Below are 47,068 nucleotides of genomic sequence, written 5' to 3'. Positions count from 1 at the left end.
TCCCGGGATCGCGCGCGCTCAGCAGCTCGCGGCACTCGCGATCGGCGACACCGACCGCAGGCTCGCCAGCGAGTCCGCCCTGATCGGATGCCTCAACGACCCACGCCAGCTCCGGCGCATCGGCGACCCAAGCCTGTGCCACGGAACGGCGGGACTGTTCATGACCGTGACCGCCTTCGCGGCCGACACGCTGGCCCCCCACGATCTGCCACTCGCCCGCGTCACCGAACTGCTCCTGGACGGTTCAGCCGGGACCGGCACACCTCCGGGGTTCCTGACTGGACAAGCCGGGTACGGACTTGCCCTCCACACCCTCGCCCACCGCACTCCACCCGCCAGTTTCTGGGACGCCTGCCTGCTCCTCCGCTGACCGAAAGGGGCACCTGTGCAACCTGGCCAATGGCGGCAAGCCAACGTCACCTTCCCCGACCCCGACGACGCCGAACGCCTAGCCGTGACGCGCATCGGCCCGGCCCTGAGGAACGCGGAAGAACACGGGCTCGTCTCCACCTGGTTCTTCATCCGGAAGGAGCAGTGGAGATTGCGGTGGCTCCCCACCAGCCCCACGGCCGCCGACAGGTTACTCCACGCCCTGGCCGGAGCCGACGAGTCGATGACATGGACCTCAGTCGTCTGCGAGTTCGAGTCACTCGCTTTCGGCGGACCCATGGGCTTGGACGCCGCATGCACTCTCTTTCACGCCGACAGCCGCCATCTCCTGCGCTGGCTGAAGACCGAGCGGCCGCTCAGACAGCGCGAGACCTCGATCCTGCTGTGCTCCGCACTGTTGCGTAGTGCCGGTTTGGACTGGTTCGAGCAGGGCGACGTATGGGCCAGGGTCAGTGACCTCCGGTCGCGCGGGAACACCATTCCCACGGACTCGGAATATGCCCCGGAACTCCTCGACGCGATGCGAACCCTTATGACCACTGATGCCACCTGCCTGTGCGACCCGGCCAGGGACGGTCCGTTGTCCGGCTACCAGGCCTGGCTCACCGCATTCGCCGAAGCCGGGCAGACCCTCGCCCGTCTGAACCGCCACGGACAACTGGAGCGCGGCCTGCGAGCAGTCCTGGCCCACCACCTCATTTTTCATTTCAATCGTGCGGGTTTGAGCGGCGCAGAGCAGGCGGTCATGGCCGCCCTCGCGGTCGAGGTCGTCTTCCACAACCCCAGAACCCTCTGCGTACGGCGTTGGTGGTGAGAAGGCCGGGACGGGTCGAGGCCGAGGTGGTGCGCTGCCGTCCGTCCTAGGGTGGACGGGCGCGGGAGGTGTGGTGTGGCTGAGGGTGAGGCGGGCGGTAGCGAGATGGTTGAGGCTGTTCGGGCGGGCGATCAGGGGGTGTTCGCTGAGCTTGCGGAGCGTTATCGGCATGAGCTTCGGGTGCACTGTTATCGGATGCTTGGTTCGTTCACCGAGGCGGAGGACATTGTCCAGGACACGCTGCTTCGAGCTTGGCGTAAGCGGGAGAGTTTTCAGGGGCGGTCGACGTTTCGGGCCTGGCTGTATCGGATCGCGACGAATGCCTGCCTGGATGTTCTCTCCAGTCCCGCGCGCGGCCGGGAGGTTGTCGTGGCGGCGGGTGCCGATGGGATGCGGGTGCCGATGGCTGAGGTTGGGTGGTTGCAGCCGTATCCGGATGCTTTGCTGGATCTGGCCGCGCCTGGGGAGGGGGAGCCTGACGCGGTGGTGATCACGAGGGAGACGATTGAGCTGGCGTTTCTGGCGGCTATCCAGCACCTGCCGCCGAGGCAGCGGGCGGTGTTGATCCTGCGTGACGTGCTGGGCTGGCCTGCGGCCGAGACCGCGGCGGCGCTTGAGTTGAGCGTTGTCTCGGTCAAGAGCGCGCTGCAGCGGGCCCGGGTGACGATGCGCGAGCAGTTGCCGGAAAGGCGTTCGGACTGGGGGCGGGGTGCCCCGCCGAGCGAGGAGGAGCGTGCCGTGCTCCAACGCTACCTGGAGGCCTCCGACCGAGCCGACCTCGCGGCGCTGGCCGAGTTGTTGCGTGCGGACGCACGGCAGACGATGCCTCCGCTGGCGGCCGTGTACGACGGGCGGGAGGCGATCCTGGCGATGTGGCGGCCGGTCCTGGTCGGGCCGGAGGCTTGGGGCGAGTGGCGCGGGGTGCGCACCGCCGCGAACCGGCAACCCGCGGTGGCCAACTATGTCCGGCGGGACGGCGAGCGTGATTTCTCCGCCGTCAACCTCGACGTCCTGCGGATCGAAGGCGACCAGGTCGTGGAGATCACCACGTTCGGCGTCGACCTGTTCGCCGCGTTCGGGCTGGCCACGAGGGTGTGAGCGCGCACCGATTCCTTTGAGTTCGCCCGCCCGTCATACGGGTGAGACACGACGAGAGGAATGATCATGACCGAGAATATCCCGGACCCGGCGGTCAAGGCCCTGGATCGGCTGGTCGGTGCGTGGCGGGTCACGGGCGGGACCCAGGGGACGGTCACCTACCGGTGGTTGGCGGGTGGCTTCTTCCTTGTTCAGGACATCGAGATGGAGTCGGAGGGTAAGCCGATCAAGGGTGTGGAGATGATCGGCCGCGAGCGTACGTTCGGGTCGGAGGAGCCGGGCAAGGACATCAAGTCCCGCTACTACGGGAGCAATGGCGAGACCTTCGACTACGTGTACGAACTGGACGGCGACACCCTCACCATCTGGGGTGGCGAGAAGGGATCGCCCGCCTACTACCAGGGCACCTTCAGCCAGGACGGGAACACGGTGACCGGCGCGTGGGTCTACCCGGGCGGCGGAGGCTACGACTCCGCCATGACCAGGATCACGACCAGCCACTAACCGCCTCCGGTGATCGAACGCCTGGTGGCGCATTCGGTGAATGTGCCACCAGGCGCTGAGATATCAGGAATGCACCAGATCCGCTGTCACCGGGGCGTCCCAGTCGATCACGTAGCGCTGTTCGGGGCCGATCGTCTTCTCTGGCTTCATGGCGGTCTTCATCAGGAGCGGCATCATCAGGGGCATCAGCGCTCTGGCCACCGCGCCCGGAGCCTTGGCCTGGTTGATCCGTGCCGCGCGGCGGGCGACCTTCTCCACGCGTTCGCGCCGCAGGCGCTCGAAGGTGACGTACGCCGAGGGGATGTCAGGCAGGTCGCGCAGGCAGCGGGCCAGTTGCACCGCGCTCTCGATGGCCAGCGAGGCGCCCTGGCCCGAGCTGTTGGAGGGGGCGTGCGCCGAGTCGCCGACCAGCACCATGCGGCCCCGATGCCAGTGCTTCACGGGCGGCATGATGTGCAGCGATCCCACCACCTGCAACTCGTCGGCGTCGCTGGTCAGCAGCAGGTCACGGCCGGGGTCGTCGTCGGCGTAGGCGGCGCGCAGCGTTCGCATCCACTCGGATGAGGGCACCGCGCGGGCCTCGGTGAGGCTCATCGGCCGTTCCTGTGGCAGGTTGACGCCCCAGCGGGTGCCGCCGCCTGGCTCCGGCCAGTAGAGGTAGTAGCCGCCCTTGCCGAAGGCGAAGGTCATCGTGCCGGGCTCGGCGTCCACCTCGTGCCGCGCGACCGCCTCGAAGCCGAGCAGTCCGGTGTAGAGGGGGCCGGCCGCGTTCGGGTCGATGAGGCGGCGCACGGTGGATCGTACGCCGTCGGCCCCGACGAGGATGTCCGCGGTGGCGGTGCTGCCGTCGGCGAATCTGGCGGTGCTGCCCGTAGCGGTTTCCTGTGCGTCGACCAGGCGCTTGCCGTACTCGATGGTGATGCCGTCGGCGACGGCGCGGTCGTGCAGGGAGCGGTAGAGATCGCTGCGGTGCACCTGCTGCATGGGTGGCAGGTCGGCCAGGCCGGGCAAGTCCAGGTGCTTGCCGCCGACGGACATGACCATGCGCGGGAGCGGCGTGGAGATCGCGGTCACGGTTTCGGCCGCGCCGATGGTGCGCAGGGCCGCGACGCCGTTCGGCGCGAGCGAGAAGGTGCCGCCGATGCCGTCGGCGGTGCTGGGGTACGCCTCGTAGACGGTTGCCGTGATGCCCGCCTTGTGGAGCGCGAGTGCGGCCACGGGGCCGGCGATGCCGCCGCCGATGACGATCGCTGTCTTTACCTGGGTCATGGTCTTCTCCCTTGGGTGATCGGTATCGCAGGTCCGAACCGCCCTGGGAGGGAGCAGGCTATCCTCGTGGTTGCCGCCTCGGGCCGAGCGCCTTCCCAGGTGTGGTTCGAGGAAAGGGTCCCGGCGTGGTGTTGGCGCACCGCGCCGGGGCCCTGAATCAATCCGTGGAGCTGGTCCTTTCGGCTAGTTCGGTCAGCTCCGCCGGAATCTCGCCGGTTTCGTGGAAGGCCCGCCACGCGTCCAGACCCGGGTAGGCGCCCGAGGTGAGCTCGGCGAGCAGCGAGCGGATCCAGGCCGCTTCCGCCTCCTGGATGGCCAGGTCGTATTCCGACTCGACCAGGAACAGCCGCGGGATGTTCTGCCGCAGATACTGCGCCAGCTCCTCGCGTGCGGCGGTGAGGTGGTCTTCGAGCAGGTCCAGCCGCTGCCGCAGGAGGCTCGTGGCCTCGTCCGGGTGGAGGGCGGCCAGCACCGACAGGCCGGCGCGGAAGCGCGGATGTTCCCGCACGGGCGTGGAGACCAGCTCGCGCGCCCAGTCGACCAGCTCCGCGCGGCCGTCGTCGGTGATGCGATAGACGGTGCGCTCGGGCCTACGGCCTTCGCGGACGCTCTCCACGGCCTCGATCAGGCCGTGTTTGTCCATGTTGCGGACGACTGTGTAGAGGGATCCCCACTTGATCTCCATGTCCTGGTCTTTGCCCCAGCCGCGCAGTGCGGTGGCGATCTCGTAGGGGTGCATGGGGCGCTGGACGAGGGCGGACAGCACGGCGAGCGCCAGCAGGTTGCTGACCTTGCGCTGCTTCGGCATTTTCCCTCACCCTGCTATCCTCGTTCACGATTACTTGCGTACGAGTATATGCACACGAATAAGCGAGGAGCAAGAGACCCACAGCTACAGGTCGTTGCCTGCGTAGGACAGGTTGAAGCTCTTGTTGACCAGGGGGAAGTCGGGCACGATCGCGCCGTCGAGGGCGACGGGCAGCGCGGGCCAGTTGAAGAACGACGGGTCGACGATCTTCACGCGGGCGAGCGTTCCGTCGGGGGCGAGCTCCACCCGGTGGACGATGGTGCCGCGCCAGCCTTCGGCGATCCCGACCCCGGACGCGGGCCGGTCGGTCGAAGGAGGTGTGCTCCGGCCGGAGGCCGATCTGCTGACCAGCCAGGAGATCAGCGCGATGGAGGCGGCGATCTCGTCCGCGCGGATCTGGAAGCGGGCCAAAACGTCCCCGCCGGTGCGCAGGGCCGGGGTGAACGAGCCGAGGTCGGCGCTGGGGTGATCCCGGCGGGCGTCCGCGTCGAAACCGCTGGCACGGGCGACGTAGCCGAGAGTGCCCAGGTCGCGGGCGGCCTCAAAACGCAGGAGCGCGGTGCCGGTGAACCGGTCGGCGACCACGGTGTGGGACAGGGCGAGCTCGACGATCTCGGCCACGTCCGCCCCGATGGCCGCCAGGCGAGCCGGGTCGGGCAGCGCGCGGAGCGCCGCGCCGCCCAGGATCACGCCGCCGCGGAGCAGCCGGTGCCCGGTGACCTCGTCGTTGATACGCAGGAGCTGCTCGCGCACCCGTCCCGCGTGCGCGTGCAGGATGCCGTGGGCGACGTCGTTGCACAGGGCGCCAAGGTCGGTGACGTGGTTGTAGAGGCGTTCCAGCTCCAGCAGGATCGCCCGCGCGCTGCGCGCCTCCTCCGGCACCGCCGTGCCGGTGGCCTCCTCCACGGCCAGGCAGTAGGCCAGCGCGTGGCCGACGGAGGTGTCGCCGCTCACCCGTTCGGCCAGCGGCAGCGCGTCGGCCGGGGCTCGGCCCTGGAAGAGCTTCTCGATGCCCTTGTGGACGAACCAGAGCCGGGCTTTGAGCTTCAGGACGGTCTCGCCGACGACGGAGAAGCGGAAGTGCCCGGGTTCGATGAGTCCGGCGTGTACGGGACCGACGGGAATCTCGTACACGCCCGGCCCTTCCACGGTGAGGAAGGGAAACGGTCCCTCGGGGTCGCCGAAGGCGGGGGGCGGGCCCGCGTCGGCACGCATCGGGTACCAGCCACGTGGCCAGTGGTGGTGGCGGACCAGGCGTCGCGGCTGCGGATGGTCGAGCGGCGTGATGCCGTACAGGTCGCGGATCTCCCGCTCGAAGCGGCCGGCGGGGAACGACACCCGCGCGAGGCTGGGCAGCGTGGGATCGTCCGGCGGCAGGTGGAGGTGGAGTTCGGTGTGGTCGAGGCCGGGGGCGGTGAACAGATAGACCACGCCGAACCCCCGGGCCTGCTGGTGGGCCGACATCAGGGCGAGCCGGTGGCCGCGGGCGATCAGCTCGGTGGCCGCGCCGGTCAGGTCGCCGGGGGTGATGGTGCGTGGGGTCATGGCAGGGCTCCGGCGATGGCCGCGGCGGTCCGCAGCAGGGTGTTCAGGGGTCCGGCGGTGACACCCAGGACGGCGCACGCGGCCAGCCCGGCGATCAGCGCGGCGGCCACGCTGCGGGGCATGGGGATGGCGCCGGCCGGGGAGGCGGGGCCCAGGAGCATGTCCCTGGCGTGCCGGCCGAGGGCGGCGGCGATGACCAGCACCAGCACGAAAGCCGGCGCGATCACCCAGCCGAGGCCGGCGGAGAAGCCGGCCCTGGCGATGCCCAGCTCGCTGGCGAACAGGCTGAACGGTGGCAGCCCGAGCAGGGCCAGCAGGCCGAGCGCGAACGCTCCGGCCAGGAGCGGCGCGCGCGCCGCCAGGCCGCGCACGGCGTGGATGCGGCTGCTGCCGACGGCCTGGTGGAGGTGCCCGGCGCTGAGGAACAGCACCGATTTGCCGAGCCCGTGGCCGAGGATGTGCAGCAGGACGGCGGCCAGCGCGAGCGTGCCGCCGATGGCCGTGCCCAGGGCGATCAGCCCCATGTGCTCGATGCTGGAGTAGGCCAGCAGGCGCTTGTAGTCACGCTGGGCCAGCAGCAGCAAGGCCGTGACCACCAGGGAGGCCAGGGCCACGATGACGAGGAGCAGGCGGGTGAAACCGGTGCCGAGGGCGGCGTCGGCGATCACCTTGACCCGCAGGATGGCGTAGAACGCCACCGACAGCAGCACCCCGGACATCAGCGCCGAGACCGGCGCGGGGGCCTGGCTGTGGGCGTCGGGCAGCCAGGCGTGCAGCGGCGCGAGCCCAGCCTTGGTGCCGAAACCGAGCACGAGCAGGACCACGGCGATCCGCATCACCCCGGGGTCGAGCCGGCCGGCGTGCTGGGACAGGGTCGTCCAGTCCAGGGAGGCCACGCCCACGTGGGCGGCCGCGTAGTGCACCAGCACGATGCCCAGCAGCGCCAGCGCGATGCCCACCGAGCAGATGACCACGTATTTCCAGGCCGCCTCGGTCGCCTCCCGAGTGTGCCGGTGGCCGACGAGGAAGGCGGTGACGATGGTGGTCGCCTCCACCGCCACCCAGAGCATGCCCAGGCTGGAGGAGAGCACGGCCAGGGCCATCGCGGCGACGAACGCCTGGGTGAGCACGCCGTAGCGGCGCATGGCGCGCGGCCAGGTGTGCCCGGCGGCCAGTTCGGCCGCCAGGTAGGCGGGGCTGGCGGACATCGCGAGCAGGGCCACCACGCCGATCACGATCAGCATGTACGCGCTGAGCGCGTCCGCCCGCAGCAGCCCCCACAGCGCGGCACCCGGCCCGGTCACGGCGAGCCCGATCGCGGCGGCGAGCAACCCGGCCGCGGCCGCCGCGCCCAGCCACGCGGTCACCCGGTTCCAGCCGAACACCGCGCAGCCACCGGCGGCGAGCAGGGGAAACCCCACGGGGGCGAGGATCAGCAGGGTGCTCATCAGTCGTGCAGCTCCCGGAGCTCGTCCAGGTCGGTGCCGCCGAAAGCGGCCCGCATCCGGGTGGTCAGAACCTGGAACACCAGCACGGCCAGCAGCACGTCCATCGAGATCCCCAGCTCGACCACGAGCGGCACCCCGCTGGTGGTGAGGAACGCGGTCATGGTGATGGCGTTGTCCATCAGCAGGAAGCCCACCACCTGCGACAGCGCGCGGCGCCGGGTGACCAGGACGAAGAACCCGACCAGCAGCACGGTCAGCGCGATCGGCACGGCCTGGGTGGCGGGCGTGGGCGACAGCCGTATCAGGGGCTGGGCGACGGCGTAGGCCAGCATGGCCAGCACCGCCGCCACCAGCAGCGAGGTCGCCACGTTCACCACGGGCCGCACCTCCCTGCCCGCGCCGCCGGCGATCAGGGCGCGGCGCATCAGGTACGGCAGCAGCCCCGCGCGAAGCGCCCCGACACCGAGTCCGACGGCGACCAGCTCCACATCCTGCTCATACACGCCGAGCACGACGATCAGCGCCGCCAGAGCGATGCCCTGCAGGGCGAACAGCCGGACGATCGCGGCCAGGTCGCGCCGCCAGAGCACCATCATCCCGGTCAGCAGGAACGCGCCGCAGGCCAGGTCCAGCAGCGGGACGTACAGCGAGGGCGGCAAGGTGAACATCGTTTCAGTCATGGACCTCACGCCAGGAAGAAGGACGCCGCGACGGCCAGCAGGGCCATCAGGAAGGACCCGGCGAGCAGTTCGGGGATGCGGAACAGCCGCAGCTTGGCCATGAACACCTCACCGGCCGCCAGGAGGGCGCCCAGCAGGGCCACCTTGGCGATGACGACCACCGCCGCCAGCAGCAGGGCCAGCAGCCCAGCGTTCCCGGTCGCGATGCCCCACGGGGCGAACAGGCTGGTCAGCAGGCCGAGCAGGACCGAGAGGCGCATCGCGGACGCCCACTCGATGAGCGCCAGGTCGGGACCGGCGTACTCCAGCACCATGGCCTCGTGGATCATGGTCAGTTCCAGGTGGGTGGACGGGTTGTCCACCGGGATCCGGCCGGTCTCGGCGATCGTGACGATCGCCAGCGCGGCCGCCGCGAGCAGGCTGGCCGGGGAGATCACGGCCAGCGGGTCGGCCACCGCCGAGGTGACGATCGTGCCCAGGTTGGTGGTGCCGACCCGGACCGACAGCGCGAACACCGACAGCAGGATGGTGGGCTCCACCAGCGCGAGCACGATCATCTCCCGGCTGGCGCCCATCCCGCCGAACGCGGTGGAGGTGTCCAGGGCGCCCAGCGCGAGCGCGACCGAGCCCAGCGCCAGCAGCGCCACCACCGCGAACAGGTCGGCGACCTCGTCCAGCGGCGAGGTGGTGGACACCAGCGGCACCACGGCAGCCACCACGAGCACCGTGCCGGCCAGCAGCAGCGGCGCGGCCCGGAACACCCAGCCGGTGCCATCGGGGGCGATCGGCTCCTTGCGCACGAGTTTGCGCAGGTCCCGCCACGGCTGGCCGATCCCCGCGCCCGCCCGGCCTTCCAGCCGTGCCCTGACCTGACGCATCATCCCGACCAGCAGGGGGGACCCCACCGCGACGAGAACCACCTGCAGGACCGCACCCATCACTGGAACACCGCCAGCATGATCAGCGCGCCGGTGAGCGCCCAGAATCCGTAGGCCAGGTAGCGGTGCACGCTTCCGGTGGCCAGGTGCCGCGCGCCCCGGCCGACGAAGGTGAGCACGGACAGCACCGGCTCGTACAGGCGGCGTTCGATCCGGTCGGGCACCTTGGCCCGGAACCGTACGGATTCCACCAGGTAGGCGGATTCCTTGACCGGGGTCACGTCCACGTCGCTCTCCGGGGCCAGCACGTTGTCGAAGACTCGCTGCAGCGGCTCGGCGAACGAGGTCGCGGTGTATTCCATCCGGGCTGACATCGGGCCTCCGCCGCAGTCCCACAGGCGGGCGGCTCGCCGTACCCGGCGGGTGGCGACCACCCGGGTCAGGGCCAGCGTGCCCGCGACCGCCACGCCCAGCGCGACGGCGATGAGCAGCGGCGAGATCACACTGGAGATCCCGGCCAGGTGCAGGGACACCTCGCCGGTCACCGCGCCGGGGCCGGGGAGCGCCACGGCCACCGCGTGGCTCAGAACGGGGAGGATCGCGGTGGGCGCGAGCGCCAGGACCAGGCAGCAGCAGGCGGCCAGGGCCATCCCGCCGAGCATGGCCGGAGGGCTTTCGGCCGCGCGTGCGGCCTCCGGGCCGCGCGGTTTGGCGAGGAATCCGATGCCGAAGGCCTTGACGAAGGTGGCGACCGCCAGCCCGGCCGACAGCGCGATCACGCCCACGGCCAGCGGCATGGTCACCGCCCCCACCACGCCGGAGGTCGGCAGCGCGTGGATCAGGCTCTGCAGGAGCAGCCACTCGCTGACGAACGCGTTCCCCGGCGGCAGCGCGGACGCGCACAACGCCCCGACCGCGAACAGCCCGGTCGTGTACGGCATGCGCGTGCGAAGCCCGCCCAGCTGATCGAGATCGCGCGTCCCGGTGGCCCGCTGCACCGAGCCCGCGGCGAGGAACAGCAACGTCTTGAATCCGGCGTGGTTGACCACGTGCAGCAGCGCGGCGGTCAGGGCCAGGGCCGCCAGGACGGCGTTGCCCCAGGCGGCGAACAGGCCCGCCGCGCCGACTCCGATGAGGACCAGGCCCATGTTCTCCGTGGTGGAGTGGCCGAGCAGGCGTTTGAGGTCGGCTGACACGGCGGCCTGCAGGATGCCGTACAGCGCGGAGATCGCGCCCGCGATGAGCACGACCATCCACCACCAGACCGGTCCGCCGTGCAGCAGGTCCAGGCCGACGCGGACGATGCCGTACACGCCCATGTTGACCATCGCGGCGCTCATCAGGGCCGAGATCTGGCTCGGGGCCTCAGGGTGGGCTCGGGGCAGCCACACGTGCAGCGGGACGATGCCGGCTTTGGAGGCGAAACCCACCACGGTCGCCAGGAACACCGTGCCCCGCAGGGCCGGGGACAGTTCCGCCTGCCGGAGTTGGTCGAAGGACTCGCCGCCCGCTCCGGCCGCGAAGGCGAGGAGGCCGGCCAAGATGGCGACGAAGCCGAGGTGGGTCATCACGCCGTACCAGAGACCGGCTTCGCCGACCGCGGACCGGTGCCGGTGATCGGCCACCACCAGCAGCAGGGAGGTGATCGCCATCAGCTCCCACGCCACCAGGAACGTGCTCACGCTCGCGGCGGCGGGGACCAGCAGCATCGCGGCCACGAACAGAGGGGCGGCGGCCTGCACCACCCGACCGTCGAGGCCGTCGCGCGAATAGCCGATGCCGTAGATCGCCGCGCAGAGCGCCACGACGCCGGTGACCGCGAGGAACAGCCCGGCCAGCGGATCGATCGCCAGCCTGACCCCGGCCAGCGGGAGCAACTCCGGGAGCCAGGCCGACCAGGATTCGCCGAGCAGGGCCGCCAGGCCCGCCGCCGTGCCCAGCGCGCCCGCGCCCGCCGTGCCGAGCCCGGCCAGCGGGAGCCGCAGCCGCGTCGGCGTGGCTAGCCCGGCCAGCGCCGACAAAGCGCAGATGGCCAGGGCGGTGCAGAACAGCGTGCCGACCAGGTTCATCGGCCGGTCAGCTCGCGCAGCGCCGCGACGATCGCCTCCGGTCGCGGCGGGCAGCCCGGAATCTCCGCGTCCACCGGCACGACGTCGCTGACCGGGCCTGTCACGCCGTATGCTCCGGCGAACGCGCCGCAGTTCCTGGCGCAGTCACCCAGCGCGATCACCAGGCGGGGCTCCGGCACCGCCTCGTAGGTGCGGCGCAGGGCCATCTCCATGTTGCGCGTGACCGGTCCGGTCACCACCAGGGCGTCGGCGTGGCGGGGAGAGGCCACCAGCCGCGCGCCGTAACGCTCGGCGTCGTACACCGGGCCGAAGACCGAGGCGATCTCCACCTCGCAGCCGTTGCACGAGCCCGCGTCCACGTGCCGGAGTTGCACGGAGCCGCCCAGCTCCGCCGCCGCGGGCAGGACATTGCCTGGCGCGCGCTCCGGGGCGGGTTCCGCCACCCGGCCGGTCTTTCTGATCTTTTGCCACAAACTCACTGCCGCGACTCTCCCTGTCGTACCCAGATCCCTGATCCCGAGCGGGCGTCAGCCTGGGCGGGGTTGCTCGGAGTCGCGCAGTTCGGCCAGCAGCTCACCCTGTCCGACGATCATGTCGGTGAGGATCCGGCGCGCGGCGCGCATCAGCTCGGCCACGTCGGGGCTGCTCAGCGCGTAGACGACGGTGGATCCGTCGCGGGTGGACGTCACGATTCCGGCTCGACGCAGCACCGCCAGCTGCTGGGACAGGTTGGACGGCTCGACCTCGATCTCGGCGAGCAGATCGCGCACGGGACGTGGCCCGGCCTGCAGGAGTTCCAGCACCTGGATGCGGACCGGATGCCCCAGGGTCCGGAAAAATTCCGCCTTGGCCTGATACAGGGGAACCGGCATCGCTCAGCCCTCCCCTTCTAGAACAGGATTCTGCGGATCTAGAGAACACATGATGTCGATAATTGCAGAATTCTTCAAGTCGCAAACGTCCGAATCGAGGGAGATCGTTGTTGGTGCCCAGCGTCAGAGTTCGGAGGCGGTGATCTCGTCGGCGGCGGCGATCAGGCGGCTCGCGGTCCGCTCCACGTCGAGATCGATCATGGAGACGATGCCCAGGCTGGCGTCCAGCGCGTGCCCTTCGGCCGTGTAGAGCGGCACCGCGATGCCGACCGCACCGGGGGTCAGGTGGCCGCGGGTGACCGCGTATCCGCGCGTCCTGGCCTCGATCACGATCTCGGAGTCCCTGACCTGGGGGTCCCGGGACATCATGATCGCGATACCGCTGGCGCCCTGGGCCAGCGCGTGCCGGGCGCCGCTGCGCTGGGACAGGTGGAAGACCGCGTCGGACGGTTCGACCACGGCGAGCACCACCGCGTCGTCGCCCTCGGCCACCACGCACTGCGCGGTGACGCCGAGTTCCTCGGCCAGGGTGCGCAGGTGCGGCAGCACGGCGCGGCGCAGGTGCGGGTTGGCCTGCCGGGCCAGCTGGATCACGCCGAGACCCAGCCGGTAGCGCCCCGAGCTGCCCTCGGCGGCCAGCCGGTGGGTGCGCAGGGTGGTCAGCAGCCGGTAGACGGCCTGCCGGTGCATGCCGAGCGAGGCGGCCAGCTCGGCCACCGTCATGTCCCGGTCCTCGGTGGCGAGCAGTTCGAGCAGTTTCAGGCCGCGGTCCAGGGTCTGCGAGCCGCTGACCGGACTCGCGCCCTCGGCGGCGTGATCACTAGCGCCCAAACGAAGTCACCCCTACCGCTGTCGGTGTCCACCCGCGCGCCCCGCTCGCGGCGGGGTCGCCCGGCGCCATTCGCCGCATCTGCGTCATCCTCCGACGATCATGTTGGCCGCGGCGTTGCGCCCCGCGATCCGGCCGAACGCGAGGCATTCCGCGATGCTGCCCCCACCTGCCGGATAGAGCAATCCGTGCAGCGATCCTAGCTCACCGGCGGCGTACAGGTTTTCCACGAAACCGCCGCGAACCGAGGCCACGCGGCTCTCCGCGTCCCGGCGCGGGCCGCCCACGGTGTGCGAGCCGCCCGGCCACAGCGGCACCGCGAAATACCGGGGGCCGCGGATCGGCGTCAGGGTGGATGGGGCCCGGCCGAAGTCGGCGTCCTCCCCTGCCGCGCAGTGTGCGTTGTAGCGGTCGATCGTCGTTTCGAGGGCCGCCGGGTCGAGGCCGCAGCGCTCGGCCAGCTCGGCCGGGGAGTCCGCCGACAGGACCCAGCCGCGGCGCAGTTCCTCGGTGTTGTCCTCGCTCCAGGTGAACTCGCCGACAGGTCCGGCGGGGCCCGAGTAGGTCGGCACCAGCGTGGCCTCCTGGAACCTGGCCTGGTCGAAGATCCACCAGGTGGGTACGCGCGGGTGGCTGAGCCGGGCCGCGTCCATGCCGAGCAGTTCCAGGTGGGCGGCGTGCTGCAGGCCGGGCTCGCGGAGGAACCGGCTCGCGGAGCCGTCCACGAAGATCGAACCCGGTGGGCGCCTGCCCTCGGCGGGGCCGAACCTGCCTGATCCCCACAGGTCGATCGCGGTGCCCCCGCCGTAGCCGCTATCCGGAAATCTGGCCACAAAGTGGCCTGGCCAGACGTTCATATGCCAGAGCTCGGCTCCCACGTCCACCGCCATCGCGATGCCGTCGCCGGTGTTGTGCTCGGTGCCGTAGAAGTGTACGGGGGTGACCGGAAGGTACTGGGTTTTCAGCCGCTTGCTGGCCTCGTAGCCGCCCACTGCGAGCACCACGCCGCGGCGCGCGCCGATGCGCTCGTGTTCCGTCTGGACTCCGGTGACCGCGCCGCGCTCGTTGGTGAGAAGCCACCGGGCGGCAGTGCAGTACAGGACCTCGATGCCGCGTTCGGCGACGAGGTGGCGCAGGAAACCGTGCATCGGGCAGCCGGTGTAGCCCGCCGGGTGGGGGCCCGGCTTGGCCTTGTAGACGGTGATCGCGTCGTGGCCTGGCACCGCGTGGTGCTCGCCGAGGATGCCCGTGTCGGCGTAGTCGCAGCCGTGCTTGTCCAGCCAGGCCGGGTTGGCCGCGGTCTCCGTGGCCCAGGCGCGGATCAGCTCGGGGTCGACCCGCTCGCCGTTGACGGCGTAGAGCGCGGTCAGGTACTCGGCCGCGCGCTCGACGTCCGTGGGCACCAGGAAGAAGCCCGCCGCGTACCTGCTGTTCGGCCGGTGGTCGCCGGCCTGCTGCTTCTCGAGGACGAGCACCTCGGCGCCGGCGTCGTGGGCGGTGATCGCGGCGACCGCGCCGGCGTCGCCGAACCCGAGCACGACAACATCGACAATCCGGTCGTACGGCCCGGCGTGGTACATCGCACTCTCCTTGCTCAGGCCAGCCCGAAGAGCCGGGCCGCGTTCTCCTTGAGGATCTTCGGGCGGACCTCGTCCCTGATCTCCAGCTTGCCGAAGTCGGCCAGCCAGCGATCCGGAGTGATCATCGGGAAGTCCGAGCCGAACAGCACCTTCTCCTTCAGCAGCGTGTTGGCATACCGCACCAGCAGCGGCGGGAAGTACTTGGGCGACCATCCGGACAGGTCGATGTGCACCTTCGGCTTGTGCATGGCGACCGAGAGGGCCTCGTCCTGCCAGGGGAAGGACGGGTGGGCCAGGATGATCTGCAGGTCGGGGAAGTCGGCCGCCACGTCGTCGACGTGCATCGGGTTGGAGTACTTCAGCCGCAGCCCGCCCCCGCCCGGGAGTCCCGCGCCCGCGCCGGTCTGGCCGGTGTGGAACAGCGCGGTCAGGCCGTGCTCGGCGATCACCTCGTACAGCGGGTAGGCGAGCCGGTCGTTCGGGAAGAAGCCCTGCGAGGTGGGGTGGAACTTGAAGCCCCGGACGCCGTGCTCCTCGATCAGCCGCCGGGCCGCCGCGACCCCGGCCGCGCCCCGGTGCGGGTCGATGCTGGCGAACGGGATCAGCACGTCGGCGTGGCGGGCCGCCTGCTCGGCGACCTCCTCGTTGGAGGGGATCTGCTCGCGCCCGCTCAGGTGCATGGTGTCCACCGTGAAGATCACCGCGGCCATCCGCCGCCGCCGGTAGTACTCGGCGATCATCGGTACGGTGAACCTGCTGACCGCGCCCGCTTTGAAGTAGTCGGCCATGGCGGCGAAAGCTTCGTCGCCCTCGGCGGTGGCCGGGCTGTCCAGGACCGACGCCTGCACGTGGGTGTGCACGTCGATCGCCTCAAGCGCGGCCACGTCCATGGCCGGGCTCGCTTGCCCGCTCACCGGGCCGCTCCGTTCCGCACGGCGTCCGGCACGCCGGGTGCCGAGTCCTGGGCGGCGTCGGGCATGTCGGGTGCCGGGTACTGCGCGGCGTCGGGCACGCCGGAGGCCAGGTCCTGCACGACGTCGGTGACCAACGCGGTCGCGGTGCCGGTGAGGACCTCGGTGCCGGCCGCGTTGACCGCGGAGAGAGTGATCTCGGCACGTCCCTCGGCCACGCCGGTCACCTTGGCGGTGACCGTGAGGGTGTCGCCCGGCCAGACCGGGGCCTTGAACCTGGCCCGGTAGCGAAGGATGTTCTCGTGGCCGAACCAGCCGGTCAGCACCCGCCCGGCCAAGCCCATGGTGAGCATGCCGTGGGCCATCACGGTGGGGTTTCCGGCCACCTGGGTGGCGAAGGGCTCGTCGGTGTGGAGGGGGTTGTAATCGCCTGAGGCTCCGGCGTACATGACGATCTGGGTGCGTTTCAGGTCGGTGACCACCACCTCGGTCCTCTCCCCCGTCATGGCGCCGCCGCCACGATGACCGTGACCGTGGTGGAGCGGGCGACGAGTTGCTCGTCGGCGTCGTAGAAGTCGATGTGGCGTTCGGTGAAGTTCAGCACGCCACGGCCGCCCGGTTTCTGCCAGGTCCGGCCGTCGCGCCGCCGCGCGGACAGCGTCTCGCCGATCCGGATCGGCCGGATGTATTCGAACTCCTGCTCCGCGTGGAGCCCGCCGGGGCCGCCCGAGGCCACGCCCGGCTCGGCGCCGGAGCCGTTCCAGGGCATTCCTGGCTTCATCCGCAGCGGCCAGTCCGGGTCGAACTGGGCGAACGCGATCGGGAAGGTGGGCGGGACGGCCGCCGTCTCCTCGCCCGCCGTCTCCTGGCCCAAGGCGCGGGCGAAGGCCAGCACGTGGCCTCGCTCGATCGGGAACGGGGTGCCTGTCACGGTGCTGTCTCCTCTGTCACCAGTTGCCTGGCCAGCGAACGGTTGGCCTTTCCTGCGGGCGTCCGGGGGACCACGCCGACCCTGATGATCCGGCGCGGGCTCTTGTACGCGGCCAGCCGATCCCGGACGTGCTGGATCAGCTCCTCGTCCGGCACGCCGCCCAGCCCGCTCGCCGGGGCGACCACGGCGGCCACGATCTGGCCCCAGCGCGGGTCGGGGATCCCGACCACGATCGCGTCGTCCACGGCGGGGTGCGTGATCAGCGCCTGCTCGACCTCTTCGGGGAAGACCTTCTCGCCGCCGGTGTTGACCACGCCGTCGCCCCGCCCCAGCAGGATCAGCCGGCCGTCCGCGTCCAGCGAGGCCAGATCGCCCGGCACGGCGTAACGCACGCCGTCGATCGTCCGCCAGATCCGAGCCGTCCGGTCCGGGTCGCCGAGATAGCCGACCGGCTGGGGGCCGGCGCTGGCCAGCACGCCCACCTGTCCGCTGCCTGGCTTGATATCGCGATCGTGCTCGTCCAGAATGCGGGCCACCGGCGACAGATTGAACCGCCCATCGGCCAGGTCCGCCTCGGAACTCGCCTCGGCCAGCCCGAACGGCCCGCCCTCCGAAGCGGAGATGTTGTCGACCAAGGTGAGCTTCCGGCCTCGGCGCAGCAGCTCCCGTTTCACCTCGGTGCTCCACAGCACGCCCGAACTGGTCATCCGCCGCAGGCTGCCCAGGTCGTACGGGTTGCCCGCGCGCTCGGCCGCATCCAGGGCGTCCACCAGCGGGCGGCCGAAGGCGTCGCCGACGATGACCATCTCGGTCACCGCGTGCTCCTGCACCGTCCGCCACACCTCCTCCGCGTCCAGCGACCGGGAGTCGCAGAAGCAGAGCACACCACCGGCGAGCAGGGTACGCATCGCGTGGAAGAACCCGGTGCCGTGCATCAGCGGCGACATCGGCAGCACCACCGGGACCTGGTCTCGCGCCTGGAGCTCGCGGACCCGCTCCGCGACCTCGGCCGGCGTCGTCGGGGTGGCGAGGCCCTGCTGGCGGAAGACCCCGTTGAGGATGCCGAGCAGCCCGTCACGGTCCCAGATCACGCCCTTGGGCGTGCCGGTTGTCCCCCCGGTGAGCAGGATGATGCCGTGCGGGGAATCCTCGACCGGATCGGAAACCGTGGCCCAGGACCCGGGACCGGAAGCCGTAGCCGGGAACCCCGGTTCGGAAACCGTGGCTGGGGATCCCGGTTCGGAAACCGTGGCTGGGGATCCCGGTTCGGACTCAGAATCGGGCTCGGCCGCACGCTCGAATGCCAGCGCCCCCGGCACCGCCGCCGATGCCTCGTCTCCGCCGACCTCGAGGAGGGCGATCGGCGCGGGTAGTTCATCGAGGATCCCGCGCACCCGGTCGGCCAAGCTCGTGTCGTAGACGAGCGCCGCCGCGCCCGTGTACTCGAGCACGTAGCGCAGTTCCTTCTCCCGGTAGCGGTAGTTGACGTTGACCGGCTGCGCGCCGATCTTGAACGCGGCAAGCACCGACTCCACATATTCGAAGGAGTTGAAGAGGGCGATGGCCACCGTCGAACCGACACCCACCCCGCGCTCGGCCAGCGCTCGGGCCACCCGCTCGGCGCGAGCCTCCAGCTCTGGGTAACCGCGCCGCCGATCGCCCTGGATCATGGCGGGGCGATCGCCCGCGGCCTGCGCCGCCGCCCTTAACGCGACGGCCACGCTCATCTTCGGCTCGGTCATTGTCATTGTCGATGCGGATGATTCACGCAAGATGGCCTCCTATCCGGGTGAAACCTCGTAGCAGGTCCCGCGACAGGATGAGTCGCTGGATCTCATCCGTCCCCTCGAAGATCCGCATCGCGCGGACCGCGCGATACCACCCCTCCAGCGGGAGTTCCTTCGTATAGCCCATCCCACCGTGGATCTGCAGGGCCCGATCGACAACCCGGCCTACCATCTGGCAGCAGAAGAGTTTCGCCATCGCCACGGAATGGCGCGCGTCGGCCCCTCGGTCCACGTCCCACGCGGCCCGCAGGGCGAGCCAGCGGGCCGCCTCCAGCTCGGTCTCCGAGTCGGCGATCATCCACTGCACGGCCTGGTTCTCCCCGATCGCCCGGCCGAAGGTCTCCCGGAGGTTGGCGTAGTCCACCGCCATCCGCAGGCACCGCTCGGCGATCCCCACGCAGTGGGCGGAGATCACGTGCCGGCCCCTGCCGATCCAGCGTTTGGCCAGGTCGAACCCGGCGCCCACGTCGCCGAGCACCTTTCCTGGCGGCACCCTGACCTGGTCGAAGAAGAGCGTGGCCGGCTGGTGCCAGCTGCCCATGGTCGGGATCGGGGTGGAACTCCACCCGGCGTCCCGATCCACCAGGAACGCGGTCGAGCCGTGCCGCGCGCCCCGCTCCGGGTCGGTGACCGCGATGACGATCGCGTAGTCGGCGTCGTCGCCGTTGCTGATGAAGGTCTTCTGGCCGTTGATCACCCAGTCGCCGCCGTCCTGCCGGGCCGTGGTGCGGATGGCCGCGGCGTCCGATCCCGCGCCGGGTTCGGTCAGCGCGAAGCAACCCAGCCGCCGGCCTTCGATGGTGGGTTTGAGGTATTCCTCCTGCTGGGCGGCGTCCGCGGCGTACAGGATGTTGTCGGCCTCGCCGCCGAAACGGAACGGCACGCAGGTTCTGGCCACTTCGATGTGGATGAGGGCCTGGGTGAGGGCGGGCAGGGCCATTCCTCCGTACTCCTCCGGGGTGCTCATCCCCCAGAAGCCGAACTCCCTGGCCTTGGCCTGGAGAGTTCGTTCTTGTTCGCGCGGCAGCCGTACCATCCCGCTTCGGAGGAACTCCTCCTCCAGCGGCAGCAGCTCCTTGGTGACGAAGGCGCGGGCGGTGTCGCGGATGTCGCGCTGCTCGTCGCTGAGATCGAAGTCCATCAGCCCACCTCCGAGTCACGCCGGGGCAGGCCGTGGGCGCGCACGTTGGAGATCATCGCCGCGTCCAGCATCCACTCCTTGGCCAGCGCCGGGTCGGCCGCGATCTGCGACATGCGCCGCCGGAAGCCGCGCCGCTCGGCCTCGTCCTGCTCGGCCATCTCGGTGGTGGTGCGGTGGGTGATCTCCTGCACCGCCTCGATGGCGGCCTTGCGGCGGCGCTGCGCCCAGGCGTCCAGGACCTCGTCTCCGGTCCCGTCCTGCAGCACCTTGCCGAGCTGGACCGACAGGTCGAACGCGTCGTGGATGCCGCCGTTGAGGCCCATGCCGCCCATCGGGCTGTTGACGTGCGCGGCGTCGCCGAGCAGCAGCACCCGGTCGGTGCGGAAGTTGCCCGCCACCCGCTGGTGCACCGAGTAGATCTTCCGTTCCCGCAGCGGCAGCTCCGGGTGGTCGCCGAACAGGCCGCGCAGCCGCTCGGCCACGTACCCGTCGGCGAGGGCTTCCTCGACGCCGAGCTCGGGCCGTACGGCGACCACGACCCGCCACACGTCCGGGACCCGCAGGATGAGCAGGTGCTCGCTGGGGTCGGCGATGTAGTTGACGTCGCAGATGCCCGGCAGCAGGGTCTCCACCGGGTAGTCGATGCTCAGCACCAGGTAGCGGTGGTCGTAGGTGAGGCCCTCGAAGCTGGTGCCGAGCGCCTTGCGCAGGGTGCTGCGCGCGCCGTCGGCGGCCAGCACCCAGCGGGCCTCGACCTGCTCCCCCGCGACGGTGGTGAGCACCGCGGCGTCGGCGTGCTGGGTGACCCCGGTGATGCCCTCGCCGAACCGCAGCCCGACCTCCGGGTGCCTGCCGTCCAGGGCGTCGCTGATGATCTGGGCGTACTTGTACTGCTCCAGCTGGAGCCGGAACGGGTAGTCGGTCTCGCCGGCGAGCAGGCCGAAGTCGAACTCGGCGATCAAGCCGTCCCGCCGGTCCCTGATCTGGTACGTGCGGGCGATGATGCCCTCTTCCAGCATCGCGTCGGCGATGCCGAGGTCGCAGGCGATCTCCAGGGTCGGCGGGTGGAAGGTGGAGGCCCGCCACTCGGTGCTGAGCCGCCCGGCCTCCTCGAAGACGGTGACCGCGATCCCGCGCCTGGCCAGCGCGAGCGCGGCGGTGAGCCCGACCGGCCCCGCGCCCACCACTGCCACGTCGAGCACGGCCATCACCCGGCCCATTCGACGATGTGGTCGCACATGGTGGCGGCCAGGTCGGGGCGGCCCTGGAAGTAGTGGTCGGCGCCCTTGATCTCGACGAGTTCGCGGCGCTGGTGGCCGACGGCGTCGTACATGCCGCGGGCGTGGCTGGGGAAGGCCGCGCAGTCGGCGGACCCGTAGACGACCATGACCGGGGCCTGGACGCCGGGCAGTTCCCGGTAGGCGTTGGCCCGGCTCCGGTCGTAGCTCCACTGGCTGAGCCAGGAGCGCAGGCTGGTCAGGTGCCCGAGCGAGGCGGGCAGGAAGTTGGCCACCCACGGGCTGCCCCAGATGGTGCGGGCGATCCGGTCGGAGGGGTCCAGGGTGAGGTCGAGGAAGCGCGGGTCGGCGGCGGTGCCGTGAACGACGAAGGGCAGGTCGTCGGGGGCCTCCGACCCACGGGTCTGCGAGCGCAGCGCCTCGATCTGCTGGAGTGTCCAGTCGGTGATCCGGCGGTTGCGGCCGATCTGGGCCTGGCGGTAGCGGGTCACGAACTCCGGGCTGTACACGGGACCGTTGGCGGGCTCGAACATGTCGAGGTCGGGGTCCCGGTCGAAGGGCAGGTGCTCGTCGGTGATCGCCGGGTCGAGCCCTTCGGTGTAGACCACCGCGCGGCCGGGGTGGGCCATGGCCATGACCAGGCGGTCGGCCGGGATCAGGCCGGCGACGGTCAGGTCCGCCGGGTCCCCGGCCGGGGTGTGGGTGATGGTGGGGTTCTCGGCCTGCGCCTGGTAGAGCGCGGCCAGGCCGCCGCCACCGGAGTTGCCCACCAGGACGATCCGGTCGTAGCCGAGCTCGCGCAGGTGGCGGATGACGGCGCCGACGTCCAGGACGCAGTTCTCCATGATCAGCGCGGAGTCGTTGCCGGCGTAGCGGGTGGCCAGGCCGACGGCGGCGACCCCCCGGGATGCCAGCTCCTCCAGCGCGTAGTGGCCGATGAAGTTGGAGGACGGGTGCACGATCAGCACCGCGGTGCCGGCCGGGCGCCGGTCGTCCTTCCAGAGGGTGGCCCAGATCTTCCCGCTCAGCCGGGCGACGCCCGAGTTGATGTCGAGGCGCCCGCCCGGCGTCAACGGTACGGGGAGTAGTTCGCGGGTCAGCACGGGAAGCTCCTGAGGGGCAGCGGTTGGGACACGATCAGCGTGCGTTCCACGTCCGCAGGGTTTCGGCGCCTTGGCGGGCGTCGTCCTCGGTGAGCGGGCGGGTCTGCAGCGTCAGCTCGATCCGGACGCCGTTGGGGTCGAAGATGTACAGCGACTCCCAGACCCCGTCGTGGTCGACGATGCCGACGCTGTCCACGCCCTTGGCGGTGAAGTGCGCCTGCCAGGCGTGGAGTTCCTCCATCGAGTCCACGTTGAGCGCGATGTGCCGCACCCAGGACGGCACCGAGTCGGGCCCCGGGTCGGGCAGGCCCTCCACCTCGAAGAAGGCGATGGCGCTGCCGTCGTGCAGGCCGAAGAAGGTGTGCAGGTACGGGGTCCGCGCACCGCTGGAGGGGACCACGTCCAGCTGGATCGCGGTCAGGAATTCGCACTTCAACACCTCGGTGTAGAAGTCGTGCGTGGCCTGCGAGTTCCAGGTCGGGTAGGCGATGTGGTTGAGCGAGCGCGGTGCGCGGAGAGCGGCGGTCGCCATCATCACTCCTCGATCTTGTTTCAATTATCGGACAAGTAGTCCGAAATATGTGTTTGATTGTCTGGCGATTCGTACCGTTCTGTCAACCGCTGTCACAGCACCACCGCGTCATGGCGATGCTTCGCATCGCGGTTCGGATGCTCAACCCCGGTGTCTTCCCTCGTCGCTTCGCTCCTCAGTCCAGACACCGGCGCATCCTCACGACGCCACGCAGGGCTTCGCCTGAGAGCAGTCGGTCGTAGCCGGCCTGCGCTTTGTCCAGCGGGTAGGCACCGCTCACGTACTCTTCGAGCGGGAGCCGTCCGTCCAGGAAGAGGCCGGCGAGCAGGGGCAGGTCCCTGGCGGCCTCGCAGTCGCCCCAGATCGAGACCTGGATCAAGCCGCCGGTCAGGAACAGGTGGCGCAGCGGTAGCTCGACCGTGTCGCCCTGCCGGGGCGCGCCCACCACCACGAGACGGGAGCCGGGACCGCGCAGCTGGTTGGCGGTGGTGAAGGAGGCGGGGCCGCCGACCGCGTCGAGCACGACGTCCGCGCCCCGGCCGTCGGTGAGTTCCCGCACGCGGGCCACCGTTTCCTCCCGGGAGGCGTCCACCACGTCGGTGGCGCCGAAGCGCCGGGCCGCGTCGAGTTTGGCCGCGTTGACGTCCACCGCGACGATGCGCCGCGCGCCCGCGTAGGCCGCCCCGGCGACGGCCGCGACCCCCACCCCGCCGCATCCGAGGATCACCACGTCGTCGGCCGGGCCGATCGCCGCAGTGTTGACCGCCGCCCCGAAGCCGCTCGGCACGCCGCATCCGAGCAGCGCGGCGACCTGCGGCGGCACCCTGGGGTCGATCGCCACGGCCTGCCGCGCGGGCACGATGACCCGCTCGGCGAGCCCGCCCACGCCGAGCACGGGGGTCGCCTCGACGCCGTCGCCCAGAAGGACCTTGGGTCGTCGGGGCAGGCGGTCAGGGCACGCGCGCGGGCGGCCGGCCGCGCACTGGCGGCACCGCCCGCAGGCCACCATGGGGGCGACCACCACGCTGTCGCCGACGCTCAGGCCGCTCGCCTCGGGACCCAGCTCGGCCACCCGCCCGGCCACCTCGTGGCCCACCAGGTAGGGAAAGTCGGTGCCCGAGGTGCCGTGCATGAAGTGCACGTCGCTGTGGCATAACCCGCAGGCGGTCACCTCGATCACGACCTCGTCGCCCACCGGCTCGCGCAGCGGGATGTCCTCGATACTCAGCGGCCCGTGCGCGGCACGGGCGACCGCGCCTCGATAGTGGGTGGGCATGGCGGCTCCTTCGGTAAGTCGTGATCTGGACGGCGGCGGTGAATCGCCTGGTCGGAGGCTGCCTATGGGACGGGTTTCCGGTTAGTACCAGCGCGGCGCGTCGGCCGAGGCGGTGTCGATGATCACGGTCTTGGTCTCGGTGTACGCCTCGTGGCCGAGCCGCCCCAGCTCCCGGCCGACGCCGGATAGGCCGACGCCGCCGATGGGCGCGTCCAGCGCGAGCGCGCCGTAGGAATTGATCCAGAAATATCCGGACCTGACCCGCCGGGCGGTGGTCAGCGCCCGGTCCAAGTCCCGGGTCCAGCAGCCACCCACCAGCCCGAACGGCGAGTCGTTGGCCAGCGCGACCGCCTGCTCCGCGCCGCTGAACCGCTGCACGGTGAGGACCGGGCCGAACACCTCCTGGTAGACGATGTCGGGCGGGTTCACCGGGGCGACCTCCAGGACGGTGGGCGCGTAGAAGGCGCCGTCCGGAGGCTCGCCGCCGGCCAGCACCTTGGCCCCCTGCTCGACGGCCTCCTGCACCATCACGTGCACCCGCGTCGCCTCGGCGGCGGAGATCAGCGTGCCCAGCTGGCTGTCCGGGTCGAACGGCGGGCCGACCCGGATCGAGCGGGCCAGCTCCACGACCCGAGCCGTGAACTCATCCGCGACCGGCTCCTCCACCAGCAGCCGGGAGCCGGAGAAGCACCGCTGCCCGGCGTTGCGGAAGATGCCGCCAACGGTGGCGTGCAGGGCGGCGTCCAGGGCGGCGTCGGCGTAGACGATGTTGGCGGACTTGCCGCCGAGTTCGAGCAGCACCCGCTTCATGCCGTCGGCGGCGGAGCGCATCACCTGGCGGCCGACGGCGGTGCTGCCGGTGAAGGACACCATGGTCACCGCCGGGTGCTCGGCCAGCCGCCGCCCCACCTCGCCCGCGCCCTGCAGCACCTGGAGCAGCCCGGGGGGCAGGCCCGCGTCGGTGAGCAACCCGGCGAACACGGGGGCCGCCAGCGGGCTGACCTCGGGAGCCTTGAGCAGCACCGCGTTCCCGGCCGCCAGCGCGGGCCCCGCCTTCTGCGCGGCGAACACGAGCGTGGTGTTGAACGGGATGATCGCGGCGACCACGCCGACCGGCTCGCGGAAGGTCATCCGCAGCGTGCCACCGTCGGCGGGCAGCGTGGATCCCTCCAGAGTGGCCGCCCACCCGGCCGCCGCGCGTAAGTGCGCCGCCGCCACGGCCACCTCGCCGTACGCCTCGGCCAGCGTCTTGCCGTTGTCCAGGGTGACCAGGTGCGCCAGCCGTACGGACTGGGCCTCGATCAGGTCGGCGGCGGCGCGCAGCACCCGGGCCCGCTGGTGCGGCGAGGTGGCGGCCCAGGCCGGTTGCGCGGCGGCGGCCTCGCGCACCGCCGCGTCGGCGAACTGCGGGGTGGCCTCCTGGACGGTGGCCAGCCAGGTTCCGTCGCCGGGGTGGCTGGTGGCGAACTCCCGGCCGCCGCCGTGGCAGAGCGCGCCGGAGACGAAACTGTGGGCCGCCGGAAGCCTGGCGGTGGCGATGTGCCCAGCGAGTGTGCTCAACGGCTGCTCTCCTCTTTCCCTCAGCTAGCGGGCAACGATACTCTTATTTATAGGACTTAAAGTCCGATAAATGGAACATGGGAGAGCAGTGTGGAGTTCGCGAACCTCGGCCGCAGTGGTCTGGTCATCAGCCGCTTGGTCCTCGGCACCGACAATTTCGGCACCCAGACCACCGAGGAGGACGCCTTCGCGATCATGGATCGGGCCCACGAGCTCGGGATCAACCTGATCGACACCTCCAACGTGTACGGCTGGCGGTTCGGCGAGGGCCTGACCGAGCAGATCATCGGCCGCTGGCTGGCCCAGGGCGGCGGCCGCAGGGACCGGACCGTGCTCGCCACCAAGCTGTACGGCCGGATGGCCGAGTGGCCCAACAACTCCGGCCTGTCCGCGCTGCACATCCGGCGCGCCTGCGAGGACTCGCTGCGCCGCCTGGGGACCGACCACATCGACCTCTACCAGCCGCACCACATCGACCGGAGCACCCCGTGGGAGGAGATCTGGGAGGCGATGGAGCTCCTGAAGACCCAAGGCAAGATCGTCTACGTGGGCTCCTCCAACCATCCCGCCTGGCATCTCGCCGGTGGCCAGGAGAGCGCGACCCGGCGCGGCCACCTCGGCCTGGTCAGCGAGCAGACCGTTTACAACCTGCTGGAACGCACGGCCGAGCTGGAGGTGCTGCCCGCCTGCCGGCACTACGGCGTGGGCATGATGCCGTGGTCCCCGCTGGACGCCGGGCTGCTCGGCGGCATCCTCCGCAAGGAGCGCGAGCACCTGCTGGGCAAACCGCTCCCCGGCGCCGGGATGGCCCCGCACCGGAGCCGCAGGCTGGTCAAGCTGGACCGGCACCGCGCCGCCGTCCAGGCCTACGAGGACCTGTGCGCGAAGCTCGGCGAGGACCCCGCGGACGTGGCCGTGGCCTGGCTGCTGCGGCAGCCCGGGGTGACCGCGCCCATCATCGGGCCCCGCACGGTGGAGCAGCTGAACGCCGCCGTGCGGGCCTTCGAGGTGCACCTGGACGAGGCGACGCTGGCCAGGCTGGACGAGATCTTCCCCGGCCCCGGCCCCGCGCCTGAGGCGTACTCCTGGTGATCAGCGGAAGGTCTGCTGGAGGGCCAGCAGACGCCGCACGCCCACTTTTTCCAGATATTCCTGGTGGTCGGCGACCGAGTGCACGTGGGTCTCCAGGTATTCCTTGGTGCGGTCCTGGGCGGCCAGGTCGCGGTACTCGACCAGCCGTTCCCGGTCGTAGCCGTAGTGGCCCGGGGAGGAGAGCGGGTAAGCGCCGTAGGGCGCGTGTGCCACGCGCTCCACGATGGCGCCGGGGATGGACACCAGGCGCGGGTCCGGCTGTGGGGCGTGCTCGTCCAAGATCTCGTCCGAGCTGATAATCACGTGGTCGCACGCCTTGGCCATCACGTCCTCGAAGCGGCGCTGGCCGAAGATCTGCGCGTTGCCCTTCCTGTCGGTGACCTGGGCGTGGAACAAGCCGTAGTCGGCGCGCAGGGCGGGGATGGTGGTGACCGTGCGGCCGGTGTACGGGTCGGTGGTGGTGCGGATGTCCGGGTTCACCTTGGGCAGGTCGGTGCCCTCGTACAGCGGGGGCAGCGGCAGGAACGGCAGGCGGCTGGCACCCGCGCGGAAGCCGTAGACGATGTACGCCTCGTCTCCCTCGACGATCTCGATGCTCTGGCTCTCGGCGGCCCTGCGGTAGTTGGGGGCCATACCGAGGAACTCCAGGCCGACGTAGGAGACGTGCAACCGCCGTACACATCCGGCGGCGATCAGCATGTCCACCGGCGCGCCCGCGCTGGGCGTCGGGATCAGTTCCAGGTCCCGCACGCCACGCCGGATCAGCGCGTTGACCAGGGCCATCGGGCTGTTGTGCGAGTGCACTCCGCCGAGCGCGATCGTGGCTCCGTCAGGGATGCCGGCGACCGCCTCCTCGGGGGTCGTCACCTTGCTCATCGCATGGACTCCTTCAGCTCGGCTCTTCTGATCTTTCCGCCCTCGTCCACCGGCAGGTCCGCGACGAACTCCACCTCGCGAGGGCGCTTGTATCCGGCCAGCCGCTCGGCGCAGTAGCCGAGCACCTGCTCCTCGGTCAGGTCCGCGCCGGGCACCCGCTGCACCAGCGCCTTGACCGACTCGCCGAACCGCTCGTCCGGCACGCCGAGCACGGCCGCCCTGGCCACGCCGGGACATGCCTGGAGCACCGCCTCGACCTCGCCCGCGTACACGTTCTGCGCGCCGGACCTGATCACGCCCTGGGCCCGGTCGGCCAGGTAGATGTAGCCGCGCTCGTCCCGCCAGGCGATGTCGCCCAGGCGCAGCCAGCCGTCCTGGAGCACCTGCCGGGTGAGTTCGGGCTGGCTCCAGTATCCGGAGAATACGCTGGCCGCCTTGATGCGCATCTCGCCGGTTTCGCGCACGGGCACCTCGCGGTCCTGCTCGTCGAAGATCTTCACTTCGGCGTACGCGGCTGGGCGGCCCACCGAGACCAGGGCGGTGGCCCCGGCGGCGAGGAAGTTGCGGTGGTCGTCGGGGGTGAGGAGCGCGGTGAAGCCGCCCGCCTCGGTGGCGCCGAAGGCGTGGTAGAGCTCGACGTCCAGGGCTTCGGCCACGGATTTGATCAGGCTCCAGGAGACCGAGGCGCCGCCGTAGCCGATCATCTTGAGGCGCTGGGCCTGGGACAGGTCCAGGTCGGGTAGTGCCCGGACCAGGTCCACGAGCATGGTGGGCACCAGGAAGGCGTGTTCGACGCCGTACTCGGCGATGTCCTTGAGGAAGGCGGCCGGGTCGAAGCGCCGCCGCAGGAGCAGGGGCACGCCCAGGTAGGCGGTGGTGGTCACGTAGGACGCGCCGACGCCCAGGCTGAGCGGGACCGAGAGCCAGGTCGGGCCGCCGCGCGGCACGTCGATCTCGGCCAGGTAGTTGGCGGTGTGGGCCAGCTGCTGGTCGTGGGTGGCCATGCAGCCCTTGGGCGCGCCGGTGGTGCCGCTGGTGTAGCGGAGCGAGCGCAGGTCACCGCCGTGGCCGGTCTCCGGGGTTGCGGCCGGGTCGCCGGAGTCGATCAGCTCGGCCAGCGTGGGGTGGCCGTCGAGGCCGACGGTGAAGACCGCGCGTACGCCGGGTAGCGCGGCGGCCGCCTCGACCGCGGCGGGGGTGTCGCAGATGACCGCGGACGCGCCGGAGTGGGCCAGGATGCGGGTGATCTCGGGTGCGGTCATCCGGGGGTTGATGCCGACCGCGACGAGGTTGATCTTCCATAGGCCGTAGAAGGCGGTCACCATGGGGTGGCTGTTGGCGAGCACGAGCGCGATCCGCTCCTGGGCGCGGTAGCCGAGGGCGGCCAGCGCGTTGGCCAGGCGGTCGCTCTCGTGGTCGAGTTCGGCCCAGGTCAGCTGCCGCTCGTCGGAGATGACGGCGAGCCGGTCGCCGCGCCGTACCGCGTTCTGCCGCAGCAGGTTCTCGATTCGCATGGATCTTCCGTTCTCAGCGGAGTGCCTGTTCCACCAGATTGGCGACCAGGCCGGGTTGCTCGATGTGCGCGTTGTGGCCGGTGTTCGCCAGCACGGTGACCGGGCGGCCGAGCACCGAGACCAGCTCCTCGTAGCGGATGCCGGGGTCGCGGTCGCCGCAGGCCAGCCGGACCGGGCAGGCGACACGGGCGGCCAGGGCGGCCAGCGCGGCGGGAGGCGCGGGTGGCGCGGCGGTGATCCGGGGATCGCCCGATAACCGGTAGCCGCTCTCGGCGACGGCGACCCCGCTGTCCAGGTCCGCCGCGGCGAATCCGGCCATCCCGGAGATCCGCCCGAACAGCTCGCGGGCCTGCTCCCGGCCGGGGAGGATCCGGATCGGCCGGGTCGCGGCGGCGGCGCGGCGGGTCAGTTCCTCCTCGGTCCAGCTCACCTTCATCGCGATGACCAGGACGGACGCGACGCTCACCCCGCGAGCGCCGTCCGCGAGGGCCAGCGCGATCATCGCGCCGAGGGAATGGCCGACCAGGTGCACCGGGCGCTCGCCCAGGCGCCCGCGGATGGCGCCGGCCACCGCGTCCGCGTAGCCGTCCGGGGAGTAGTCCAGCTGCCAGCGGGAGCGGCCGTGGCCTGGCAGGTCGGCGAGCAGCCAGCCGGCGTCGGGGCGGCGGCTGGCCAGTTCCCGGGTGACCGGCTTCCAGACCGCCCCCGAGGCGGCCGAGCCGTGCAGGAACACCACCGTCGGGCCCGCACCGCCGCCGGACTCCAGGTGCACGCCCGGTCCGGCCTGCGTCGGCCGGGGAGAAGTCATGATCCCTCCCGCTTGAAGAAGTCCAGCACCGTCTCGGTGAACGCTGCGGCACGCTCGATCTGCGGGTAGTGACCGCTCCCCGCGACGGTGACCGCGACCGCGCCGGGAATCTGCGCGGCCAGCTCCCGCCAGGTGCCCTCCGGCACCAGCCGGTCATGCTCGCCCCTAATCAGACAGGTGGGTACGGCGACGCCGCCATAGTCACGGACGGGCGGCCTTATGTGCGGGCGGCTCTCACCACGGCGCATCGGCGAGCGCAAGTTGCCCGCCGCCGCCGTCTCCCACGCGCCGGGGATGGCGCAGAAGTCGTACCTGCGGCGCAGATACGACTCGCTGTCCCGCCAGCGCGGATCGTGGAAGAGCACGTCCATGGACGGGCGCAGCCCTTCCAGGGTGCCGTCGAAATCCTCCAGCACCTTCCGGGCTGCCTCCGCCGGGGCGGCCAGACCGATCCCGGCCACCGCCATCGCTTTTATCGGCCAGACCGGCGCGGGTTTGCTGGCCACGTCCAGCAGCATGCGCCCGCTGAGCGAGGTGCCGATGAAGTACGCCGACTCGATCCGGAGCGCGCGCAGCACGCCGGAGACCTGGCGGAGCATCAGCCGTCGCTGGCCGCCGAAGTCTCTGAGCTTGTCGCTGTGCCCGTAGCCGACGAAGTCGAGCGCCATCACCCGGTGGTGTGCCGCCAGGGCCGGGATGCAGTGCTCCCAGGTGATCTCGGCGGCGGCGCCGTACTCACCGCCGTGGAGCAGGACCAGCGGGGGTCCTTCGCCGGCCTCCAGGTAGTGGGTGGCGCAGCCGTCCGCTACGAGGTGGCGCTCTGCCCAGTTCATGCCGTGGCGGGGTAGCGGCGCAGCACGCCTTCGGTGTCCACCTGGGTCCGCAGCAGGCGCAGCTCCTCCTCGGTCGGCGGGTCGACGGTCCGCACGTCGTCGGCGACCAGCAGCTCGAACCCGGTGGCCGCCTGGACCCGCTCGACGCTGCTCCACGGGTGCACCTTGATCAGCCGCATCCGGCGGCTCTCCGGCTCGAAGTCGAACACCCCGAGCGGGGTGAACACCCGGCGGGGACCATCGGACTCGGGGCGGAAGACCTTGCTGCGGGAGTCGCCGCCGTCCAGCCACCCCGCGCCGCTGATGAAGTCCACCTTGTCGACGAAGATCCTCGGCGTGTGGTGCTCGGTGTAGATGTAGCTGGTCTTGAAGCCGCCCAGGAAGATCAGCCCGATCGTGCCGGGGCCGCGGACCTTGGGCTTGTCCCACGGGCCGATCACGGCCATGTTGAGATTGCCGTGCTTGTCGATCTGCATCCCGCCCAGGAACGCGAAGTCGAACCGGATCGCGGTCTCGAAGTCCACCACATCGTCAAGAGAGAACTGGTACTCGCTGGTCACCAGGTTGCGGTAGTCGGCGGACGACTCGGTGAGCCGCTGGATCTTCGGGTTCATCGCGCCGCTGCCGCCGCAGAAGAAGGACAGGTTCGGCGCGTGGGTGAGCTGCGCCAGCCGCAGCCCGGCCGCGGGGATGTGCGAGGCGGCGCCCACGGAGCCGAAGTCGCCGTCGGCCATCTCGTGCGAGATGGAGATCGCCATCATCTCGGCCCAGGTGTAGCTCGTGTCCGGCACGTGACCCCCAAGGAAGCTTGCCATGATGGCGATTCGCATTTATCGTACATCAAGTCCGCAATGTGTTACACACTCTAGGGTGGCGGCACCGCTGTCAAGAGGAACGACGATGATCCGACCGTCCGCGATCGAGCGAGCCCTGCACGGGCTTGTCGATCTGCACTGCCACTCCGGGCCCAACCCCCTCCCGCGCCGGTTCGACCATGTGGGCGCCGCCGCCGACGGCGCGCGGCTGGGCATGCGGGCGCTGCTGGCCAAGTCCCACCACCACAACACGGTGATGGACCTGCTGGCCATGCGGGATCGGCTGGCCCCGCTCAGCACCGCCGTGTACGGCGGGATCGCCCTCAACAACCAGGTCGGCGGCATCAACCCGTACGCGGTGGAGATGTGCCTGCGGATGGGTGGGCGGTGCGTGTGGTTCCCCACCATCTCCTCCCGCGCGCACATCGACCATCACAACTCCGGTGGCGGCTTCCCCAAGCCGACCATCCCGCTGTCGCTCGCCCAGGTCGACGTGCGCGGCCCGGACGGCGCGCTGATCCCCGAGGTCGGCCGGGTGCTCGATGTGATCGCCGAGTCCGGTGCGCTGCTGTCCGCCGGGCACATGGCACCCGGCGACATTCTGGAGGTCTTCGCCGCCGCCCGGGATCGGGGCATCCGGCGGCTGGTGGTCAGCCATCCGAACTTCGTGATCGGCTCAGATCCCGCGCAGTGCCAGGAGTTCGTCCGGCTCGGCGCGTACATCGAGCACGAGACCAGCATGTACGACCCCGAGGTGGCCCAGGCCCGATGGTCGCCCCGGCAGCTGCTCGACTGGATCGAGCAGGTCGGGCCCGAGCGCACCGTGCTCGCCTCCGACCTCGGCCAGGCGGGGCGGCCGATGCCCGTGGACTCCTTCATCCGGGTCGGCTCCGCGCTGCTGGACCTCGGCCTGCCGGAGAAGGACCTAGGGCAGATCGTCCGCGTCAACCCCTCCTACCTGCTCGGCCTGGACGACTGAAAGGACCGATCGCATGTACAGCGCAACCGATCCGCGCTCCGCGCTCAACACGGGACGCCCGATCGACACCAGCGCGCCGATCGCCGCGCTGGCCACCTTCGAGTTCCTCACCCTGCCGCCGCAGGAGACCACCGAACGCGGAGGCAGAACCTGGTATGCCCGGGGGCAGAACCTGGCGATCGCCTACAGCCGGCTGGCCGGCGGCGACACGCTCAGCCGCTCGGCCGCGGAGCAGGGCGAGGAGTATGTCGTGATCCTGCCGGATGCCGAGGCCACCATCGAGGTCACGGCAGGCTCCGAGAGCAGGACGGTGTCCGGCAGCGGCCTGGTCGTCGTGCCCCCGGGCGACAGCTCGATCACCGCGCGCGGCCAGGTGGAGCTGTTCCGCCTGTTCGACGTACGCGCCTCGGACGTGCTGGCCCGCTGCGCCAACGCCGCGTCCTACGCCGAGCCGCACCCCCGGGTGGCCTTGCTGGAGCCCTGGCCGGACCCGCCCGCCGGGCACCGGCTGCGCGTGTATCTCACCGCCGACTACCCCAGGGAGCCGGGCCGATTCGGGCGGATCTTCCGGACCAGCTCCTTCATGGTCAACTTCGGTGACCCCAGCGACGGGCCGCGCGACCCCGACCGGATGTCCCCGCACCACCACGACGACTTCGAGCAGTGCTCGCTGACCGTGGCGGGCGACTACGTCCACCACGTCCGCACCCCCTGGACGGCCAAGCTGGACCAGTGGCGCGACGATGAGCACGCCCGGGTGGGCAGCCCGTCCGTGGCGATCATCCCACCGCCCACCGTGCACACCAGCCAGGCCATGGGCGCCGGGCGGCACCTGCTCATCGACGTGTTCAGCCCGCCGCGCGCGGACTTCTCGGCCAAGGCCGGGTGGGTGCTCAACGCGGCGGAGTATCCAGCCCCGTGATCATCGGCACCTGGCGTCTTGACGACTACTACCTGGAGAACGGGGAACGGCCGCTCGGCGACACCCCGCTCGGGCGGCTCCTCTACGGTCCGGACGGCTACATGGCGGTGCAGTACATGCCAGGGAACCGGCCGCCGCTGGCCGCCTCCAACTGGCGCTGGGCCAGCGACGCGGAACGGCTCGACGCGGTGCGCGGCTACGGCGCCTACAGCGGCCGGTACGAATGGCTCGGCGACCGGATCGTCCACCACGTCGAAGCCGCCATCTATCCCAACTGGATCGGCGCCACGCTGGTCCGCCTGGCCGTCGTGACGGGATCCCGGCTGGTCCTACGCGCCGAGCACACCCCTGGCCAGCCCCCCACGCCCGTCCTCGTCTGGGAGCGCCTGTGCTGATCGACGCGCACGCCCACCTGACCGTCAACGACCCCGCCTACCCGGGCGCCGAGGTGCGCGACCCGATGACCGCGGAACGGCTGCTCGCCGCGCTGGACGAGCACGGACTCGCCGCCGCCGTCGCGGTGCAGCGAGCGCACGTGTACGGCTTCGACAACAGCTACGTCGTGGACTCGGCCGCACGGCATCCGGACCGGCTGGCGGCCATGTGCGTGATCGACGCTTTGGCCGACGACGCCGACGCGGTGGTACGCCGCTGGGCGGCGCGCGGCGCGGTGGCGATGCGGCTGACCGCCCCGGGCGGCCACCAGCACGGCGGCCCTCGCGGCACGGACTGGTTCGCGGGCCCTGCGGCGCTGCGGGTCTGGCGGCAGGCCGCCGAGCTCGGGCTGTCCATGTGCCTGCACATTTACCGGTGGAACCGCGACGACTGCCTGGCCGCCCTGCCCGGCGTGGTCCGCGCGTTCCCCGGCACGCCCGTCGTGCTCGACCACATCGCCAGCGTGGAAGCCGACCGGCCGGAGCCGTACCCCGGGGCGGACGGGCTGCTCGCGCTGGCCGACCTGGAGCAGGTGCACGTCAAGGTCACCACCCTTAACCACGCCCGGCTGCTGGCCGCCGGGGTGGCCCCGGCGGACGTGGTGTTCTGGCTGGTGTCCCGGTTCGGGGCCGGGCGGGTGTTGTGGGGTTCGGACGTCACGCAGACCCCGGTCGGCTATCCGGACATGGTCCGGATCGGCCGGGAATCGGTGGCCGGACTCACGCCTGGAGACGCCGCCCTCGTCCTCGGCGGCACGGCCGCCCGCCTGTACGGCCTGACATGACGCTGCCGCTGGTCGACACCCACGTCCACCTGTTCAGCAAAGCGCTGCCACTGGCGGCCGGAGCCTGGACCCGGCCGGAGGGCGACCTGACCACCGAGGCGTTCCTGCCGATGATGGACGCGCACGGCGTCAGCCACGCGGTGATCTCGGCGATGAGCCTGCTCGACGACCGGGACGCGTACACCCTGGCCGCGCTCCGCGCCCACCCGCGACTGCGCGGCACGGTGCAACCGAAACTCGCGCAACAGTCCCCCGGCGTGGTCGGCGTACGGTTCCAGTGGCGTCGCCGTACCGACCCGGACCTGACCGGGTACCGCGAACTGCTGCGGCAGGTCGCCGAGCTGGACTGGCACGTCGAACTCAACGTCGAGCTGGCACGGCTGCCGCTCGTGCTGGAATCGCTGCTGGCCGCCGGAGTGAAGGTAGTCGTGGACCATTTCGGCGACCCGCACCCGGAGACCGGCTACGCCAACCCCGGGGGCACGGCGCTGCTGCGCGGCCTGGCCACCGGACGGGTCTGGGTGAAACTGTCGGCCGGATACCGGTTCCGCGTCTCCCCCGCCAGGCTGGCCGGATACGCGGCGACGCTGCTCGCCGCCGCCGGACCGGAACGGCTGTTCTGGGGCAGCGACGCACCCTTCATCGGCGCGCGACAACCGCTCACCTACCAGGACGCCGTGAACTCCTTCGCGACCATGGTGCCCGATCCGGTCATTCGCGACCGGATCACCCGCACCTCCCTCGCGTTCTACTTCACCTGAGTCCTTTCAGCGGCCGGGTGGCAGGTGGCTCTGCAGGTGCTTGCTGAACCCGGCGAAGTCTTCGACCAACTGGTCCGCCGTCCAGCCGCCCTCCCGGTGGGTCACGAACTCCTCCTTCGGATGCGCCCAGATGGCGAACTTGTCGCCGCCGAAGCCGAAATACTGCCCGGTGATCCCGGCCGACTCCGCCGAGGACAGGTAGACCACCAGCGGGGCCACGTCCTGGACGGTGCCGATGCCGCGGCGGCGCAGCTCGGGCGGGACCGGGGCGCCGGCCTCCACCTGGGCCACCACCTCGGCCAGGTCCGGGATGGTCGCCGCCATCCGGGTCAGCGCGATCGGCACGATGGCGTTCACCGTCACCCCGGCCTTGGCCAGCTCGATCGACCAGACCCGGACCATGGCGATGATCGCCGCCTTGGACGCCGCGTACGCGGTCTGCCCGAAGCTGCCGTACTGGCCCGCGGGCGAGCCGACCAGGATCAGGCGGCCGCCGTCGCCCTGCTCGCGGAAGCGGGCGGCGGCGGCGCGGCCGCAGGTGAAGGTGCCGCGCACGTGGCTGTTCAGGACGAGGTCGAACTCCTCGTCGGTGACCTTGCCCAAGGTGCGGTCGCGGAGCGCGCCCGCGTTGGTGCACATCACGTCCAGCCGGCCGAACTCGGCGACGGCCCGCTGGACCAGCGCGTCGGCCGACTCGGCCGTGCCGACCGCGCACACCTCGGCGACGGCCCGGCCGCCCGCCCCGGTGATCGCGGCCACGGTCTCGGCCGCCGCGTCGCCGTCGATGTCGTTGACCACCACGCCCGCGCCCGCGGCGGCCAGCGCCTCAGCGTACGCGCGGCCGAGGCCCCGTCCAGATCCGGTGACGATCGCGACCTTGTCGTCGAGCCGCACAGTCTTCCTCCATGGTGTTCCGGGGGGCGTCCCGAGGACGCCCCCCTGCGACTTATGAGCTGATCTTGATGGGGGCGAAGTCGTAGTCGCCCGTCACCGGCACCTCCATGCCGGTGACGCCCTTGCGGAAGGCGGCCACGTAGGTGACGCCGCAGACCGGCACCACCGGCGGGCCGACCTCCAGGACCTTCTTGAAGATCTCCTGGAGCGGCGCCGCGCGCTGGGTCACGTCGTCGCTGACCCGCGCCTGGGCGAGCAGCTCCGCACCGCCGGGCAGCTCGAAGCCGCCGGGGTTGTAGAGGCCGCCCTTGAGGTAGAAGTCGGCGACGAACTGGCTGGGGTCGGGCCGCCCGGCCTGGAGCAGCGAGACGGTGGCGGTGAACTTGCCGGTCCTGCGCGCGTTCACCATCTGCTGGAACTCCAGCACCTTGATGGTGACCTTGATGCCGACCTGCTGCAGCTGGGCCTGGAGCGCCTGCGCCAGGGTCTGGTAGGAGGTGTTGGGGCCGACCTCCAGCTGCATCTCGAAGCCGTTCGGGAAACCCGCCTCGGTCAGCAGCTGCTTGGCCTTGGCCGTGTCGTAGTACGGCTTGACGTCGTTGAGCTCGGGCACGTTCGCCCAGAAGCCCTGCTGGAGCGGCTGCACGGCCGGCGTGCAGGAGCTGGCGTAGAGGTTCTTGCTGATCGACTCGCGGTCGATCGCGTACAGCATGGCCTCGCGGATCTTCGGGTCGGCCAGCTTGTCGGAGCCGGTGTTGATGAGGATGCCGTTGAAGGTGGTGTTCGCCCCCTTGATCACGGTCAGGCCGGACGCCTCGGCCTCCTTCATCTGGCTGGGCGTGATGGACGTGCCGTCCGCCTGGCCCGACTTGACCGCGCGCAGCCGGGTGGACTCGTCGGAGAAGACCGCCATCTCGATGCCGCCGATGGTGATGCGCTTGGCGTCCCAGTAGCCGTCGAACCTCTTGAAGGTCACCTTGCCCTCGCTGAGGGTGTCCAGCTGGAACGGCCCGGTGCCGACCGGCTTGCCGGTCAGGCCGGGGTCGGTGAGCGCGCTCGGCGCGACCACGATGCCCGCCTCCCCGGCCAGCACGTTGATCATGTATCCGGACGGCTCCGTGAAGGTCAGCTTGACCTGGTCGGGGGCGAGCGCCTCGACCTGCTCAAGCCCCGCGAGGGTGCCCGCCAGCGCCCCTTCCTTCTTGTACGCCTCCAGGGACGCCTTGACGGCTTCGGCGTTGAGCTCCTCGCCATTGTGGAACTTCACGCCCGGCCGGAGCTTGAAGGTGATCGTCTTGTTCTCGTCCGCGAGCTGCCACTCGGTGGCCAGGCCAGGAATGATCTCCCCGGCCGGGGTGCGGTTGATCAGGCTCTCGTAGACGACGTCCAGGAAGACGGGGTCCAGCGGCGCCGACTTGCGCGGGTCGAAGGAGGTCGGCATGCCCGGCACCGCCCACCTCAGGATGGCGTTGTTGTCATATCCCGCCGCGGCCGGTTGGGCGCTCCCGGCCGGACTCCCCCCGGTTTCGCTCCCGCACCCGGCGAGGACGAGACCTAAGGAGAGGATCACACCGGCCGATTTCACTGATGTTCGTTTCACGGCCCTTGCCTCCATATTTCACTTGTTCCGCAACCGCTCAGCGGCGATTGCGGCGCCTTCGGCGAGAGCGCGCAGCTTCGCCCAGACGATCTCCTCGTGGCCCACCCGGGATCCGATCCCGCAGTCGGTGCCGGCGTGCAGGTTCTCCCTGCCGACCACGCCGGCGAAGTTCACCAGCCGCTCGGCGACCAGCTCGGGATGCTCGACCAGGTCGGTCGCGTGGCTGACCACCCCAGGGATGAGGATCTTGCCCTCGGGCAGCTTCACGTCCTCCCACACCCGCCACTCGTGCGCGTGCCGGACATTTCCTGCCTCGATGGCGTACGCACCCGCGTTGACCTTGATCAGCAGGTCGGCGATGTGCTGCAGGCCGATGTCCTGGGTGTGCGGGCGGTGGCCGCTGCCCCAGCAGGTGTGCAGCCGGATCTGGTCGGCGGGCAGCCCGGCGATGCTGTGGTTGAGCACCTCGACCGCCGACTCCAGGTAGCGGCGCAGGTCCTCCACCGTCCAGCTGGGGTGGAACTGCCAGGTGGTGGCGAACTCCGGCTCGTCGATCTGCAGGATCAGACCGGCGTCGGTGATCGCCCGGTACTCCTCGCGGAGCGCCTCGGCCACCGCGAACATGTAGTCCTCTTCGCTCGGGTAGTACGCGTTCCGCGCGCCGGCGCCCAGGCTGAGCGGGCCGAGGGCGGCGATGAAGCCGTCCGCCTCCCTGCCCGTGAGGGCGGTTTTCAGGGCGTCGATGTCGGCGGCGATGGCGTCCTGGCCGGTGTAGGCGATCGGGGACGTGCACACGCGTTCGGTGGTGGAGAGCTTCGGGGCGGCGCCGGGTGTCGAGAAGCCGGGCCGGATCGGGCCGCCCGAGCCCGCCAGCCACAACCCGGAGGCGTACATGCCGGGGAACTCGGCCTTGTCGCGGGCCGCCACGAACTCGCGCTTCGGCGGCGTGCCCGGCTCGATGGGCAGGGTCTCCCAGCCGGTCACCCGGGCGTGGATATAACCGGAATATCCGGACATGTTCGCGGCTTTGACGTACTCGCCGTCGTTGACGGTGTCCAGGCCGCAGGCGATCTGGAGGTCCACGACCTCGCCTACCGCGCCTGGGAGTCGCTCGTCCACGGCCGCCTGCTCGCCCTGGGCGATCAGGTCGTCCAGGTCCTTGGGTCTGGGCAGGTTGCCGCCGTGGGTGGTGAGAATTCGGTGGGTGTCGCGCCTCATACGATTCCTTTGAATTTCTGGAGTTGGTGGCTGGCGCACGACTGGTCGACCAGGCCTGGTCTGACGGCGAAGCTGTAGGTCACCTCGGCGACGTACAGGTCGCCGCGGGAATCCAGCGCGATGCCGTGCGGGGCGATGAAGTTGCCGGGGGCGGCGCGGTCCTGGGTGGAGTCGCCCCACCGCTCGAGCACGCCGCCGTCCTGGCCCAGCACGGAGAGCCGGGCCGGGTGGTCCTCGGTCATCTCACCGTGGACGAAGGACTTCGCGCCCTTCGGCCGCCACAGCTCGGCCACGAAGACCGTGCCGTCCGGGGCGACGGTCAGCGCGCAGGGGCGGCGCACGTCCGTCCACGCCTCGATGAACTTGCCGGTGGTGTCGAACACCTGGATGCGGTCGTTCTCGCGGTCGCCGACCAGGACCCGGCCGTCGGGGGTGATGTCCAAGCAGTGCGGGAGGTGGAATTGGCCGGGGCCGGTGCCGATCTCGCCCCAGGAGTGGATCAGTTCGCCGTCGGGGGTGAAGTGGTGGACGCGGCAGTTGCCGTATCCGTCGGTTATGTACAGGTCGCCGTCGGGGGCGACGGCCAGGGCGGTGCAGCGGTTGAAGGGGCCGCCGGGGTGGCGCACCCGCTCCACGCTGTGCACCCGCGCGGGGCCGGTGGAGGTGTAGCCCGTGTCGGAGGGGATGCCCTCGGTTCCGATGGTGAGGAGCAGTTCTCCGTCGGGGGTGAACTTGCGCACGGTGTGGTCGCCCGCGTCCACGCAGTAGATCGCGCCGTCGGGTCCGACGGTCAGGCCGTGCGGCATGGTGAAGAGGCCGAGTCCCCAGGAGCGGACGAACGTGCCGTCGCGCTCGTAGACCAGGACCTGGTGGTCGAAGCGGGTGAACAAGTAGACGCGGTCGTCCGCGTCCACATCCACGGCGGTCACATCCGCGTGCCGCAGGCCGTCGGGCAGGCGCTCCCAGTCGTCGTCGAGGAGGAAGCGACGGCGGTCGCCGCGTGTGGTCATAACGCCCCCCGGGTGGCCGGGAGCCAGCCCCACGGGTGGGTGCCCCACACCGGTGGCACCAGTTCCCCTGCTCGTACGGTGTGCACGGGCACCAGGCCGTATCCGCCGTGGAAGGTCTCCTGCGCGGTGTCGACGAACTCGAAGTCGCCCTCGACCAGGTCCAGGACGGTGAGATCGGCTTCGCGCCCGACGGCGATGGCTCCCAGCTCGTGCTCTAGGCCGATCGCCTTGGCCGCGTTCACCGTGGTCATCCGCACCACGTCGGCCAGGCTGTAGCCGACGGCCAGGAACTTCGCCATGCATTCGAGCAGCGAGTGGAAGTTCTGGCCCATCGCCGTCAGGTCGCTGCTGATGGTGTCCGGCGCGAGGCCCAGCTCGCGCTGCTCGCTGGCTACCCGGTAGCCGAAGTTGCCGCGGCCGAGCGCGGAGTCCAGGATCACACCGCGTTCCCTGGCCGCGACCAGGGCTTGCGTCATCCCCTGCGCGCCGCCGGGGTTGGGCGTGCACAGGTGGGTGAGGATGTCGCCGGGGTCCAGCTGGTCGAGGGCGAACCGGGTGATGGGGGTGAGCCGCTCGGGATTCGGTCGCCGGTGCGCGGACAGGTCGCCGATGTGGATCATGAGCGGCACGCCGTACTCGCGGGCCACGTCCTTGGCGGCGGCGAAGACCTCCTTGCCGCGCTCGGCGACGAGTGGCCCGACCAGCCGTAGCTTGACGCCCTGGACCAGGCCGGGGTTGGCGGCCATGCACCGGGCGATGGCGTCCTGGTCGATCTCGTCCATGCTGTTGACGTCCACCATGGTGGGCATGGTGTGGGCGTGGCTGCCGATGTTCAGGTAGGGCACGATCCTGGTCCTGGCCTTGGGCTGGATGAAGGCCGAGAAGACGCCGATGGCGGCCACGCCGACCGAGCCCGCGTCCACGAGCGTGGTCACTCCGGATCCGACGCCGATCACGTCGGGGTCGCAGCCCTCCATGCCGACGCCGGGGGTGATGGCGCCGTACGCGACGTGGGTGTGCAGATCGATCAAGCCGGGCACCACATATCGGCCGCGCACGTCGATGACGCGGCGGGCTTGATCGGCGAGGATGTCCTGGCCCAGCGCGCTGATGCGCCCACCAGTGATCGCCACGTCCAGGACACCGTCGATGGCCTGTCCCGGGTCCAGGACCCGGCCGCCTCTGATCAGCAGGTCGTATTCCATCGGATCTCCAATCAGAAGGGGTTCCAGCCCGGAGGCAGCGCGTCCAGCTGGACAGCCCAGCCCCGCGCCAGCGTGTCGGCCTCCTCGCCCAGGCCGATCTCGTCCAGCACCGCACGCCCGTCCGCGCCGGGACGGCGGACCGCCTCGCCCAGCCGGGGCGGATTGCCCTCGACCGAGATGGCGAGACCGGGCATCACCACCTCCCCGACCTCCTCGGAGACCTGGTTGACGCTCAGCCCGAGCGTTCTGGCGCGCGGGTCGGTCATCAGCTCCCCGAGCGAGGAGACCGGATGCGCGCCCACACCCACCGCGACCAGCCGCCGGGTCCACTCGGCCGCGCTGGCCGAGCGGAAAGCGGCGGCGATGTGTTCGGGGCCGGAATCCAGGTCCAGACCGGGCACCTGGCGCAGCAAGGGCAACTGCTCCTCCGTCGCACCGAGGAAGAACCAGCCGTCGGCGGCCTGGTAGAAGCGCTGCCACGGGCTCGGCCCGAGCGCGGCGGGACCTTGGCCCGACGTCTCAGCCAGCACATGCCAGGCCTGCTGGTAAAGGCCGGTCTGGGTGAGCGAGGCGTGCACGTGCTGCCCCTGCCCCGTGGTCTCCTGGTGGTAGAGGCCAAGCGCGGCGGCGAACGCCGCCATCGCGCCGGTCCCGTAATCCAGCACGTTGTACGGCCCGAACACTGCCGGCGGCCCCTCCCCACCAGAGCGGACCATGATCCCGGTAGCCGCCTGACCCTGCGTCTCGTAGCCCCGCCGATCCGACCACGGCCCGCCACGCCCGAAACAGTTGACCGACACGTAGACGATGTCCGGACGGCGGGCCCGCACGTGCTGATAACCCAGTCCATAACTGTCCGCAGTCCGCCCGGGAAAGTTGTGCGTGAGCACATCCGCCTCGTCGATCAACCGCCACAGGACCTGCTGACCCTGACTGGACTTGACGTCCAGCAGCACGGTGCGCTTGCCCCGATTCACAAACCCATGCGCGCCGACCCACCGCTGCGGCACATTGATCTTGACCACGTCGGCCCCGAACTCGGCCAGAATGCGCCCCGCACTCGGCCCGGCCAGAATCTGGGTCAGATCCACAACCTTCCGCCCCTGGTACGGCAATCCGCCCCCACCCGCCAGCAACCAGGCGGAATCCGACGGCGTGGCCAACTCGGCCAAGATCTCCGCTCGGTCCCCATCGGGCAGGCTGCGCGGCCGGCCAGGCACGGCGGGGGTCTCCGACAGCCAGACCGGGGAGCCGGGCATGGCGGTCGGCCCGAGCACCGGGTCGTCCAGCACGACCACCTCGCCGGACACCCGCGCATGCGCAGTGTCCAGCCACTCCTTGGTGGTCCGCACCAGGGTGAGCGGCACCCCGGCCGCGTCGGCGAGTTCCTCCCACTCCAGCGCGGGGCGGCTCAGGAAGAGTCCTGTCAGCCGCTTTTCCAGCAGGTCACGCAAGTGCGGCTCGCGGTCCATCCTGGGCCGGTCGGTCAGTCCTTCCCCAGCCCACTCGGCCACCCCCGCCGCGTCGAGAAACCACGAGAGGAAACGAGTGGTCGCGCCGATCGGGTTGAACTGCACATAGCGACCGTCCGCGCAGCGATAGGTGCCGCTGCCGTTGGCGCTGATGGCACGTTCCGGTCCAAGACCCCGGGCCGTCGGGTACGCCCCAGTACCCCCGATCGCCTCGAACATCGCGTTATACAGCGGCACCTCGATGCGATCCCCCCGGCCGGTGCGGTGCCGCGATGTCAGTCCCGCCACCACCGCGTACGCCCCGCAGAAGGCCGCGAAGTTGGACGCCACCGGGATCGCGCTGTAGGTCGGGCGGGTGGGGTCCCAACCCTTGGGCACGTACCCGGCCCTGATCCGGCAGTTGCCGGTGGCCGCCGCGATGACCCCCTCCCAGCCGGGCACCCCGGCCCGCGGGTCGGCGGCGGCGAAGCCGGGCAGCGAGCAGTACAGCAGCCGGGGGTTGACCTCGCGCAACTCCGCCCAGCCGAGCCCGAGCCGATCCATCACCCCCGGCCGGAAGTTCTCGATCAGCACGTCGGCCCGCCGGATCAGCTCCCTGGCGGTGTCCAAATCGGCCTTCAGGTCCAGAGTGATGCGGCGTTTGTTCCGGTTGAGGAATGCGTCGGCGCTGTCCAGCACGGCCCCTGGGCGGTCCACGCGGACCACGTCGGCGCCCTGGTCGGCGAGCATCAGCGCGGCCAGCGGCCCGGCCACGTAGTGACCGAAGTCGACGACCCTGACACCCGCCAGCGCACCTCCCCTGTCGTTCATCGCACGGTCTCCTGGGGGATCGTCACTTCATCCATCGGTTTCTCGCCCGGCCGGTGGCGCACGCAGGCCACTCGGTGCTCGGCCGCGATCTGAAGCAGCGGCGGGTCCTGCTGGGCGCACTCGGGCAGCGCCACCGGGCAGCGGGTGTGGAACCGGCAGCCCGAGGGCGGGTTGGCCGGATCGGGCAGGTCGCCCTTGAGCACGGTCCTGCGGCGGGCCCGCTGCGCGCGCGGGTCGGGCAGCGGCACCGCCGACAACAACGCCTTGGTATAGGGGTGCCGCGGGTCCTCCGCGATCTGCTCGGCCGGACCTTCCTCGACGATCCGGCCCAGATACATCACCGCGATCCGGTGCGCCAGGTGCCGTACGGTGGCGAAGTCGTGCGAGACCAGCACCATCGCCTGGCCGGTGTCCTCCTGGATGGACAGCAGCAGGTTGAGGATCTCCGACCGGGTGGACAGGTCGAGCGCGGAGGTCGGCTCGTCGGCCACCAGCACGCTGGGCGACAGGGCCAAGGCACGGGCGATGCAGACGCGCTGCCGCTGCCCGCCGGACAGCTCGTCCGGGTAGCGGTCCACGAACGCCGGGTCGAGCGCCACCCGGGCCAGCAGGGCGGCCGCCCGCTCGCGCATCTCCCCCCGGCGGATCCGGCCGTGCACCAGCAGCGGTTCCGCGACGGCGTGGGCGACGGTCTTGGTGGGGTCGAGCGCGCCGTACGGGTCCTGGAAGATGACCTGGAGGCGGGCGCGCATCTGTTTCAGCTCGCGGCCCTTGGCCCGGCTGACATCCTTGCCCTCCACCTCGACGGTGCCCTGGTCGGGGGTGAGCAGCCGGGCCATCAACCGGCCTACGGTGGTCTTGCCGGAACCCGACTCGCCGACGATGCCGACGGTGGTGCCGGCCCGCACCTCCAGATCCACACCGTCCACGGCGCGGACGCTCTCCACCGTCCGGCCGAACGCGCCCCGGCGCATCGGGAACGACTTGCTCAGGCCCTGAACCCGCAGGACCACCCGATCCTCAGCCACGGCCGGCTCCCTTGAGCGTCAGGTCGCCGGAGGCGACGCGGCCACATCGGGTGCGGTGTCCCTCGCCCAGCAGGGCGTCAGGCTGGGGCTCCCGGCAGTGCTCCACGGCGTGCGCGCAGCGCGGCTCGAACCGGCACCCGGCCGGGAACCCGCCGGCGGACGGCACCCGCCCCGGGATCACCGTCAGCCGCGACCTGGCCTGGCCCGACTGCGGCACGGCCGCCAGCAGCGCGCTGGAGTACGGGTGCCCCGGGTCGTAGAACAGCCGGTCCACGGTGGTGCGCTCGGCGATGTGACCGGCGTACATGACGACCACCTCGTCGCAGAAGTCGGCGACCACGCCGAGGTCGTGGGTGACCAGCAGGACGGCCAGGTCGAGGTCGCGTTGCAGGTCCCGCAGGAGCGCCAGGATCTCGGCCTGGATGGTGACGTCCAGCGCGGTGGTCGGCTCGTCGGCGATGACCAGCTTGGGCTCGCAGGCGATGGCCGCCGCGATCATGACCCGTTGCTGCATGCCGCCGCTCATCTCGTGCGGGTAGGCACCGATCCTCCGGGCGGCGTTCGGGATGCCGACCCGCTCCAGCAGCTCGCGCGCCCGCGCCAGGGCCGCCCCGCGCCGCTCGCCCAGGTGCAGCCGCCGCGCCTCGGCGATCTGGTCGCCGACCGTCATGGTCGGGTTGAGGCTGCTCATCGGTTCCTGGAAGACCATGCCGACCGGCCCGCCGCGGATCCGGCGCAGCTGCCGGGGCGTGCACGTGAGCAGGTCGACCCCGTCGAACCAGACGGAACCGGCCGTGACCCGGACGGCGGCGGGCAGCAGGCCGAGGATGGACATCGAGGTCAGCGTCTTGCCGCAGCCGGACTCGCCGATCAGCGCGGTGGAGCGGCCCTCGCTCACCTGGAAGCTGACATCCTCCACCAGGCCGGGCTGGCGGCCGGGCAGGTCGATGGTGAGCCCTTCCACCGACAGCAGCGTCATATGCCTCTCCTCAGTCCGACCGCGTCGCGGATCGCGTCACCGATGGTGTTGAAGGCCAGCACCGTCAGGACCATCGCGATCCCGGGCGGCACGACCGAGTAGGGCGCGTCGAATTGGTTGGTGTAGGCGGCCTTCAGCATCGACCCCCAGCTGGCGTCGGGCGGCTGCACGCCGAGCCCGATGAAGCTCAGGCTGGCCTCGGCCAGCAGCGCGACACCCATCAGGATGGTCACCTGGACCAGCAGCGGGGCGGCGATGTTGGGCAGGATGTGCACCCACAGGGTCCGGCGGGTGGGCGAGCCGATCGCCACCGCCGAGTGCACGAAGGTCTCCTCGGCCACCGCCAGGGTGGCGCCGCGCACCACCCGGAACAGGCCGGGCGCGAAGATGATGCCGATCGCCACCATGGCGTTGACCAGGCCGGGGCCGAGCACCGCCAGGATGGCCAGCGCCCCGACCATGGCGGGCAGGCTGAGGACGGTGTCGGCGAGCCGCCCGGCGACGGCGTCCACGACGCCCCGGCGCAGCCCGGCCCACAGGCCGAACGGCAGGCCGATGAGCAGCGCCACGCCCACCGAGATGAGCGGCGCGACCAGGGCGATCCTGCTCGCCTGGATGATCCGGCTGGCCACGTCCCTGCCGAACTCGTCGGTGCCCAGCAGGTGGGACCAGCTCAGCTCGGCGAACCTGTTGCCCAGGTCCTGCGCGTCCGGGTCGTGCGGGGAGATGAGCGGGCCAAAAACGGCGAACAGCACCAGGACGGCCACGAAACCGGCGGCGGTCGCGGCGGACGGGCGGCGCAGGACGTTCCGGATGACCCGGCTGCGCTGGGAGCTTCTGGTGGCGGAACTCAGGGTGGCGGTTGTCATGCGGTGCGCACCTTCGGATTGATCCAGCCGTAGGCCAGATCCACGATGAGGTTCATCAGGACGACGACGACGGCGCAGAGCAGCACGTATCCCTGGATCACCGGGTAGTTGCGCTGCAGCACCGCGTTGACGGCCAGGGTGCCGAGGCCGGAGATGCCGAACACGGCCTCGATCACGATCGCGCCGCCCAGCAGCCGCCCCGCCTGCAGGCCCAGCACGGTCACCACCGGGATGGCGGCGTTGCGCAGGATGTGCCGCCGGACCAGCCAGCCGCCGGACGCGCCCCTGGCCCGCGCGGTTCGCACGTACGGCCGGGTGAGCACGTCGGCCACGCAGCCGCGGGTGTGCCGGGCCAGCTCCGCGGCCGTGGCCAGGCCCAGCGCGGTCGAGGGGAGGATCACGTGCGACAGCCAGGTGCCGAAGCCCTCCCCCAGGTCCGCGTAACCGGTCGCCGGCAGCCAGGTGTTGGTGAGTGAGAAGACCGAGACCAGCACCAGCCCCAGCCAGAAGCTCGGCATCGCGATGCCCAGGGTGGCCAGGGTGGAGACGAGCCGGTCCAGGCGTCCGCCCTGGGTCAGGCCCGCGACGATGCCAGCCGACACCCCGACCAGCACCGCGAGGACGATCGCCATGACGGTGATGACCAGGGTCGGCGGAGCCACCTCCGCGATCGAGGTGAGCACCGACTTGTCGGTGAACAGCGATTTGCCGAGGTCGCCGCGGAGCACGCCGGACAGCCAGGTGACGTACTGCGCGAGCACGGGCCGGTCCAGCCCCAGCTGGGTGCGGATGCGCTCCACGTCGGCGGTGGTGGCGTTCTCGCCCGCGATCACCTCGGCCGGGTCGCCCGGAATGAGGTGGACCAGCAGGAAGGTGAGGATGGACACCAGCCACAGGACCA

General features: G+C 71.0%; 46 protein-coding genes (1 of these 46 running past the window's edge). 10 read left to right on the top strand and 36 right to left on the bottom strand.

The window, feature by feature from the left end; translation table 11 throughout:
• The 4 genes from Amac_RS32395 to Amac_RS32380 all read left to right on the top strand — a co-directional run.
• Window positions 1–370 (top strand): lanthionine synthetase LanC family protein (locus tag Amac_RS32395; protein ID WP_281356369.1); only part of this gene is annotated, 370 nt, incomplete at its 5' end.
• Window positions 371–385: 15 nt separating this feature from the next.
• Window positions 386–1,204, top strand: coding sequence for a thiopeptide-type bacteriocin biosynthesis protein (locus tag Amac_RS32390; protein ID WP_155358218.1), 819 nt, complete (start codon window positions 386–388; stop codon window positions 1,202–1,204).
• 105 nt (window positions 1,205–1,309) lie between these two features.
• Entirely contained in the window at window positions 1,310–2,302 is a 993-nt protein-coding gene (locus tag Amac_RS32385) for an RNA polymerase subunit sigma-70 (protein WP_155358225.1), read from the top strand.
• A gap of 66 nt (window positions 2,303–2,368) precedes the next feature.
• Entirely contained in the window at window positions 2,369–2,806 is a 438-nt protein-coding gene (locus Amac_RS32380; RefSeq protein WP_155358217.1) for a hypothetical protein, read from the top strand.
• 63 nt (window positions 2,807–2,869) lie between these two features.
• Here the strand turns inward: Amac_RS32380 and Amac_RS32375 are convergent, their stop codons facing one another.
• From Amac_RS32375 to Amac_RS32275, 21 genes are all read right to left on the bottom strand, one after another.
• Window positions 2,870–4,075 (bottom strand): FAD-dependent oxidoreductase, encoded by a 1,206-nt coding sequence (locus tag Amac_RS32375; protein ID WP_155358216.1) that lies wholly within the window; start codon window positions 4,073–4,075, stop codon window positions 2,870–2,872.
• A gap of 157 nt (window positions 4,076–4,232) precedes the next feature.
• Entirely contained in the window at window positions 4,233–4,883 is a 651-nt protein-coding gene (locus tag Amac_RS32370; protein ID WP_155358215.1) for a PadR family transcriptional regulator, read from the bottom strand.
• A gap of 84 nt (window positions 4,884–4,967) precedes the next feature.
• On the bottom strand, window positions 4,968–6,428 hold the full coding sequence (locus tag Amac_RS32365) for a hydrogenase large subunit (protein ID WP_155358214.1): 1,461 nt from the start codon (window positions 6,426–6,428) through the stop codon (window positions 4,968–4,970).
• A complete protein-coding gene (locus Amac_RS32360; protein ID WP_155358213.1) occupies window positions 6,425–7,876 on the bottom strand; it encodes a proton-conducting transporter transmembrane domain-containing protein in 1,452 nt (483 codons plus the stop codon). The genes Amac_RS32365 and Amac_RS32360 overlap by 4 nt, the downstream gene beginning before the upstream one ends.
• Complete coding sequence (locus Amac_RS32355) at window positions 7,876–8,556, bottom strand: hypothetical protein (RefSeq protein ID WP_246264670.1); 681 nt, start codon at window positions 8,554–8,556, stop codon at window positions 7,876–7,878. Before Amac_RS32355 ends, Amac_RS32360 begins: the two co-directional genes overlap by 1 nt.
• Window positions 8,557–8,561: 5 nt before the next feature.
• Window positions 8,562–9,494 (bottom strand): respiratory chain complex I subunit 1 family protein, encoded by a 933-nt coding sequence (locus tag Amac_RS32350; RefSeq protein ID WP_155358212.1) that lies wholly within the window; start codon window positions 9,492–9,494, stop codon window positions 8,562–8,564.
• Window positions 9,494–11,503: a proton-conducting transporter transmembrane domain-containing protein gene (locus tag Amac_RS32345; RefSeq protein WP_155358211.1), complete on the bottom strand. Its 2,010-nt coding sequence runs from the start codon at window positions 11,501–11,503 to the stop codon at window positions 9,494–9,496. Before Amac_RS32345 ends, Amac_RS32350 begins: the two co-directional genes overlap by 1 nt.
• A complete protein-coding gene (locus tag Amac_RS32340; RefSeq protein ID WP_155358210.1) occupies window positions 11,500–11,982 on the bottom strand; it encodes an NADH-quinone oxidoreductase subunit B family protein in 483 nt (160 codons plus the stop codon). The genes Amac_RS32345 and Amac_RS32340 overlap by 4 nt, the downstream gene beginning before the upstream one ends.
• Window positions 11,983–12,030: 48 nt before the next feature.
• The gene (locus Amac_RS32335) at window positions 12,031–12,375 is read right to left on the bottom strand and encodes an ArsR/SmtB family transcription factor (RefSeq protein ID WP_155358209.1); all 345 of its coding nucleotides are present in this window, start codon (window positions 12,373–12,375) and stop codon (window positions 12,031–12,033) included.
• 123 nt (window positions 12,376–12,498) lie between these two features.
• Window positions 12,499–13,206, bottom strand: a complete 708-nt coding sequence (locus Amac_RS32330; protein WP_155358208.1) for an IclR family transcriptional regulator — start codon at window positions 13,204–13,206, stop codon at window positions 12,499–12,501.
• 84 nt (window positions 13,207–13,290) lie between these two features.
• The gene (locus Amac_RS32325; RefSeq protein ID WP_155358207.1) at window positions 13,291–14,784 is read right to left on the bottom strand and encodes an FAD-dependent oxidoreductase; all 1,494 of its coding nucleotides are present in this window, start codon (window positions 14,782–14,784) and stop codon (window positions 13,291–13,293) included.
• A gap of 14 nt (window positions 14,785–14,798) precedes the next feature.
• Window positions 14,799–15,698: an amidohydrolase family protein gene (locus Amac_RS32320; RefSeq protein WP_281356368.1), complete on the bottom strand. Its 900-nt coding sequence runs from the start codon at window positions 15,696–15,698 to the stop codon at window positions 14,799–14,801.
• A complete protein-coding gene (locus Amac_RS32315) occupies window positions 15,695–16,201 on the bottom strand; it encodes a MaoC family dehydratase (RefSeq protein WP_155358206.1) in 507 nt (168 codons plus the stop codon). The genes Amac_RS32320 and Amac_RS32315 overlap by 4 nt, the downstream gene beginning before the upstream one ends.
• On the bottom strand, window positions 16,198–16,626 hold the full coding sequence (locus Amac_RS32310) for an FAS1-like dehydratase domain-containing protein (RefSeq protein ID WP_155358205.1): 429 nt from the start codon (window positions 16,624–16,626) through the stop codon (window positions 16,198–16,200). Before Amac_RS32310 ends, Amac_RS32315 begins: the two co-directional genes overlap by 4 nt.
• Window positions 16,623–18,368 (bottom strand): AMP-binding protein, encoded by a 1,746-nt coding sequence (locus tag Amac_RS32305; protein WP_170322776.1) that lies wholly within the window; start codon window positions 18,366–18,368, stop codon window positions 16,623–16,625. Before Amac_RS32305 ends, Amac_RS32310 begins: the two co-directional genes overlap by 4 nt.
• A 22-nt stretch (window positions 18,369–18,390) precedes the next feature.
• On the bottom strand, window positions 18,391–19,557 hold the full coding sequence (locus Amac_RS32300) for an acyl-CoA dehydrogenase family protein (protein ID WP_218041424.1): 1,167 nt from the start codon (window positions 19,555–19,557) through the stop codon (window positions 18,391–18,393).
• Window positions 19,554–20,756: an FAD-dependent oxidoreductase gene (locus Amac_RS32295; RefSeq protein ID WP_170322775.1), complete on the bottom strand. Its 1,203-nt coding sequence runs from the start codon at window positions 20,754–20,756 to the stop codon at window positions 19,554–19,556. The genes Amac_RS32300 and Amac_RS32295 overlap by 4 nt, the downstream gene beginning before the upstream one ends.
• Before the next feature lie 5 nt (window positions 20,757–20,761).
• Window positions 20,762–21,895 (bottom strand): alpha/beta fold hydrolase, encoded by a 1,134-nt coding sequence (locus tag Amac_RS32290; protein ID WP_155358201.1) that lies wholly within the window; start codon window positions 21,893–21,895, stop codon window positions 20,762–20,764.
• A 34-nt stretch (window positions 21,896–21,929) separates the two neighbouring features.
• Window positions 21,930–22,427 (bottom strand): VOC family protein, encoded by a 498-nt coding sequence (locus tag Amac_RS32285; protein WP_170322774.1) that lies wholly within the window; start codon window positions 22,425–22,427, stop codon window positions 21,930–21,932.
• Between the two features lie 175 nt (window positions 22,428–22,602).
• Entirely contained in the window at window positions 22,603–23,703 is a 1,101-nt protein-coding gene (locus Amac_RS32280) for a zinc-binding dehydrogenase (protein WP_155358199.1), read from the bottom strand.
• An 81-nt stretch (window positions 23,704–23,784) separates the two neighbouring features.
• Window positions 23,785–25,263, bottom strand: a complete 1,479-nt coding sequence (locus tag Amac_RS32275) for an aldehyde dehydrogenase family protein (protein WP_170322773.1) — start codon at window positions 25,261–25,263, stop codon at window positions 23,785–23,787.
• A 90-nt stretch (window positions 25,264–25,353) separates the two neighbouring features.
• Between Amac_RS32275 and Amac_RS32270 the strand changes: the two genes are divergently transcribed.
• On the top strand, window positions 25,354–26,355 hold the full coding sequence (locus Amac_RS32270; protein WP_155358197.1) for an aldo/keto reductase: 1,002 nt from the start codon (window positions 25,354–25,356) through the stop codon (window positions 26,353–26,355).
• On the opposite strand, the gene Amac_RS32265 is transcribed toward Amac_RS32270, so the two are convergent.
• The 5 genes from Amac_RS32265 to Amac_RS32245 are packed head-to-tail and all read right to left on the bottom strand — an operon-like array spanning window position 26,356 to window position 31,201.
• Window positions 26,356–27,231 carry a CoA transferase subunit A gene (locus Amac_RS32265; RefSeq protein WP_155358196.1) on the bottom strand — a complete coding sequence of 292 codons (876 nt, stop codon included), beginning with the start codon at window positions 27,229–27,231 and terminating at the stop codon, window positions 26,356–26,358. It abuts the gene before it with no gap.
• Window positions 27,228–28,745, bottom strand: a complete 1,518-nt coding sequence (locus tag Amac_RS32260) for a class I adenylate-forming enzyme family protein (protein WP_155358195.1) — start codon at window positions 28,743–28,745, stop codon at window positions 27,228–27,230. Before Amac_RS32260 ends, Amac_RS32265 begins: the two co-directional genes overlap by 4 nt.
• 13 nt (window positions 28,746–28,758) lie before the next feature.
• Complete coding sequence (locus Amac_RS32255; protein WP_155358194.1) at window positions 28,759–29,553, bottom strand: alpha/beta fold hydrolase; 795 nt, start codon at window positions 29,551–29,553, stop codon at window positions 28,759–28,761.
• Window positions 29,550–30,386: an alpha/beta fold hydrolase gene (locus Amac_RS32250; protein WP_155358193.1), complete on the bottom strand. Its 837-nt coding sequence runs from the start codon at window positions 30,384–30,386 to the stop codon at window positions 29,550–29,552. Before Amac_RS32250 ends, Amac_RS32255 begins: the two co-directional genes overlap by 4 nt.
• Window positions 30,383–31,201 (bottom strand): CoA-transferase subunit beta, encoded by an 819-nt coding sequence (locus Amac_RS32245; RefSeq protein ID WP_170322772.1) that lies wholly within the window; start codon window positions 31,199–31,201, stop codon window positions 30,383–30,385. Before Amac_RS32245 ends, Amac_RS32250 begins: the two co-directional genes overlap by 4 nt.
• An 85-nt stretch (window positions 31,202–31,286) precedes the next feature.
• On the opposite strand from Amac_RS32245, the gene Amac_RS32240 reads away from it, so the two are divergent.
• From Amac_RS32240 to Amac_RS32220, 5 genes are read left to right on the top strand one after another with little or no spacing between them, the layout of a single operon-like run.
• Window positions 31,287–32,180, top strand: a complete 894-nt coding sequence (locus Amac_RS32240; RefSeq protein ID WP_155358191.1) for a DUF6282 family protein — start codon at window positions 31,287–31,289, stop codon at window positions 32,178–32,180.
• Between the two features lie 13 nt (window positions 32,181–32,193).
• Window positions 32,194–33,102 carry a cupin domain-containing protein gene (locus tag Amac_RS32235; RefSeq protein WP_155358190.1) on the top strand — a complete coding sequence of 303 codons (909 nt, stop codon included), beginning with the start codon at window positions 32,194–32,196 and terminating at the stop codon, window positions 33,100–33,102.
• Complete coding sequence (locus Amac_RS32230; protein WP_170322771.1) at window positions 33,099–33,497, top strand: lipocalin-like domain-containing protein; 399 nt, start codon at window positions 33,099–33,101, stop codon at window positions 33,495–33,497. Before Amac_RS32235 ends, Amac_RS32230 begins: the two co-directional genes overlap by 4 nt.
• Entirely contained in the window at window positions 33,491–34,321 is an 831-nt protein-coding gene (locus Amac_RS32225; protein WP_170322770.1) for an amidohydrolase family protein, read from the top strand. Before Amac_RS32230 ends, Amac_RS32225 begins: the two co-directional genes overlap by 7 nt.
• Complete coding sequence (locus Amac_RS32220; RefSeq protein ID WP_155358187.1) at window positions 34,318–35,082, top strand: amidohydrolase family protein; 765 nt, start codon at window positions 34,318–34,320, stop codon at window positions 35,080–35,082. The genes Amac_RS32225 and Amac_RS32220 overlap by 4 nt, the downstream gene beginning before the upstream one ends.
• A 6-nt stretch (window positions 35,083–35,088) precedes the next feature.
• Here the strand turns inward: Amac_RS32220 and Amac_RS32215 are convergent, their stop codons facing one another.
• The 10 genes in view from Amac_RS32215 to Amac_RS32170 are tightly spaced (at most 52 nt apart) and all read right to left on the bottom strand, a layout consistent with a single transcriptional unit that may run on beyond the window.
• On the bottom strand, window positions 35,089–35,976 hold the full coding sequence (locus Amac_RS32215) for an SDR family NAD(P)-dependent oxidoreductase (protein ID WP_155358186.1): 888 nt from the start codon (window positions 35,974–35,976) through the stop codon (window positions 35,089–35,091).
• A 52-nt stretch (window positions 35,977–36,028) separates the two neighbouring features.
• The gene (locus tag Amac_RS32210; protein WP_170322769.1) at window positions 36,029–37,576 is read right to left on the bottom strand and encodes an ABC transporter substrate-binding protein; all 1,548 of its coding nucleotides are present in this window, start codon (window positions 37,574–37,576) and stop codon (window positions 36,029–36,031) included.
• A gap of 18 nt (window positions 37,577–37,594) precedes the next feature.
• On the bottom strand, window positions 37,595–38,794 hold the full coding sequence (locus Amac_RS32205) for a cobalamin-independent methionine synthase II family protein (RefSeq protein WP_155358184.1): 1,200 nt from the start codon (window positions 38,792–38,794) through the stop codon (window positions 37,595–37,597).
• Entirely contained in the window at window positions 38,791–39,804 is a 1,014-nt protein-coding gene (locus Amac_RS32200; protein WP_155358183.1) for a peptidyl-alpha-hydroxyglycine alpha-amidating lyase family protein, read from the bottom strand. The genes Amac_RS32205 and Amac_RS32200 overlap by 4 nt, the downstream gene beginning before the upstream one ends.
• Window positions 39,801–41,009, bottom strand: coding sequence for an amidohydrolase family protein (locus Amac_RS32195; RefSeq protein WP_155358182.1), 1,209 nt, complete (start codon window positions 41,007–41,009; stop codon window positions 39,801–39,803). Before Amac_RS32195 ends, Amac_RS32200 begins: the two co-directional genes overlap by 4 nt.
• Window positions 41,010–41,020: 11 nt before the next feature.
• Entirely contained in the window at window positions 41,021–43,291 is a 2,271-nt protein-coding gene (locus Amac_RS32190; RefSeq protein ID WP_155358181.1) for a CaiB/BaiF CoA transferase family protein, read from the bottom strand.
• Entirely contained in the window at window positions 43,288–44,319 is a 1,032-nt protein-coding gene (locus tag Amac_RS32185) for an ABC transporter ATP-binding protein (protein ID WP_218041421.1), read from the bottom strand. Before Amac_RS32185 ends, Amac_RS32190 begins: the two co-directional genes overlap by 4 nt.
• Window positions 44,312–45,298 carry an ABC transporter ATP-binding protein gene (locus tag Amac_RS32180; RefSeq protein WP_155358180.1) on the bottom strand — a complete coding sequence of 329 codons (987 nt, stop codon included), beginning with the start codon at window positions 45,296–45,298 and terminating at the stop codon, window positions 44,312–44,314. The genes Amac_RS32185 and Amac_RS32180 overlap by 8 nt, the downstream gene beginning before the upstream one ends.
• On the bottom strand, window positions 45,295–46,167 hold the full coding sequence (locus Amac_RS32175; protein ID WP_155358179.1) for an ABC transporter permease: 873 nt from the start codon (window positions 46,165–46,167) through the stop codon (window positions 45,295–45,297). The genes Amac_RS32180 and Amac_RS32175 overlap by 4 nt, the downstream gene beginning before the upstream one ends.
• Window positions 46,164–47,068, bottom strand: the 3' portion of a protein-coding gene (locus tag Amac_RS32170) for an ABC transporter permease (protein WP_218041420.1). It continues 43 nt past the right edge of the window; only the last 905 of its 948 coding nucleotides appear in the window; its start codon lies off the right edge, out of view — the gene reads right to left on this strand; the stop codon is at window positions 46,164–46,166. The genes Amac_RS32175 and Amac_RS32170 overlap by 4 nt, the downstream gene beginning before the upstream one ends.

The sequence above is a fragment of the Acrocarpospora macrocephala genome, assembly GCF_009687865.1.
Classification (GTDB): Bacteria; Actinomycetota; Actinomycetes; order Streptosporangiales; family Streptosporangiaceae; genus Acrocarpospora; species Acrocarpospora macrocephala.
Note: the sequence above shows the minus strand (reverse complement) of the source record. Positions and strands in the feature narration are given on the sequence as shown.

Coding starts and splice junctions, on each gene's coding strand:
- Amac_RS32385 (WP_155358225.1), top strand. CDS start 1,310: ATGGTTGAGGCTGTTCGGGCGGGCGATCAGGGGGTGTTCGCTGAGCTT.
- Amac_RS32380 (WP_155358217.1), top strand. CDS start 2,369: ATGACCGAGAATATCCCGGACCCGGCGGTCAAGGCCCTGGATCGGCTG.
- Amac_RS32375 (WP_155358216.1), bottom strand. CDS start 4,075: ATGACCCAGGTAAAGACAGCGATCGTCATCGGCGGCGGCATCGCCGGC.
- Amac_RS32370 (WP_155358215.1), bottom strand. CDS start 4,883: ATGCCGAAGCAGCGCAAGGTCAGCAACCTGCTGGCGCTCGCCGTGCTG.
- Amac_RS32365 (WP_155358214.1), bottom strand. CDS start 6,428: ATGACCCCACGCACCATCACCCCCGGCGACCTGACCGGCGCGGCCACC.
- Amac_RS32360 (WP_155358213.1), bottom strand. CDS start 7,876: ATGAGCACCCTGCTGATCCTCGCCCCCGTGGGGTTTCCCCTGCTCGCC.
- Amac_RS32355 (WP_246264670.1), bottom strand. CDS start 8,556: ATGACTGAAACGATGTTCACCTTGCCGCCCTCGCTGTACGTCCCGCTG.
- Amac_RS32350 (WP_155358212.1), bottom strand. CDS start 9,494: ATGGGTGCGGTCCTGCAGGTGGTTCTCGTCGCGGTGGGGTCCCCCCTG.
- Amac_RS32345 (WP_155358211.1), bottom strand. CDS start 11,503: ATGAACCTGGTCGGCACGCTGTTCTGCACCGCCCTGGCCATCTGCGCT.
- Amac_RS32335 (WP_155358209.1), bottom strand. CDS start 12,375: ATGCCGGTTCCCCTGTATCAGGCCAAGGCGGAATTTTTCCGGACCCTG.
- Amac_RS32325 (WP_155358207.1), bottom strand. CDS start 14,784: ATGTACCACGCCGGGCCGTACGACCGGATTGTCGATGTTGTCGTGCTC.
- Amac_RS32315 (WP_155358206.1), bottom strand. CDS start 16,201: ATGACGGGGGAGAGGACCGAGGTGGTGGTCACCGACCTGAAACGCACC.
- Amac_RS32305 (WP_170322776.1), bottom strand. CDS start 18,368: ATGACCGAGCCGAAGATGAGCGTGGCCGTCGCGTTAAGGGCGGCGGCG.
- Amac_RS32285 (WP_170322774.1), bottom strand. CDS start 22,427: ATGGCGACCGCCGCTCTCCGCGCACCGCGCTCGCTCAACCACATCGCC.
- Amac_RS32280 (WP_155358199.1), bottom strand. CDS start 23,703: ATGCCCACCCACTATCGAGGCGCGGTCGCCCGTGCCGCGCACGGGCCG.
- Amac_RS32265 (WP_155358196.1), bottom strand. CDS start 27,231: ATGAGCAAGGTGACGACCCCCGAGGAGGCGGTCGCCGGCATCCCTGAC.
- Amac_RS32260 (WP_155358195.1), bottom strand. CDS start 28,745: ATGCGAATCGAGAACCTGCTGCGGCAGAACGCGGTACGGCGCGGCGAC.
- Amac_RS32255 (WP_155358194.1), bottom strand. CDS start 29,553: ATGACTTCTCCCCGGCCGACGCAGGCCGGACCGGGCGTGCACCTGGAG.
- Amac_RS32250 (WP_155358193.1), bottom strand. CDS start 30,386: ATGAACTGGGCAGAGCGCCACCTCGTAGCGGACGGCTGCGCCACCCAC.
- Amac_RS32245 (WP_170322772.1), bottom strand. CDS start 31,201: ATGGCAAGCTTCCTTGGGGGTCACGTGCCGGACACGAGCTACACCTGG.
- Amac_RS32240 (WP_155358191.1), top strand. CDS start 31,287: ATGATCCGACCGTCCGCGATCGAGCGAGCCCTGCACGGGCTTGTCGAT.
- Amac_RS32235 (WP_155358190.1), top strand. CDS start 32,194: ATGTACAGCGCAACCGATCCGCGCTCCGCGCTCAACACGGGACGCCCG.
- Amac_RS32220 (WP_155358187.1), top strand. CDS start 34,318: ATGACGCTGCCGCTGGTCGACACCCACGTCCACCTGTTCAGCAAAGCG.
- Amac_RS32205 (WP_155358184.1), bottom strand. CDS start 38,794: ATGAGGCGCGACACCCACCGAATTCTCACCACCCACGGCGGCAACCTG.
- Amac_RS32200 (WP_155358183.1), bottom strand. CDS start 39,804: ATGACCACACGCGGCGACCGCCGTCGCTTCCTCCTCGACGACGACTGG.
- Amac_RS32195 (WP_155358182.1), bottom strand. CDS start 41,009: ATGGAATACGACCTGCTGATCAGAGGCGGCCGGGTCCTGGACCCGGGA.
- Amac_RS32190 (WP_155358181.1), bottom strand. CDS start 43,291: ATGAACGACAGGGGAGGTGCGCTGGCGGGTGTCAGGGTCGTCGACTTC.
- Amac_RS32180 (WP_155358180.1), bottom strand. CDS start 45,298: ATGACGCTGCTGTCGGTGGAAGGGCTCACCATCGACCTGCCCGGCCGC.
- Amac_RS32175 (WP_155358179.1), bottom strand. CDS start 46,167: ATGACAACCGCCACCCTGAGTTCCGCCACCAGAAGCTCCCAGCGCAGC.